The following is a 55,554-nucleotide window of genomic DNA, read 5'->3' as shown; positions in this document are numbered from 1 at the left end:
GCATCCGGCGCACGCCGTGGCTCTCGATCTTGCGGCGGCAGATTTGCAAAGCCTGCACCGTGCGCGCCATGGATTGACGCGACAACCGGCCCGAGGCTTCGAGCCCCTGGCCGAGCTGGACCGCTTTCGAGAAGCTGTCCACCACCTGAAACTGATTGCCCTTCGGTCGGGCAATCAGCATCCGGCAACTGTTGGTGCCGAGATCGAGCGCAGCATAAAGCTCGCCCTTCTCAGCGGTCTGGGTCGCGGTCGGCTCTACCGGTTTCGGGAACGCGCCCGGGACCCGGGGACGCCTGGGCGCCATGAGCACGCCCTCCGATTTCAAGTTACCCCCAACCTAGCGGCTCGGGGGGCTTTCTTCAAGAGAGCGGGCGCGCGGGCGACTGTGCAAAAATGCAAGAGCCCCGCCGGGGTGACGGGGCTTTGCGCGAAGGTGCGGCGCAATGCCTCAGCCGCGGCCGAGTTTCTCCAGCCGGGCGGCGCGCAGCCGGGCAAAATCATCGCCCGCGTGATAGCTCGAGCGCGTCAGCGGCGTCGCCGAGACCATCAGGAACCCCTTGCCATAGGCCGATTTCTCGTAATCCTTGAACTCCTCGGGGGTGACGAAGCGGTCGACGCCGTGGTGTTTGGGGGTCGGTTGCAGATATTGGCCGATCGTCAGGAAATCGATATCGGCGGCGCGCATGTCATCCATGACCTGCAAGACGCCCTGGCGGTCTTCGCCGAGGCCGACCATGATCCCGGATTTGGTGAACATGCTCGGGTCGAGCTCCTTCACCCGCTGCAAGAGGCGCAGCGAATGGAAATAGCGCGCGCCGGGGCGGACGGTCGGGTAAAGGCCGGGCACCGTCTCGAGGTTGTGGTTGAAGACATCGGGGCGCGCCTCGACCACGGTCTCGAGCGCGCGCGGGCTGCATTTGAGAAAATCGGGCGTCAGGATCTCGATCGTGGTGTCGGGGGCGCGGTGGCGCACGGCGCGGATCGTCTGGGCGAAATGCTCGGCGCCGCCGTCCTCGAGGTCATCGCGGTCGACCGAGGTGATCACCACATGTTTGAGCCCGAGCGTCTGCACCGCATGGGCGACGCGGCCGGGCTCGAAAGCGTCGAGCGCATCGGGGCGGCCGGTGGCGACGTTGCAAAACGAACAGCCGCGGGTGCAGATCTCGCCCATGATCATCATCGTCGCATGGCCATGCGACCAGCATTCGCCGACATTCGGGCAGCCCGCCTCTTCGCAGACGGTGACGAGCTTGTTGGTCTTCAGGATCTCGCGGGTGTCCTTGTAGCCCTGCGAGGTCGGCGCCTTGACGCGGATCCAGGCGGGTTTCTTGGGCTGCGCCTGATCGGGGCGGTGGGCCTTCTCGGGGTGGCGTTGGCCGGGGATCTTGAGGTCGGACACGGATATCTCCCTGAATGGACCGTTCGGGCACAGATAGGCCCAAACGCCCGCGCAGGCAATGGCCGAGACCCGCGGCGCAGGGCCGCTCTGGCGGGGGTCGGGGGCTGGTCTGGTGAAAAATCGGGCAGATCCGCGCGCCCGGCCCGGCGCGCGCGGCGGTGCGGCAAAATTTTGCTGCAAGCGCTGGGTCAGGAGTTGTGACATGCCTCGAGATGTTTTAGAACGATTTTAAAACCACCCTCCCGAGGAGATCCGCAAAATGCAAACCGGCGCCAAGCTGCCCGAAGTCACCTTCCACACCCGCGTGCGCGACGAGGCCGTCGGCGGCCCGAACCCCTACCGCTGGGAAGACAAGACCACTGCCGATTATTTCGCCGGCAAACGCGTCGTGCTCTTCGCGCTGCCGGGCGCCTTCACGCCCACCTGCTCGACCTATCAGCTGCCGGGCTTCGAGAAGGGCTTTGCCGATTTCGCCGCCGAGGGCATCGACGAGATCTACTGCCTGTCGGTCAACGACAGCTTCGTGATGAACCAATGGGCCAAGGCGCAGGGCCTCGAGAACGTCAAGGTGATCCCGGATGGCTCGGGCGAGTTTACCCGCCGCGTCGGCATGCTGGTGCGCAAGGACAACCTCGGCTTCGGGCTGCGCTCGTGGCGCTATGCGGCGGTCGTGAACAACGGCGTCGTGGAAGCCTGGTTCGAAGAGCCGGGTCTCGCGGACAACCACGGCGAAGACCCCTATGGCGTCTCCTCGCCCGAGACCGTTCTGGGCTGGCTGCGCGAGGTCAACAAGGAACAAGCCGCCTGATCGGCTAAGATTTCCCGCCTCCAGGAAAGGCGCGAACGGAAGGCCGGGGGGTGCGCTCCCCGGCCTTTTTCTTGGCACTGAGCGCGGAGGGGGCGGCGCCCCCTGCCCCGCCCGGGCCGCGCGGCTCAGCCGATCAGCGGCGATTGGCCGCCATAGACCTCGTCGTAATGGCGTTTGAGCCGCATCAGCGCGATGCGCAGCACGATCTTGCCCGAGCGCGCCGACCAGCCAAGCCGGCGCTCGGCGGTCTCGAGCCCTTCGAGGAAGCAGCAGCAGCGCAGCACCATGTCGCCGAGCCCCGGGCCCAGATCGCGCAGCGCCTCGGCCACGCGTTCGCGGGCGCGCTCGGAGCCGCCGCCATGGCCAAGCTCGGGGCGGTAACCGCCGCGCGCGCCGCCGCCGGTCATGAAGCGCTCCCAGTTCTGCGCGACCCGCGGGCCCATTTGCGCAAGCTCGAAATCCTCGCGCAGCCGCTCGCCCGCCGCCACCAGATCGGGGGTCAGGAAGGGCTCGCCATTCGCATCACGCCGCCGCGCGAGCACGCCAAGCGGGCTTTCGGCGAGGTTTGCCCGCATCCGGCGCCGCCGGCCGCCCTCTTCGCCGATCTCGCGCTCGCCCCAGTCGCGGTGCTGGCCGGCGAAGGGCTGCGGGCCGTCGGTCTCCTCGTCCTCGAGGCGCTCACCGCGCGCCGCGGCATCCTCCTCGAGCATCCGCTTGAGCGCGGCGCGCCCCGCCACCGAGATCTCGTAGCTCATCACCCGGCCGGTGTGTTTCACCACGATCCAGTCCTTGAGCGCGAAGGCCTTGGCCACGCCGCGCTCGAGCACCGCGGTGCGCACGGTGCCCTTGAGCACCACCGCTTTGTCCATGTCCCCCGCGACGATCAGGAGCGCGCCGGCTTCGGCGAGGCGACGCAGGATGCGCCGGCCCTCCCGGGCGAGCGTATCCTCGTCGACGGGCAGGGTCTGGGTTCGGATCGGAGCAGTCATCCAGGCGGTTTCCTTGTCTTGGGCGGTCGTGTGAGAAAGGCGCGACCCTTGGGCCCCGAGCGCCGCCAGCGCCTCGTCGACCAGAGGGTCGTCGCGGCGGCTTTCGATCCGGCGGACCCGGCGCAGGACGGTCGAGGCATGGCAGCCCTCGGCCCGCGCCAGTTCCCGGATCGACACGCCCTCTTCCACATGACGCAGATAGAGGCGGGCGTAATCGGGCAGCCAGGCGGGCAGATCCGCCGTGACCGAAGTCGTCATCATGGTCTCATCCCCCATAGTCTGGGCCGAGGCTTGCAGCTCGCGCCGCGTTTTCACACACAACCGTGGGTTGCATTGGTTACCCGTTCGTTAAGAAACGGACCGATGCCGATAATTGTTTAAAAATTCTAAAGATCTCCGAACTAACCGCACGGTTGAGCGCTTGTTTGCGCAACACCCGCTTGGGTTGAGTCATTCTGGCCACTCATAGCGAGGGGAACCACCATGAAAGACCTGTCCGATCTGATCGCCAACCTGCGCCGCCCGCGGCTTTTGATCCGCGCCGCCCGTTTCGGACAAACCGATTACAACCGCGCGCGCGATCTGCGCCGGCTGATGCAGGCGCAGGCCGTGCCCGGCCCCGAGCAGGCGCTCGAGCGCTTGATCGAGGAGGAGGCCAAGCTCGAGGCCTCGCGGCAAGAGGGGGCGGCCAATTACAGCCTGATGCGGCATATCGAGCTGTTGATCGCGATGATGGCGGAGGCGCGGCTGTTGCCCCGCCCGCCGCAGGCGATCTGAGGCGCCCGCCGCGGGCGATTAAAGGCGCCCGCCGCGGGCGATCAGGCACGCTCACCTCCTCGGGACGGGAGGTGTCACGCCCGGGGGGCCTCCCCCCGGGCGTTTTTTACCGCGAGCGGAACAGCGAGCCGAGCACGCCGCGCACGATCTGTTGGCCGGCCTGGCGCGCGAGGCTCTTGCCGAAGGTCTCGAGCACCGAATCCGAGCGCGAGGAGGAGGAGCGCCGCGCCGTCGGGGTGGTCTTGGCGGCAGTCTTCGTCACCTTGATCGGCTCGAAACGCCGCGCGTTCTGAAACTCGCGCGCTTTCTCGGCCTTGGCGGCCTCTGTCTCCTCGGCCAGCCGCGCCTCGGCCGCCGCCGCCTCCTCCGCCGCCGCCTCGGCGCGTCTGGTCAGGATCTCGAAGGCCGAGTCCCGGTCGATCGGTTTGTCGTATTTGACCCCATAGGGCGAGGCATTGATCACCGCGCGCCGCTCCTCGGGGCTGAGCGGCCCAAGGCGCGACATCGGCGGGCGCACCAGCGTGCGCTCGACCATCCCCGGCACGCCCTTGGCCTCGAGGAAGGAGGTCACCGCCTCGCCGGTGCCGACCTCCTTGATCGCGGATTCGGTGTCAAACCGCGGATTCGGGCGGTAATTCTCCGCCGCACGGGCGAGATCCTTCTGATCCTTGGCGGTGAAGGCGCGCAGCGCATGCTGCACCCGGTTGCCGAGCTGGCCGAGGATATCCTCGGGCACGTCGGCGGGGTTTTGGGTGATGAAATAGATCCCCACCCCCTTCGAGCGGATGAGTCGCGCGACCTGCTCGACCTTGTCGACCAGCGCCTTGGGCGCATCGTCAAAGAGCAGATGCGCCTCGTCGAAGAAGAACACGAATCGCGGCCGGTCTGGGTCGCCGACCTCGGGGAGCTCCTCGAAGAGCTCGGAGAGCAGCCACAGAAGGAAGGTCGCGTAAAGCCGCGGGCTCGCCATCAGCTTGTCGGCGGCGAGGATGTTGATCCGGCCAAGCCCCTCCGGGCTGACCGCCATCATGTCGGAAAGCGCCAGCGCCGGCTCGCCGAAGAACGCGGTCGCACCCTGATTTTCCAGCACGAGGAGCTGGCGCTGGATCGCGCCCACGGTTTGCGGCGCGACATTGCCATAGCGCAGCGAGAGCGCATCGGCCTGCTCGCCCACATAGGTCAGCATCGCGCGCAGATCGGCCATGTCGAGCAGCGCCAGACCCTCGCTGTCGGCCAGATGGAAGGCGATGTTGAGCACCCCCTCCTGCGCCTCGCTCAGATCCATCAGCCGCGCAAGCAGCAGCGGCCCCATCTCCGAAACGGTGGTGCGCACCGGGTGGCCCTGCGCGCCGAACATATCCCAGAAGGTGACCGGGAAGGCGCGATAGGAGAGGTCATAGCCGATCGTTTCGGCGCGTTTGAGGAAGGGCTCATGGAGCTTGCCACCCGCGCTGCCCGCCATCGCGAGCCCCGCCAGATCGCCCTTCACATCGGCCATGAAGACCGGCACGCCGGCCGAGGAAAACGCCTCCGCCAGCACCTGCAGCGTCACCGTCTTGCCGGTGCCCGTCGCCCCCGCGATCAGCCCGTGGCGGTTGCCGTATTTCAACAGCAGCTCCTGCGCCGTGCCATAGCCCGCGCCGCCGCCGCCCACGAAGATGCCGTTTTCCGTCAAAACCCCGGTCATGCCGCCCTCATTCCAAAACGCCGAAAAATGGTTAGCCCCGACAATACTTCTTTAACCGCTTTGTGCCAGTCTGATCCTGTCCCCGCGGTCGAGGTCGCTTTCGCGCGGGGGCTTCCTCCCTGTCAGACTGGCCGCGCCAAAGGGCGCGGCTTTTTTCTTGCCAAAACATGGCTTTGCAACTGTCCGCCGTGGTCACTTTTGCCTGTTGACGGATCGAATGATCCGATTTAGCGTCATCTTAATGACAAAGTCGGCCAGTCCGACAGGGGGAAATAACAGGGAAGGGCTTCCGCGAGGGAGCCCTTTCTCCATCTCGGCCGCTCACGCATTCGTGGCGGCAAAGCGCCGCGCAATCAGGGTTTTTCCGCAAAGTCTCGGTGACTTGCGCCAAGGCCCATGCTAAGAGCGCCTCGTCCCATTCAGAATGGAAAAGGCCCATGACCGACGTCAAACACTCCCTCGCGCTCGCGCTCACCCTTGCGCTCGCCGCCGCGACCGCCCAGGCGCAGGAGGCCACCCCGCCGGCGCCCGCCGCCGACGCCCCCGCCGCCGAAGCGCCCGCCGCCGCGACCCCCGCCGAGACCCCCGCCGAGACCCCGGCCGCCGAAGCCCCCGCCGCGGCGCCGACCGACGCCCCCGATGGCCCCGGCACCACCTATATCGCCAACACCTTCGACGATTGGCAGGTGCAATGCGTGCGCACCGAGACTGGCAATGACCCCTGCCAGATGTATCAGCTCCTCAAAGATGCCAATGGCTCGAACGTCGCGGATATCTCGCTGCTGAACCTGCCCGCGGGCGGTCAGATCGTGGCGGGCGCCAATATCATGACCCCGCTCGAGACGCTGCTGACCCAGAATGTCACGCTGAAACTCGATACCAACGAGGCGAAGGTCTATCCGTTCACCTTCTGCGCGCCGCAGGGCTGCTTTGCCCGCGTCGGGCTGACCGCCGAAGAGCTCGCCGCCTACAAGAAGGGCAACAAGGTCGAGATGACCGTCGTGCCGATGGCCGCGCCCGATCAGAAAGTCGTGGTGAACATCTCGCTCAAGGGCTTCACCTCGGCCTATGAGGCGGTGCTGAAGGCCAATGCCGAAGCCACGAAATGAGCTCTGCGGCGCGTTAACTTCGCGCCGCAAGCCCTTGTGAAGACAGAGAAAGCCGCCCTTCGGGGCGGTTTTTTCACACCCGCCCGAGCGCCAGAACCGCGTTCAGCCCGCCAAAGGCGAAAGCGTTGCTCAGCGCCGCCTCGACCCGGGCCGCGCGCGCGACATTGGGCACCACATCGAGCCCGACCTCGGGGTCGTCGGCGAGATGGTTGATCGTCGGCGCGATCACGCCCTCATTGAGCGCGAGCAGGCAGGCGAGGAGCTCCACCGCGCCGGTGCCGCCGATGCAATGGCCATGCATCGCCTTGGTCGAGGAGACCGCCACCCGCGCCGCCGCCGTGCCAAAGGCCGCGCGGATCGCGGCGGCCTCCGTGCGGTCATTGGCGGCGGTGCCGGTGCCATGGGCGTTGATATAGCCGATCTGATCGGGCGCGAGCCCCGCATCCTTGAGCGCGCCGCGGATCGCGCGCGCCGCGCCCTCGGCATCGGGCGCAACGATATCGGCGGCATCCGAGGTCATGCAGAAGCCCTTGATTTCGGCCAGAATATTCGCGCCGCGAGCGCGCGCGGCCTCATAGTCCTCGAGCACGAAAACCCCCGCGCCCTCGCCCTGCACCATGCCGTTACGGGTCGCGCAGAACGGCCGGCAGGCCTCGGGCGACATCACCCGCAGCCCCTCCCAGGCCTTCAGCCCGCCGAAATTCAGCATCGATTCCGACCCGCCCGCGAGCATCCCGTCGGCCAGCCCCGCGCGGATCATCTGCACCGCCAGCCCGATCGCATGGTTCGAGCTCGCGCAGGCCGTCGCCACCGAGAAACTCGGCCCCATCAGCCGCCATTCCATCGCCAGATGCGAGGCGGCGGCGTTGTTCATCAACCGCGGCACGGTGAACGGATGCACCCGGTTCTTGCCCTCGGCAAAGACCTGCCGGAAGGCGTCATTCACCGTCGAATTGCCGCCCCCCGCCGTGCCCATGATCGCGCCCCAGCGCGTCGGATCGCCCGGCACCGCGTCAAACCCCGCCATCGCCATCGCCTCGCGCGCGGCGACGAGCGCGAATTGCGCGAACGGATCCAGCAGCGTCATCTGGCTGCGATCGAAATGAACTTCGGGCTGGAAGCCCTTGATTTGGCCACCAATTTTCTGCGTGAGCCGATCAACGTCGGGGAAGTCGAGCGCCCCGATCCCGGAGCGCCCCTCCGCCATCGCCCGGAGCGTTCCGGGCACGTCTTGCGCCAGCGCGTTGACCGTTCCGGCCCCGGTGATGACAACGCGCCGCATCGCTCAGGCCGCCGCCGGCGCCGGCGCGAGCCCGCCGAGAAGCCGCTCCACCGCGCGCACGATCGCGCCCACCGAGGAGATGTCGAACTCCGACTGGCTCGGCTCATTGGCGTTGAAGGGAACGGCGATGTCGAAGGTTTCCTCGATCGCGAAAATCACCTCCACGAGGCCGAGGCTGTCGAGCCCCAGCTCATCGAGCGACATCTCCGGGTGCACGTCGGCGGGATCCATGACCGCCTCGCGCGCGAGGATGGAAATGATCTGGTCTTGCACGTCTGCCCTCATCCTTTGGGTTGCTCCGTGCTCCCCTTCTGCGCCAGTTTTGAAACAGTTTCGCGAAGCTCGGCAAGTTGTGCAAACAATCTCGGCAGGCGGCGGATATTTTTCCACGCCTCGACATGGGTCTCCATCTTGATCGCCGGATAACCGAGCAACACCCGCCCCGCGGGCGCGTTCGACATGATCTTGGTGGCGCCGCCCGCGATCACATCATCGCCGACAAAGATATTGTCCGAGACGCCGACCTGCCCCGCCAGAACCACCCGGTTGCCAATCTTCGTCGAGCCCGCGACGCCCACCTGCCCGCACAGGAGACAATCCTCGCCGATCTGGACGTTGTGGCCGACATGGACGAGGTTGTCGAGCTTCGTGCCGCGCCCGATCGCGGTGGCGCGCACGGTGCCGCGGTCGATGCAGCTGTTCGCGCCGATCTCGACGTCATCGCCGATCTCGACGGTGCCGAGCGAGTGGATCCGCGTCCAGGCCTGTTCGCGGATCGCGCCGCGCTGGCCCAAGGCATGGGGGTCGCGGATCTCCTCGATGCCGGATTTCTCGGGGGTGACGAAGGAAAACCCGTCCGAGCCGATCCGCGCGCCCGGTTGCGCGATGAAGCGATCGCCGATCACCACCCGCGCGCCGATATGAACGCTTTGCAAGATCAGCGCCTCGGCGCCGATCCGCGCGCCCTCCGCGATCGTGACCTGCGCCGCGATCCGCGCGCCCGGGCCGATCTTCACCCCCCGCCCGATCACCACGAAAGGCCCGATCGCCGCGCCCGCGCCGATCTCGGCGGTGGGGTCGATCACCGCGCTCGGGTGCACACCGGGCGCGATCTCGGGGCCCGGGTCGAAGGCGCGCGAGAGCCCGGCCATCGCGAGCCGCGGGCGGGAGACGAAAATCGCGGCCTCGAGGCCGTAGCCCTGCCACTCCGCCCCCTCCCACAGGATCGCGGCGCGCGCCGCGCCCTGCGCAAGCCCCGGCGCATATTTCGGATCCATCGCCAGCGCGATCTGATCGGCGCGCGCCGAGGCGGGCTCGGCGGCCGAGCTGATCGGCAGATCGAGCTTGCCCTCCGCCCGCGCGTTCAGGGCTTTGGCAATCGTTTCAACGGTCTGCATGGCGGCGCCTTTCTGTCCTCGGGGCCGGACGGGGCCCCTTTGTGACAGATTTAATCCGCCACGGGCTGCAATTCCACCCCGGCTTTCGCCAGCGCCGCCCAGAGCGCTCCATCGCGCCCATAAACATCGCGCCGATATTCCATCCGCCCGCGCACGGTGGGCCAGGCGGTGAAATAGACCAGATGCACCGGCACCGGCGTCTCGAGCTTCACCGTCGTCTCATGGCCCGATTTCAACACCTTCTGGAACTCGCCCTCCGGGTCGGCGCTTTGCGGCGCGAGCAGCGCATAGGCCAGATCGAAGGGCTGGCCGACGCGGATACAGCCGTGGCTATAGGCGCGCACCTCTTTCTGGAAGAGCGATTTCGACGGCGTGTCGTGCAGGTAGATGTTGTATTTGTTCGGGAAGAGGAACTTCACGAGGCCGAGCGCGTTCGAATTCGACGGCGGCTGTTTCATCGCGAAGGGGAAGTTGCGCTCGTTATAGGCGGCGAAATTCACCGCCGAGCGCGGCACCGTGCGGCCGCGGCTGTCGACGAGCGAGATATGGCCCGCGGCGTTCGGGTTCTTCTTCATCATCGGCAGGTATTCCTTGACCGTGATGGAGCGCGGCACCGACCAGCTCGGGTTGATCACCATCATCTCCATCTCGTCGGAGAATTCCGGCGTGCGGCGGTCGGCCTGATTCTGGCCGACGACGGTGACGCTTTCGAAGGTCTTCTTGCCGTGGTCGATGATCTTGACCGAGAAATCGGTGATATTGACCCAGACGTGACGCGGCCCGAGCTCGAGCCCGTTCATCCAGCGCAGCCGCTCCATCGCGACGAGGATCGATTTCATCCGCTCCTCGGGGGCGCGGTTGATCTCCTCAAGCGTGCCCGCCCCCGCCACGCCATCGGCGGTGAGGCCCTGATCGAACTGATATTGCTGCACGGCCTTTTGCAGATCGGCGTCATAGACGGCCGAGGCCGTGCGCCCGAGATAGCCCATCGCCTGCAGCCGGTCGCGCAGCGCAACCACCGCCGCGCCCTGATCGCCGGGCTTGAGCTTGGAGGCCTGCACCGCCGCCCCCCAGCCGCCGCGCGCGATCTGGCCGGCCAGATCATAGCGCGCCTTCATCAGCTGCGCATATTGCGGCGCCCGGGGCGCCAGCCCATGCAGATAATGCGCCGCCCCCTCGCCCGAGGCGACAAAGCCCTCGAGGAGCGCGCGCCCATCCGCGCGCGGGATCTCGCGCACGATCCCCGGGTCGACCTTCGCGGGCTCGAGAATTCCGTTCGAGATATCATGGGCATAGGTCAGGAAAACGCGCGACATCCGCGCCTCGAGCAAGCCCCGCTCGCGCTCCGAGCGCAGCCCCTCGAAGGCCGCGCGCAGCCCTTCGGCATCATACCGTGCCGCCGGCAGGCCATGGGCCGCGGCGTTTTCAAGCGCGCCGAGCAGCGCCGCGCGGCGCACCGCGTCGGCGCCCGTCGTCCAGATCGGGGCGTAATTGCGGGCGGCGTAGAACTCGGCGAGCGCCCGGTCTTCCGCCGCGCCCTCCGCGATCGCCTGGGTGTAGCCGTCAAGGAGCGCAGTCTGCGCCGACCAGACCGGCGGCGAAAGCGCGATCGTCAGAGCCAGCACCGCGGCACCAAGCCGCACACCCTTACCTGCAAACATGACCCCAAAGCCCCCGAAGCCGTCCCGATTGTGGCAAAATCCGCAAAAAACCGGCGCAAGTCCAGCGCTTAGGGCCGATCCGCCGCAGCGCCGGCCCGATCCCGGCACAGGTGCGGCAAAGCCGCCACACAGGCCCGCAGGCGGCGCGGCGCGGAAAAATGCGCGAAAATTGGCCGATCGGGGGCGGCTTGGCGCCTGGGGACAAATCTTTCTGTTGGAGGGGGGCGGCGGCTGTGCCATAACATTGACATCGTTCGGAGTTAACAACGTTGCAAGCCGTGTAAAACGGCGCAGACGGCAGGACAGGCGAAGGACATGAACATGACGACGACCCGGCGCGGGCTTCTCGGAGTCTTTGCGGCAACCATGGTGACAGCCGCACCGACCATGAGCAACGCTTTCGGGATCCTGCGCGGTGCAGGCGATATTCGTCGGATCCGGATGTATTCGGGCCGCACGGGCGAAACCGTCGACACCGTCTATTGGATCGAAGGCGAGTACATCCCCGAGGCTCTCAAGGAAATCAACCATTTCATGCGCGATTGGCGGAACAACCAGGCGGTTGTGATGGACCCGCGCACGGTGGATATCGCGGCCGCCTCGCATCGGCTGATGGATGTCAACGAACCCTATATGCTGCTCTCGGGCTACCGCTCGCCCGCGACCAATGCGATGTTGCGCTCGCGCTCGAAGGGCGTGGCGAAGAACTCGCTACACATGAAGGGCATGGCTGCCGACCTGCGGCTGAAATCGCGCTCGGTGCCGCAGATCTTTGCCGCCGCTTCCGCCTGTCATGCCGGCGGCGTGGGCAAATATTCGCGCTCGAACTTCGTCCATATGGATTGCGGCCCGGTCCGCACCTGGGGCGGCTGAGCCAAGGCCCCGGGCGGCCCGCCGCCCGATCTGAACGACAAACCTGCCAAAGCGCCGCCCGTCCAGCGGCGCTTTTTCGTTGCGCCTCTGCCAGGCCGCCGCGCGGTGCGGCGAAGGCGGAGTGCGTATTTGGACCAAGAAGAAACAGCGGTCGTGAGCAAGACCCGCCCTCCCCCCTTCTTCTTGGCAAAAATACGCAAAATCTCCGGTCAAACAAGCGCCGCCCCCGGGCAGGGGCGGCGCGGGGGGCCGGCGGAAGTCACTCCCGCAAGAGCCCCTTCTGGCGGTAGAAGGCTTCTTCCTCCGGGGTGAGTTCGACCTTGTCATAGCCCGTGACCATCGGTTGCACATGTTCGCGGAAGCCATGGCCGATGGTGAGCAGGTAAAGATGCGCCACCACGAAGGCGCCGATCGCAAAGGCGGCCAGCACATGGACATTGGCGATCAGGGTGAGCGCCTGCGCGCCCAGATCCTGCGCGCCCCAGAGACCGTAGCTGAGATAGGCCAGCCCCGAGATCCAGATCGCCGGGAAGAGCACCATCTTCAGCGCGAAATAGGCCGCGGCTTGCAGCGGGTTGTGCCGCCGCTCGATGGTCTTGTGATAGGGGTGTTCCTCGCCCTTGAAGACACCAAAGGCATAGAACCGCGCAACCTTGAGCATGCCGGTGAGCCGCGGGATGAACTGCCGCCAGCCGCCGGTGGTGATCAGCCAGAAGGTCGCGAAGACCCACAGCGCCAGAAGCGCCAGCGCCACCCCGGTATGGACCACGACCGCAAGGCCGAAGGGCACCCCTTGATAAAGCCCCAGGATCCGCGCCCCCGAGGCGAAGAGCAGCACGATCGAGACCATCTGCGACCAATGCCAGAGCCGGTTGAAGCGCGTGTAAACCTTGACCTGATGCTCACCCATGATGGCCCCCTTTGCGCCCGAAGAGCCGCAGCACGCCATGCCCCGCGACGCCGAAAAGCGCCATCAGGAAGACCGCGAGGCCCAGTTTTCCGCCAATGCCGAGCCCGCCGCCGGGCAGATAGACGCCCGTGATCCCCGCCATCCGGCCCTCGGCCGCGTGGCAGCTCTCGCATGTGAGCGCGTCCTCCTTCGGCGCGACCATATGGGCGATCGGCCAATACATATAGGTCTCGGTGAAGTCGTATTTGCCCGAATAGGGCAGCCCGACATATTCCATCGCGTAGCTCAGCGACTTCGACCAATCGAAATAGGACCACAGCGCCGCGCCGTCGCCGGGGCCGTAGACATGGTTGTAAAGCAACACGTTGCGCTCGGTGTCATAGGCCTGTTTGCCCTCCATCCGCTTGAACGGCATGATCCGCGCGCCCGCCTCTTCGGCCGAGCCCTGCACCTTGTTGATCTCGACGACCGCGCTCGGGTCGATCTGTTCTTCGGGCAGGGTGTAGACCATCTCGCCGTTCGACCAGGCGTAATGGGGCACGACATTCTCGGCCCATTTGAAATCGCCCTTGGTCGAGAGATAGGTGTGCTTGGCCTCGCCGTTTTCCTGGATGAAGCCTTCCTCGGCATAGGGCTTGCCATCCTTGAGCTTGCCCGCCGTCGACCAATCCCACCAGGTCTTGGTCGCCTTGCCGCCGCGGGCGAATTCCGGGATGTGGCAGCTCTGGCAGGCGACGCGATCGGTGTGATCGTTGAGCTTCTTCGCGATGAGCGGATTGGGCCCCTTGTGCGGCGCCTCCGAATGGCACGACGAACAGGCCGCGGTGTCGCGCGCGGCGCCGGGCTTGCGGTCGGCCGCATGGGGGTCGGTCACATCGGTCTCATAGCGCGAGCCGGCCAGCACATGCTTGTCCGAAACGTGACAGGCCTCGCAGGTGAAATTGGCGCCGTCCTTCGACATATGCACATCGACCGCGCGCGGCGGATCGAGCAGAACCGAGCTCAGATCGCCATGTTTGACGTTATCGCCACCGCCGCCGTAGAAATGGCAATTGCCGCAATTCTCGCGCGTGGGCTCGCCCACCGAGAGCGCGGCCTTCGCCAGATCGACCGGCCAGACCGGCGCGCCGGTGATGGTCTTGGCCTTCGGGTCGACCGGCGCGAGCGGCGGGTTGCCGGCGAGGTTGTCTTGCTTGGCATATTGGCCCGAAGTGTCGTGACAGGCCAGACAATCGACCCGCGTGGGCTCATCGGGCATCGGCGCGCGCGCATCCGTCCAGCCATAGCCCGCATGACACGAGGTGCAGCGCGTCTCGTTCGAGGCGACATTGCCGCAAAATGAATTGAGAACCTTGGATTTCCCGAGCGTCTGCCCGGTGGCGGGGTTGTCATATTCCCAAGCCCAGTGGACCGAATGCATGACCTGATTGGAAGCCTCGGTATGACAGCTCAGACAGGCCGCCGTGACCTCCGACCCCGAGGCGAACGGCCCCTTCAGGATCTCGAATTTGCTATGATCGGCCGTCAGCGCCTTGACCGGGTCGCTCAGATGCGCCGCCAGCGCTCCCGGCGCGGGCACCGATTGCGCGCCCTGCGGCACCTCTTGCGCCAAGCCCCCCCCGGCCCCCAAAGGGCCGCCGCAAAGAGGAGCGCCCCCCGCACGAATATCTGTCTCATCTGCCCCCCCTAAAAAGCTCTCACCAATATATCGGATTACGAGAATGTGATCGCCCTGCCCATGCGACACCGCGCCCCACCGCGCGACAAACCTTCAAGCCTCCGGCGGGCGTATTTGAACCAAGAAGAAATCCCCCCCTTTCATCTTGCCCCAAATATCCCGGGGTCCGGGGCAGAGCCCCGGCGCGTCTCGCCCGCAAACCCCGCCCGAAATCGGCGCCCGAAAACCGCGCCCTTCCTGCCGCACCCGCCGTGTCGCGCGCGCCCCCTGCCCCAGATCCCTTGACGCGCGCCCCCATCCACGCAAAACACCCCAAGACCGCAGCGCCGATCAAAGGAGAGGCCGATGAAATTCCGTTTCCCGATTGTCATCATCGACGAGGATTTCCGCTCCGAGAACACCTCGGGCCTTGGCATCCGCGCGCTTGCCGAGGCGATCGAGGCCGAGGGCTTCGAGGTGCTCGGCGTCACCTCCTATGGGGATCTGTCGCAATTCGCCCAGCAACAGAGCCGCGCCTCGGCCTTCGTGCTCTCGATCGACGATGAGGAGTTTTCCCCCGGCCCCGAGCTCGACCCCGCGGTCGAGAAGCTGCGCGCCTTCATCGAGGAGGTGCGCTGGAAAAACGCCGAAGTGCCGATTTATGTGCATGGCGAAACCAAGACCTCGCGCCACCTGCCCAACGACATCCTGCGCGAGCTGCATGGCTTCATCCACATGTTCGAGGACACCCCCGAATTCGTCGCCAAGCACATCATCCGCGAGGCGAAGAGCTATCTCGAGGGGATCCAGCCGCCGTTCTTCAAGGCGCTGCTCGATTACGCCGAGGATGGCTCCTATTCCTGGCATTGCCCCGGCCATTCGGGGGGCGTGGCGTTCCTGAAATCGCCGATCGGGCAGATGTATCACCAGTTCTACGGCGAGAACATGCTGCGCGCCGATGTCTGCAACGCGGTCGAGGAGCTCGGCCAGCTGCTCGACCACAACGGCGCGATCGGCGCCTCCGAGCGCAACGCCGCGCGGATCTTCAACGCCGATCACTGTTTCTTCGTCACGAACGGCACCTCGACCTCGAACAAGATGGTCTGGCATCACACCGTCGCGCCCGGCGATGTCGTCGTCGTCGACCGCAACTGCCACAAGTCGATCCTGCATTCGATCATCATGACCGGCGCGATCCCGGTGTTTCTCAAGCCCACCCGCAACCAATGGGGCATCATCGGCCCGATCCCGCATGCCGAATTCGAGCCGGAGGCGATCCAGGCGAAGATCCGCGCGAACCCGCTGCTGGCCGGGGTCGATGCCGAGGCTTGTCGCCCCCGGATCATGACGCTCACGCAATCGACCTATGACGGGGTTCTCTACAACACCGAGGAGATCAAGCGCCTCCTCGACGGCTATGTCGAGAACCTGCATTTCGACGAGGCCTGGCTGCCGCATGCCGCCTTCCACCCGTTCTACGGCACCTATCACGCGATGGGCCGCAAGCGCGGGCGCACGAAACACTCGGTCACCTATGCGACCCAATCGGTCCACAAGCTGCTCGCCGGCATCAGCCAGGCGAGCCATGTTCTCGTGCAAGACAGCCAGGAGACGAAGCTCGACCGCAGCCTCTTCAACGAGAGCTATCTGATGCATACCTCGACCAGCCCGCAATATTCGATCATCGCGAGCTGCGATGTGGCGGCGGCGATGATGGAGCCGCCGGGCGGCACGGCGCTCGTCGAGGAATCGATCCTCGAGAGCCTCGATTTCCGCCGCGCGATGCGCAAGGTCGATGAGGAATTCGGCGAGAACGACTGGTGGTTCCAGGTCTGGGGCCCCGAGGCGCTCGAGGAAGAGGGGATCGGGCGCAACAAGGATTGGGTTCTGCGCCGCACCGACGAGGATGGCGTGCAGCTCGCCGATGGCGAGGACAGCTGGCACGGCTTTGGCGACATGGCGCCCGGGTTCAACATGCTCGACCCGATCAAGGCGACGATCATCACCCCCGGCCTCAATATCGACGGCCGCTTCGACGAGACCGGCATCCCCGCCTCGATCGTATCGAAATATCTCGCCGAGCACGGCGTCGTGGTCGAGAAGACCGGGCTTTACAGCTTCTTCATCATGTTCACGATCGGCATCACCAAGGGCCGCTGGAACACGCTTCTCGCCGCGCTCCAGCAGTTCAAGGACGATTACGACCGCAACCAGCCGCTGTGGCGGGTGATGCCCGAGTTCTGCGCCAAACATCCGCGTTATGAGCGGATGGGCCTGAAGGAGCTCAGCCAGCACGTCCACGCGCTTTACGCCAAATATGATGTCGCGCGGCTCTCGACCGAGATCTATCTCTCCGACCACCTGCCCGCGATGACCCCCTCCGAGGCCTTCTCGCATATCGCGCGCCGCAAGACCGAGCGCGTCGAGATCGACGATCTCGAGGGGCGGGTGACGACGAGCCTCGTGACCCCCTATCCGCCGGGGATCCCGCTTCTGATCCCGGGCGAGGTGTTCAACGCCCGCATCGTCGATTTCCTGCGCTTCAACCGCGAATTCGCGCGCGAATGCCCGGGCTTCGAGACCGATATCCACGGCCTCGTGATGGAGACCGACGGCGCGGGCGTGGTGCGCCATTACGCCGATTGCGTGGCCGAGTAAGGCGCGAAACGGATCTGCCCGCCGCGGGGGTGCGGCGGGCAGTGGGCGCCTGCGCGGGGGTGCGCGGGCGCCGGGTCTCCGGGCCAGAGGCAGGCCCGAAGATTTGGCGGCTCAGACGAAGACGAAATCCTCGAGCGTGAGATCGCTCGCGGTCACGCCGGCGACGAAGATCGTCTGGCCGTGGTAGCTGATCGAGACGCCCGAGACGCCCTCGAGGGTGGTATTCGTCAGATCGAGCGCGTCGAGTTTGCCTTCGAGCCCCGAGCCCGGCGCGCCCTGGATCCCCGCGAGCCGGATCAGATCGGTGCCGTCCTCGAAATCGAGGATCCGGTCGATCTCGCCGTCGTTGAAGGCGGTGAAGATGAACAGATCCGCCCCCGCGCCGCCGGTCAGCAGGTCATCGCCCTGCCCGCCGTTGATCAGATCATCGCCCGCGCCGCCGTCGATCACGTCATGGCGCCCGCCGCCGGCGAGGAAATCGTCGCCCGACCCGCCCGAGAGCGTGTCATCGCCCTCGCCGCCGCCGAGGCTGTCATCGCCCTCGCCGCCGTCGAGCCGGTCGCGCCCGGTGCCGCCGCCGATATTGTCGGCGCCATCGCCCCCCGCGAGGCTGTCCTCGCCAAAGCCGCCCGAGAGCATGTCATCGCCCAAGCCCCCGTCGAGCGTGTCATTGCCGGTGCCGGCGGAGAGCTTGTCATTGCCCGCATCGCCGAAGAGCAGGTCGTTGTCGGCGCCGCCGCCGACGGTATCGTCGCCCGCCCCGCCCGAGAGCGTGTCATTGCCCTCGCCGCCGCCGATCAGGTCGTTGCCCGCCTCGCCAAGGAGGCTGTCGGCCCCCGCGCCGCCCGCGAGGTTGTCCGCGCCATCGCCCCCCGCGATCACATCCTCGCCATCCTGCCCCGAGAGCATGTCATTGCCCGCGCCGCCCGAGATCAGGTCATTGCCCTCGGCGCCGAGCACCGTATCGGCCCCCGCCCCGCCCTCGAGGCTGTCATCGCCCGAGCCGCCGTCGAGATAATCATCGCCCCCCGCGCCCAAAAGCGTGTCATCGCCCGAGGCGCCGAGCACCCGGTCCGCGCCCTCATGGCCGGTGAAGTGGTCATGCCCGATCCCGAGATCGACCGCCGGGCCCGAATAGATCACCCGGCTCAGCCCCGAGAAATCGAAGATATCGGCGTAATTCGTGCCGGTGAGCGCATGGCCGTTGAGATCGAGCACCTCGATCCCCGTCGCCGCATCGAGGATCATCCGGTAGCGCGTCGCATTGGCCTCGAGCGCGACCGTATCGGTGCCCTCCCCGCCCTGATAGGCCTCGGTATCGTTGTGCGAGATCCAGAATGTGTCATCGCCCGCGCCGCCGTCATACTGGTTCGCGCCATTGCCGCCCCAGAACACATCATCGCCGCCGCCGCCGAGGAACGTGTCATGGCCCTCGCCGCCCACCACGCTGTCGGCGCCCGCGTGGCCGGTGAAGCGGTCATTGCCCGCGCCCATGTCGATCGCCTTGCCATGGGTGTCGATCACCGTGACGCCGCTCAGATCCCAGGTATCGGAAGAGGCGGTGCCCGAGAGCACGAAGCCCGCCAGATCGAGCGTCTCGATGCTCGCCACCTCGTCGAGGATGAATTTCTGATAGCTCGTGTGGTCGGCGAGCCGGATCAGGTCGTCGCCGGTGCCGCCGAGGAAGGTGTCGTTCGCGTCATCGCCGATCACGATCGTGTCGGCGCCCGCGCCGCCCTCGTAGTAATCATTGCCATCGCCGCCGATCAAGAGATCATCGCCGTCATGGCCATAGAGCTCGTCGCCGCCCGCGTCGCCCATCAGCGTATCATTGCCGCCGCCGCCATAGAGATCGTCATTGCCCGCGCCGCCGCGCAGGAAATCGTCGCCGCTCTCGGCATCGGGGAAGCCGCCCGAGGGGTAGCCGTAGATCTTGTCGGGGCTCGTGGTGCCGAGGATCGAGTCATTGCCCTCGGTGCCGAAGAGATTTGCCATGGGTCCGTCCTGTCTTTGAGGCGCGCCGCGCGGGCGCTTTCGGGGCATCTTCGGGCGCGGGGGCGCGCGCACAACCCGCGCCCCGACGAACGACGCCCCACGCCCGATGAACGGCCGGCTTTTCGACCAACGACCGCCCACGCCCGACGAGCGTCTCTCGACACGGGCCCGCGCGGGCGAGATAGTTGCCCGATGACCCAGCCGCCCGCGCCCTCGCCCGCCCCCGCCGCCGCCGCGCTCAAACGCGATGTGGCCAAGCTCGGCGCGGCTTTCGCGGCGGGGCTGTTTCTCGTCTCGAGCCTCGTGTGGGGGCTCGCGGGCATTGACCCGGTGGCGAGCGCGGGGCCGAAACTTCTGGGCATCGCGGGGGATGCGGCGCTTGCCGGGCTGATCACGGTGGCGCTGTGGCGGCTCGGGGCGCGGCCGCTCGCGCTCAAGCTCGGCGTCGCGGCGGGGCTCGCGCTCGCGCTTGCGCCGCTCTCGGGGCTGATCGACTGGGGGCTCCATATCCGCGCGGTCGCGCCCGAGCCGGTGCCGTTTCAGCGCGATTATTTCGCAAGCGTGGTGATCTTCACCACCTCGGAGCTCTTCGGATGGGCCTGTATCGTGGTCGCGCTGCAATATAGCGCGCAGACCCGCGCGGCCGAGCGGCATCTCGCGCAGCTGCGCGAGGAGGCGCAGGCCGCGCAGCTGCGCGCGCTCCATTACCAGATCAACCCGCATTTCCTGTTCAACACGCTCAATTCGGTCGCGGGCCTGATCGAGGAGGGCGAGGCGACCGCGGCGCGCGACATGGTGCTCGGGCTTGCGGATTTCTTGCGCGGCACGCTCACGCTCGACCCGCTGAGCACGGTGGCGCTCGCCGATGAGGTGGCCTTGCAGCGCGCCTATCTCGCCATCGAGGCGGTGCGGTTTGCCGAGCGGATGCGCGTCGAGATCGCTCTGCCCGAGGCTTTGGGCGGCGCGCGGGTGCCGGCGCTGATCTTGCAGCCCCTGATCGAGAATGCGGTCAAGCACGGGGTTGCGCGCAGCCCCGGGCCGGTCACGATCCGGCTTGCCGCGCGGGCTGAGGCGGGGGGGCTGCGGCTGAGCGTCGACACGATCGGCGCGGGGGCCGCGCCGGGGGCGGCGCCGGCCGAGGGCATGGGGCTCGGGCTTGCCAATGTCGATGCGCGGCTTGCGGGGCTTTACCCGGGCCGGGCGGGGGCGCGCGGGGCGATGGTGGCGCCCGGCCATCACCGCGCCGAGATCTGGATGCCGCTCGCATGAGTGGCCCTTTGCGCGTCCTGATCGTCGATGACGAGCCGATCGCGGCGCGCCGGATGCAGCGGCTCTTGCGCGCCGAGCCGGGGGTCGAGGTAGTGGGCGTCGCGCAAGACGGCGCGGCGGCTCTCGTCGCGGTGCGCGCGCAGGCGCCCGAGGTGATCTTGCTCGATATCGAGATGCCGGGCGGCGACGGCTTTGCGCTCCTCGACCGGCTCGGGCCCGAGGCGCCGGTGTGCATTTTCGTCACCGCTTTCGATCACCACGCGCTGCGCGCCTTCGAGCGGGAGGCGGTCGATTATCTGACGAAACCCGTCGCGCCCGCGCGGCTTGCCGAGGCGCTCGGGCGGGCGCGGGCGCGGCGGGCGGCGCGCGAGAGCGGCGAGGAGATCGCCGAGCTGCGCGCCGCCCTTGCCACCTTGCGCCGCGCGCTCGCCCCCGCCGCCGCCGCCCCGCCCGCCGCGCCGATGCTCTGGGTCACGCGCCGCGGCCAGCAGATCCGCCTTGCGCCCGAGACCCTCGACCACCTCACCGCCGAGCGCGATTATACGCGCCTGCATCAGGGCGATCAGAGCTATCTGATGACCGAAAGCCTCGGCGCGCTGGCCGAACGGCTCGCGCCGCTCGGCTTTCTGCGGGTGCATCGCTCGGTGGTGGTGCGGCTGGGCGCCATCGCCCGGATCGAGAGCGGCCGCCATGGCGCGCTCCGGGTCGTGCTGAGCTCAGGCGCGGCGCTGCCGGTCGGGCGCAGCCATGCGGCGCGGCTGCGCGCCTGGCAGGAGGGCGAGCGCGGCGCCCGTCCCTGAGGCTGAGCTTACTCGCTGACTTTCTTGACGAATTGCGATTTCAGACCCATCTGGCCGATGCCCGGGATCTTGCAATCGATATCGTGATCGCCGTCGACGAGGCGGATCCCGCGCACCTTGGTGCCGACCTTGACGACAAGCGACGAGCCCTTGACCTTGAGATCCTTGATCACCGTCACGGTATCGCCATCGACGAGCACATTGCCCACCGCGTCGCGCACCAAAGCCTCGCCCGTCTCGGCGCCGGCCGCGGCCGCCTCGGCGGACCATTCATGGCCACATTCAGGGCAGATCAGGAGCGCATCCACCTGATAGGTGAAGGCGCTGGCGCAAGCGGGGCACGGGGGCAGGGTCTCGGTCATGGCGCGCTTTTACGCGAGCCCCGCGCGCCGGGCCAGCAAAATCAGGCCCGGGGCGAAAGCGTCGCGCCCCCGCCTCCGGCTGGCCTGCCCCGCCACCCTGCCCCGCCACCCTGCCCCGCTCTTCGGCCCGGCTCTTTGCCCCCGCCCCTTGGCCCGCGCAGGCCGGGCGAAAAAACTTCGCCCGCCCCCTTGCGCGGGCGCGCGGGCATTTGTATAGAGCCCGCGTGGTCCGGCGTAGCTCAGCGGTAGAGCAGTTGACTGTTAATCAATTGGTCGTAGGTTCGATCCCTACCGCCGGAGCCAAAATCCCCCGTAAATCTCTGATCTGATTGGAAAATCCGCCCCGGCGGGTGCTTTGCGCTTCGCGCCCGCGCGGCCCCGGGAACCGCGCCCGAAGCTGTCTCATTTCCGAGACGGGGCGTTTTGGCAAAATCAAGCGGGCAGATTGACGCACCCGGCGATAGCCCTACTTTGGTCGCATAGGGGAGATCCGAGCGCCCAGTCGCGGATCGCCAGCAAGGTGCCAAGCAAGTGTCATCCCGGCCCGGGGGCGGTTTTCGCCCCTGCGCAGGCATTGCCCGGCCCGCGCCAGCGCTTCGCCCCCGCCGGACCTCCCGTCGAGACAAGAAGGACTTGGGACGGTCATGCTACGATCCACTTTATCCGCCCTGGCGATCGCGGGCGTGCTCGCGGCCGGGGGCTTTGGCCTTTACGCCTATCACGGGGCCCTGCCCGCCATCACCGCCGCCGAACGGCCCCAATTCGCGCCCGAGGTGATCGAACAGGGCCGGATCCTCGCCTCGGCGGGCTATTGCGCGACCTGCCACACCGCCGCGGGCGGCGCGCCTTTCGCGGGCAATTACCCGATCGTGACCGCGTTCGGCACGATCTATGCCTCGAACATCACCCCCGACCCGAAGACCGGCATCGGCAGCTGGTCGCCCGAGGCTTTCCGCCGCGCGATGCATGAGGGCGTCGACGCTGCGGGGCGCCATCTCTTCCCGGCCTTCCCCTTCGATCATTTCACCAAGATGACCGATGCCGATGTCGATGCGATCTATGCCTATATCATGACCTCGGTCGCCCCCGTCGAAGAGGAGACCAAGGCGCCGGGCCTGCCCTTCCCGCTCAACCAGCGGATCTTGCAGGCGGGCTGGAAGCTGCTCTTCGTCGATTTCGGCCGCTATGTGCCCGACGAGACGCGCTCGGAGGACTGGAACCGCGGCGCCTATCTCGCGCAAGGGGTCGCGCATTGCGGCGCCTGCCATACGCCGCGCAACCCGGTCGGCGCCGAGATCAAGAGCGAGGCCTATGCGGGCGCGACGATCGACAGCTGGACCGCGCCGGCGCTGACCGCGGCGAACCCCTCGGGCGTGCCGTGGACGGCGGCCGATTTCACCGCCTATCTGAAGACCGGCGCGGGGGTCTATCATGGCGTCGCCGCGGGCCCGATGGGGCCGGTCGTGCATGCCGGGCTGCGCGCGCTGCCCGATGCCGATCTCGCTGCGATCGGCGTCTATCTCGGCGGCGAAACGGGCGCCGAAACCGGCGCGCCCGAGACGGCGCCGGCGCTCACCGCCTCGATCGCGGCGGGCCAGCCCGACCCGGCCTATCGGCTCGATCAGGGCGCGCGGCTCTATGCCTCGGCCTGTGCGAGCTGCCATTACAACGCGAGCCCTGCGAGCGTGAGCGCCGCGCGCCCCGATCTCGGCATCAACTCGGCCACCCGGCTCGACGACCCCTCGAACCTGATCCATGTGATCCTCGACGGGGTTGCGGCGAATGAGGGCGCGGGCGGCACCGTGATGCCGGCCTTCCGCGGCGCGCTCTCCGATGACGAGATCGCCGCGATCGCGGCCTATCTGCGCGCCGATCGGGCGGGGCTTGCGCCCTGGCCGGAGCTGGCGGCGAAAGTGGCCGCGCTGCGCGCCACCGTGACGACCCATTGAGAGGACCAAAACCATGATCGAGTTCAAGATCAACGGGCGCGCCGTCCGCCTCGATATCGACCCGGAGACCCCGCTGATGTGGGCGATCCGCGATGACATCGGCCTGACCGGCACCAAATACGGCTGCGGGATCGGGCTGTGCGGGGCCTGCACGGTGCATGTCGGCGGGCGCCCCACGCGCAGCTGCATCACCCCGGTGAAAGACGTGATCGGCGCCGAGATCACCACGATCGAGGGGCTCTCGCCCACTGGCGATCACCCCGTCCAGAAGGTCTGGCGCGATCTGCAGGTGCCGCAATGCGGCTATTGCCAATCGGGCCAGATCATGACCGCCGCGGCGCTGATCAAGGATATTCCCGAGCCCACCGATGCCGATATCGACGCGGTGATGACCGGGAACGTCTGCCGCTGCATGACCTACAACCGTATCCGCGAGGCTGTGCGCACCGCCGCCGCCGCGATGAAGGAGGAGGCCTCGAATGGCTGATCCCCGCTCCCTGATGCCCAAACGCGCCGCGGATGGCGCGCGCCTCTCGCGGCGCGGGTTCCTTGTGTCGATGTGCGCCGCGGGCGCGGTCTTCGGCTTCCCGAAAGCGCCGCTTGCCGCGATGGACCCGGGCGCGGCCGACGGGCTGCCGATCGAAGCCGCGGGCGGCAAGTTCGAGCCGGCGATCTGGTATTGGATCGACGGCGAGGGCCGGGTGAATGTCAACATCATCCGCGCCGAGATGGGCCAGCATGTCGGCACCGCGATCGCGCGGATCCTCGCCGACGAGCTCGGCGCGAACTGGGATGACGTGCATATCACCCATGTCGACACCGATCCGAAATGGGGGCTGATGGTCACCGGCGGCAGCTGGTCGGTCTGGCAGAGCTGGCCGCTTTATCGGCAGGCGGGCGCCGCGGGGCGCGTGGCGCTCGCGCAAAAGGCGGCCGAGCTCTGGGGGGTCGATGTGGCCGCGGTCACCGTCGAGAATGGCGAGGTGCGCGCGGGGGCGCGCGTGGCGGGCTTTGGCGAGCTCGTGCGCGCGGGCATCACGCAGAGCTTCACCGAGGAGGAGCTGAAGGCGCTGCCGCTCAAGGCCCATGCCGAGCTGAAGCTGATCGGCAAGGAGCTTGCCGCGCTCGATATCCGCGCCAAGACCGCCGGCGAGACGATCTATGGCATCGACGCGAAGATCGAGGGCATGGTCCACGCCACCCCGATCCTGCCGCCGACGCGCTACGGCTCCTCGATCACCGCGATCGACGACAGCGCCGCGAAGGCCGTGAAGGGCTATCTCGAGACGCTGGCGCTCGACGACCCCTCGGGCACCGCGCCGGGCTGGGCGATGGTGATTGCCGAGAGCCAATGGGCCGCGATGAAGGCCGCGGGGCTCGTCAAGGTCAGCTATGCGCTCAACGAGGCGGCCGCGGGCGTCGATGAGGCCGCGATCCAGGCCGAGAACCTGCGTCTGGTCGAGGACGAGGCCGGGGGCGCGCTCCTCGAGAGCGGCAACAGCGATGTCGCGCCGGTCTTTGCCGGCGCCGCCGATACGTTCGAGGCGAGCTACACCACGCAAACGGTGCTGCATTTCCAGCTCGAGCCGCTCAACGCGCTCGTCTTCCTCGGCGAGGATGGCGTCTGGCAGGTGCATACCGGCAACCAATGGCAATCGCTCTGCCTGCCCTGGATCCAGACCGCGCTCGGCGTGGCCGAGGACAAGGTGGTGATGCGGACCTATATGCTCGGCGGCGGCTTCGGGCGGCGGCTCAACGGCGATTACATCGTGCCCGCCGCGCTCGCCTCGAAGGCGCTCGGCGGCAAGCCGGTGAAGATGGTGATGCGCCGCGAGGATGACAGCGCCTTCGACTCGGTGCGCTCGCCCTCGCTCTCGAAGCTGCGGATGGCTTTTGACGCCGACAAGAAGGTGATCGCGATGGAGACCGCGGTGGCCTCGGGCTGGCCGACCAAGGTGATGGTGCCGGGCTTCATGCCCAAGGGCACCAATGGCGAGGCCTATGACCCCTTCGCCTCGGACGGCGCCGATCACTGGTATGAAACCGGCGCGCAGCGGGTGCGGGCGATCTCGAACGAGCTCGCCGAGGCGACCTTCCGCCCCGGTTGGTTGCGCTCGGTCTCGCCGGGCTGGATCAACTTCGCGGTGGAGAGCTTCATGGACGAAGCCGCGCGCCATATCGGCGCCGATCCGCTCGCCTTCCGGCTGGGCCAGTTCACCGCCGAGGGCCGCAACGCGGGCTCGGCGCCCGATGCGGTGGGCGGCGCGCGCCGTCAGGCGGCGGTGCTGGCGCGGGTGGCCGAGCTTTCGGGCTATGGCAAGACGGACCTCCCCGCCGATACCGCGATCGGGCTGGCCACGACCTATGGTCAGTCGCGCTCGATGCCGACCTGGGTCGGCGGCGCGGCGCAGGTGCGCGTCGACCGCGCGACCGGCCGGGTCGATCTGCAAAAGCTCTGGATCGTGGTCGATTGTGGCACCGTGGTCGATCCGAACGGCGCCCATGCGCAGGTCGAGGGCGGCGCGCTCTGGGGGGTGTCGATGGCGCTCTACGAGGGCACCGAATTCGCCCAAGGCCTGCCGCGCGATCGCAACCTCGACGATTACACGCCGCTGCGGATGATCGACAGCCCGCCGATCGAGATCGAGTTCGTGCCGAGCACCGAGGTGCCGACGGGGCTCGGCGAGCCCGGCACGACCGTCGTCGCCCCCGCGATCGCGAATGCGATCTTCGCGGCGGTGGGGGTGCGGATGCGCCACCTGCCGATCACGCCCGCCGCGGTGCTCGCCGCGCTGAAGGCGCAGGGCTGATCATGGCGACCGCCGCGCGCCCTTCGTGCCTCGGCCTGCCCCCCGCGGATCTGCCCGCGGGGGGGCTGCATCCGGCGCTCGTCGACCCCTGGGAGGCGGCGCTTGCGATGGGCGCGGGCGTCGTGCTCGCGCTCCTGACCAAGACCGAGGGGCCCGCTTACCGCGAGATCGGCGCGGCGATGGCGATCGATACGCGCGGCGGTTACGCGGGCGCGATCACCTCGGGCTGTATCGAGGCCGATCTGGTCCTCCATGCGGCCGAGGTGCGCGCAAGCGGCGTGCCGCGGGTGCTGCGCTATGGCGCGGGCTCGCCGTTTTTCGACCTGAAACTGCCCTGCGGCGGCGCGCTCGAGGTCACGCTCGTGCCGGTCGGGGCGGGCGAGAGCCTGCGCGCGCTGGCCCGCGCCCGGGCGGAGCGGCGCGCGGTGGCGCTCCATCTCGCGCCCTCGGGCGCGCTCACGCTCGGCCCCTTTGCCGAGACCGGGCCCGAGGCGGAGGGCTTCCGGGTGGGGTTCCGCCCGGCGCTGCGCCATCTGATCCTTGGCGCGGGGCCCGAGGCGCTGGCGTTTGCGCGCCTCGTCGCGGGGCTCGGGCGGGAGCATCTGCTGCTCAGCCATGACGACATGGTGCTCGGCTCCGCCCGCGCGCTCGGGCTCAGCGCGCGCCGCCTCGGCGCGATCGCCGAGCTCGAGACGGTGGGGCTCGATGCCGAGACGGCGGTGACGCTCTTTTATCACGACCATGACATGGAGCCTGAGCTCTTGCGCGCGCTGCTCGCGCGCCCGGCCGCCTATATCGGCGCGCAGGGCAGCCGCGCGGCGCAGGCCGCGCGCGTGGCGCGGCTCGGCGCGCTGGGTGTGGCGCCCGAGGCGATCGCGCGGCTGCGCGGGCCGATCGGGCTGATCCCCTCGACGCGCGACCCCGAGACGCTCGCGATCTCGGTGCTGGCCGAGATCTCGGCGGTGATGGCGGCGCGAGGAGCGGCGCGATGAGCGGGCCGTTTGTGGGCGTTCTGCTCGCGGCGGGCGCCTCGCGGCGCTTCGGGGCGGAGAACAAGCTCCTCGCGACCTGGCGCGGCGCGCCGCTCGTCGCGGCGGCGGCGGGGGCGATGCGCGCGGCGGGCTGCGCGAGCTATCATGCGATTGTCTCGGAGAGTGCGGTGGCGGCCGCCCTGCCCCGCGCGTTTGCCCCGCATCTGATCGCGCCGGGGCAGGAAATGTCGGCCTCGGTCCGCGCCGCGCTCGATCTGGCCGAGGCGGCCGGCGCGGCGCGGCTCTTGATTGCGCTCGGCGATATGCCCGCCGTGCCCGCGGCGGTCTTTGCCGCGCTCGGCCGGGCGGCGCGGGGCTCGGCCTGCCAGTGTGGCGGCACGCCGATGCCGCCGCTGCTCCTCCTGCGCGCCGATTTTGCCGCCGCGCGCGCCGCGACCGAGGGCGACCACGGCGCGCGCGGCTGGCTGCGCGAGATCCCCGCCGCGCAGCTCGTGCCGCTGCGCCCGGCCGAGGCGCGAGACATCGACCGGCCCGCGGATCTCGCCGCGGCGCGCTGATCGCGCCCGCCTCGAGACCCCCCGCTCTCAGGGCAGCGCCGGCGCGCCGCGCCGCGCCGCGCAGATCTGCGCGACCGCGCTCGCCGCCCCCGGGCGGGCGAAGAAAAACCCCTGCACCGCATCGCAGCCGATCTCGCGCAAGAACGCCGCCTGCGCCTCGGTCTCGACCCCCTCGGCCACCACGCGCAGCTCAAGCCCCCGCGCCATCTGCACAATCGCCGCGATCAGCGCCCGCGCCCGCGCATCGCCAGCGCGCGCCATCGGCACAGGCGCGGCGCAAGACCAGATCGCCGAGCTCGAAGATCAGCCCATGCGCCTCGGCCAGCGGGATGAATTCCGCCGGCGCGATCGGGCCGAGCTCGGGATCGGTCCAGCGCGCGAGCGCCTCGAGCCCGGTGACCGCACCCGCACGGTCGACTTGCGGCTGATAGGCGATCTCGATCGCTTCGGCGTCGATCGCGCGGCGCAGCCGGGCGCCGAGCGCAAGGCGGCGCTGCGCGGCCTCGGTGAAGCGCTCCTCGTAGATGCCAAGCGCATCGCGCTCGCCCGACTTGCGTTCATGGAGCGCGGCATCGGCTTGCGCAAAGAGCACCGAGCCCGGGCCCTCGGCGATCAGGCTCGCCCCCCAGCTCGCGCCGAGCGCCACCTCGCGCCCCGCCCCGACCGAGAACGGCAGCGCCAGCGCCGCGCGCATCCGCCCGACCGCGGCGCGCAGATCCTCCTCCTGCGCCAGCCCGCGCCACAGGATCGCGAATTCATCGCCGCCGATGCGGAACAGCTCGGGCGCCGCCTGCGCCGCGAGCCGCTCGCCGACCTCGCGCAAGAGCACATCGCCCGTCAGATGGCCGTAGCTGTCGTTGACATCCTTGAACGCGTCGAGATCGAGGATCGCGAGGGCGGCGGGGCCGCTGAGCGCGGCGAGCGCGGCATCGAGGGCGCGGCGGTTGGGCAGGCCGGTGAGCGCATCATGCATCGCGAGATGGTCGAGCTCGGCCTGGACGCGCTTTTGCTCGGTGATATCGGTGAGCGAGCACACGAAGGTCGGCGCCTCGGCGGCGGGGGTGACGACCGGGGTCACCGAGAGGATGCCCTGCGCGCGCCGCCCCGGGCCGAAGCTGACCTCGCCGCGCCAGCTTTGCGCGCGGTCGGGCGGCAGCGCGAGCGGGGCGCCGTCATGGGCGAACCAGCCCTCCGCCGCGCGCGCGGTCATTCTCGGTGAGCTCGCGGATCAGATCGCGCGAGGTGGCGAGCAGCACCCGCCAGGTGAAGACATCCGCCTCGAGGTAATCGACGAACTGGCGCCGCCAGAAGGTCATGAAGGCCACCAGCGGCAGGCTGAAGGCGGCGGCGGTCAGCACCTTGCCGCCGAGCCCGCCAAACACCGCCGCGACGATCTCGGGCGAGACCCCGAACGCCACGAGCGGAAAGACGATGCCATCGAGGCAGAGCATCGCGACGAAGCCCGCCAGATAGGCCGCCCCCGCCAGCGGCGCCGAGAGCCGCCAGCGTTTCACCCGCTCGAACCAGAAGAGCAGCCCGAAAAGCTCGCTCACGATCAGCACCCCGCCCAGCACGATCAGCGGGATCGATTGCTGAAAGAGCGCGGCGGGCGTGGCATGGGGGTTGGTCGCCGCCGGATCGGAAAGCGCCGTGCTCGCCAGGAAGGAGAACGCGATGTTGAAGAGATCGACCACCACCACGAGCCGGATCACCCGGCGCAAGATGAACACATCGCGCTCGAGCAGGAAGAACAGCACCGAGGTCATCATGAAGGCGCCGTAGCACAGATTGCCCCCCGAGACGCTCAGCCCCGGCGCGAGGTTGAGCGCATAGGCATTGCCCAAGAACCCGCTGAGCAGCAGCACGAGCGCGAGATAGAGTTAGAAATGCACCCGTCGGCTTGGCGCATCGAGCGTGGTGAAATAGAGCGGCGCAAAGGAAAAGAGGGCGATATGCCCGAAAAACAAGGCCGTCATCTGTGCCCTCTTCGGATCGCGGTTGCATAGCGCCCCCCGCCCCTTGCGGCGGATCGCGCGGCTCGGCTTACAACCCCAGGATGCACACCAACCGCCCGCCCTGTCCAGTCGCCGAATGCCGCCGCGTCAATTCCTGGCGAAGTTCGTGGAAATTGCCCAAGCTTTGGGCAAGGTTGAGCCGCGCCGGGGGGTGACAGCCCGCCGCGCCGCGCTAGCTTGGGGCAAGAGCGCCCCGGGGGGCGCGCCAAGGAGATCTTTTCGATGACCTTTGACCGTATCGCCGCGCCGCTGGTGGCGCTCTTGACCGCGAGTTTCGTGCTTTCGCCGCTGGCCTCCGACAGCTTTGCCGGCTTTGAGCCGACGCAATTTCCGGTGGTGGCCGAGAGCTGGCCGGTGCAGCCGGTGGGCTGGGCCTTCTCGATCTGGGGGGTGATCTATCTCGGGCTCGGGCTGAGCGCGGGGCTTGGGCTGCTGCGCCACCGCACCGACCCGGCCTGGGCGGCGATGCGCGGCCCGCTCGCGCTCAGCCTCGCGGTCGGCACGTTCTGGATCGCGGTGGCGGGGGTCGCGCCGGTCGCGGCGACGGCGATGATCGTGGTGATGGCGGCATCGGCGCTCGCGGCGCTCGGGCGGGCGCCGGCGGGCTTGGCGGCGCGCGGCGCGGTCGGGCTTTATGCGGGCTGGCTGACGGCGGCGACGGGGGTCGCGGTCGCGGTGGTGCTGAGCGGCTACGGGCTGCTCGGCGCGCAGACGGCGGCGATCGTGCTTCTGGGCGCGGTGCTCATCGTGGCGCTCGCGGTCTTTTCGCGCCAGCCGCGCGCCTGGGGCTATGGGCTGGGCGTGGGCTGGGCGCTGATCGGCGTGATCGCGGCCAACCTGCCCGCGGCCAATCTGCCGGTGATCGCGCTCGCGGGGCTCGGGATCGTGGCGCTTGGCGCGGTGGCGTGGCGGGGCCGCGGGTGAGCGGGGGCACGCTGCGCCTTGTGCTCGGCGATCAGCTCAGCCGCGGGCTGAGCGCGCTGGCGGGGCTCGAGCCCGGGCGCGATGTGGTGGTGATGTTCGAGGTCGGGGAGGAGACCGGCTATGTCCCCCACCACCCGCAAAAGATCGCGCTCGTGCTCTCGGCGATGCGCCATTTCGCCTCCGAGCTCGCCGCCGAGGGGATCGCGGTCGATTATGTGCGCCTTGACGATCCGGCCAACCGCCACAGCCTCGGCGCCGAGCTCGCCCGCGCGCTCGCCCGCCATCGCCCGGCGCGGCTGGTGATGACCGAGCCCGGCGAGTGGCGGGTCTGGGAGGCGATGCGGCGCTGGGGCGCGGATTTCGGCCTCGAGACCGAGATCCGCCCCGACGACCGCTTCTTTTGCTCGCGCGAGGATTTTGCCGCGCTGCGCCGCGCCGGGCGCACCGGACGGATGGAATATTTCTACCGCGAGATGCGCAAGCGCACCGGCTATCTGATGGCGCAGGGCGCGCCGGTGGGCGGGCAATGGAACCTCGACCGCGAGAACCGCAAGGCGCTGCCGAAGGGGCTCGCCCCGCCGCCGCGGCGCCGCTTTGAGCCCGATGCGCTGACGCGCGAGGTGCTCGATCTCGTCGGGGCGCGGTTTGCGGGCAATTTCGGCGCGCTCGAGCCCTTTGGCTGGGCGGTGGATCGTGCAGGCGCGCGCGCCGCGCTCGCGCATTTCCTCGCCGATTGCCTGCCCGGCTTTGGCGATTATCAGGATGCGATGAAGAGCGGCGAGGATTTTCTCTTTCACGCGCTGCTCTCGCCCTATCTCAACCTCGGGCTGCTCACCCCCGCCGAGGTCTGCGACGCGGCCGAGGCCGAGTATCACGCCGGGCGCGCGCCCCTGAACGCGGTCGAGGGGTTCATCCGCCAGATCCTCGGCTGGCGCGAATTCGTGCGCGGGATCTACTGGACCGAGATGCCGGGCTATGCCGAAACCAATGCGCTTGGCGCGACGCGGCCGCTGCCCGGGTTTTTCTGGACGGGGCGGTCGGGGATGGCCTGCCTCGACGCGGTGATCGGCGCGACCGCGCGCCACGGCTATGCCCATCATATCCAGCGCCTGATGGTGACGGGCAATTTCGCGCTGCTGGCCGGGATCGCGCCCGCCGAGATCGCGCGCTGGTATCTCGCGGTCTATGTCGATGCCTTCGAATGGGTGGAGCTGCCCAATGTCCAGGGGATGATCACCCATGCCGATGGCGGGCGGCTCGGCTCGAAACCCTATGCCGCCTCGGGGGCCTATATCAACCGGATGTCGGACTATTGCCGCGGCTGCCGCCATGACGTGGGCGCGCGTCTGGGGCCCGGGGCCTGCCCGTTCAACGCGCTTTACTGGAATTTCCTGATCACCCATGAGGCGCGGTTTCGCGCCAATCCGCGGATGGCACCGATCTATCGCGGGCTGGGGCGGTTCTCGGCCGAGGAGCGCGCCGCGATCACCGCACAGGCGGAGGGCTTTCTGGCGGGGCTCTAGGGCTCAGAGGCTGGCCTTGACGCCCACCCCCGCCCCCGCCCCCTCGCCCGCGCTCGCCAGCAGCGCCTCGAGGCTCATCGGGCGGGCGAAATAGAACCCCTGCCCGAGCCCGCAGCCCATCGCGCGCAGCGCGGCGAGCTGGGCGGGGGTCTCGATCCCCTCGGCGATCACCTGACAGCCGAGCCGCTCGGTCAGCCCGACGAGCGCCTCGATGATCGCCCCCGCCCGCGCCGGATCGGGCAGCGCCGCGGTCAGCGCGCGGTCGATCTTGATGTAATCGAATTCGTGGCGCAGGAAGTAGATCAGCGAGGAATAGCCCGCGCCGAAATCATCGAGCGCAAGCCGCAGCCCGGCGGCCCGCAGCGCCTTGAGGCACTCCGCCGCCGCCTCGTCGATCGACAAGAGCGCGCTTTCGGTGATCTCGAGGACGAGCTCGTTGCCGGCGGCGACACAGTCGACGAGCTGCGCGCACCAGGCCGCGCGCGCCGCGCTCTCGGGCGCGAGCAGCCGCAGCGGCGAGACATTGAGGCTCACCGCAAAGCCCGCGCCAAAGCCCGCGCGCAGCTGCGCCAGATCGCGGCTGACCTGCGAGAGCACCCAATCGTCGATCCGCTCGACCATCATCGCCTGCTCGGCCACCGGCAGGAACTGCCCGGGCAGGATCAGCCCGTGGCGCGGGTGTTGCCAACGCACCAGCGCCTCCGCCTTGACCACCGCGCCGCTCGCCAGATCGAGGATCGGCTGATAATGCAGGCGGAACTCGCCCCGCTCGATCCCGGCGGGGATCTCGGCGATCAGCGCGCCCCGCTCGCGCTCGCGTCGGCCGATATCGGCGCTGAAGGCGACGATCTGCGCCCCGCCGCGCGCCTTGGCCTGATACATCGCCCGGTCGGCCGCGCCGAGCAGCCCGTCGACGCTCGTCTCGTCCTCGGGGTAGAGCGCGAGCCCGATCGAGGCGCTCATGTAGAGCCGGTCGGAGCCGAGCTCGAGCGGGCGGCGCATCATCTCGAGGATCGCCTGCGCGGTATCGAGCGCGGCATCGCGCGCGCCCGGCCCCTCGAAGAGCAGCGTGAATTCATCGCCCGCGAGGCGCGCGACATGGGTCTGCGAGGAGACCAGCCCGCGCAGCCGCAGCGCCACACGCCGCAACAGCTCGTCGCCCGCGCCATGGCCGAGCCGGTCGTTGATCGTCTTGAACCGGTCGAGGTCGATGAACACGAGCGCCAGCCGCCGCTCCTCGATGCTCGCCCAATCCCGCGCCGCCTCCCCCGCCGCAAGCCGCGCCTCGAGCCGCGCGATCAGCCCGGCGCGGTTGGCCACGCCCGTCAGGCTGTCGATCCGGGGTTGCCGCTCCGCCTCGTCGCGGGTGCGCGCGAGCTCCTGCGCGGTGGCGCTCCAATGCTCGCGCAGCCCCGCGATCACGAGGATCTGCGCGCCCCCCATCATCGCCACCGAGAGCATCAGGAACACCCAGTTCGGCAGCTCGGAGGAATAATGCGCCGCACTCACCGGCACCGAGAAGAGCCCGACCGCATAGCCCGAGGCCACACAGGCCACCACCACGAGCTCGGCGATCAGCACCCAATGCGCCGCGCGCCGCCCGAAGATCACCGCGACGAGCAGCGGCGCCGAGATCAGGATCGGCACCTCCGGCGAGGCGAGCCCGCTTTGCGCAAGCCCCACGCTGACCACGATGAAGAGCCCGCCGATCGCCACCCCGGCGCGCAGCCGCTCATGGAGCTTCCCCGGCGCCGTCACCGCCGCCAGCGCGATCAGGCACACGCCGAGCTGCACGAGGCGCGGACCCGTCACCCCGTATTGCACGAAACGAAACAGCACGATCAGGATGACCGCACCGAGCAGCACCGCGATCAGCCGAAACAGCGCCCGCGCGTAGCTGCGAAATTCCTCCAACAGACCGAGCTCCGAGGCCTCGGCCCCGGAGCCCTCCGAAACGGGATCTGCGGACATGACCGTCCCCCCGAAACACCAAGACCTAAACAATATCCAAAGGCTGGCCGCAGCGGCGTGCGGCGTCAACCAAAATCGCGCGGGCGGGGCGATCAGGCGGGCGTGCCGGGGCGCGGGCGGGCGAGCCGGCGCGTCAGGCGCAGCGAAAGCGCATAGGGCAAGAGCCGCAGCAGCTTCATCGCGAGCGTGAAGCGGCGCGGGAAATGGATCTCGAAGCTGCGCCCGCCGAGCCCGCGCAGCACCGCCTCGGCGGCCTCTTCGGGGGTGACGATCGCGGGCATGGCAAAGCGGTTGCGCGCGGTCAGCCGGGTGCGCACGAAGCCCGGACAGACGAGGCGCACATCGACGCGCGGCGCGAGCTCGGCGGCCAGCGTCTCGGCGAGGTTGTTCACCGCCGCCTTGGTCGCCGAATAGGGCTGCCCGCCCGGCAGGCCGAGATAGCCCGCGACCGAGCCGAAGAGCACGAGCTGTCCGCCCGCGCGCAGCAGCGGCGGGCAGAGCCGCGCGACCTCGAACAGGCCGAGCAGATTGACCCGCACGAGCGCCTCGGTCTGCGCCGGGTCGAGATCGGCGACGCGGCCGGGCTCGTAAAGCGCGGCGGTGCAGATCACCGCATCGAGCGGCGGCTGATCGGCGAGCGTGGCGACGGCGGCGGCGAGGGTCTCGGGGCGCGCGAGGTCAAGCGGCAGCACCTGCGCGCCGGACGCGCCCTGGGCAAAGCCCTCGAGCGCCGCGCCATCGCGCGCCGAGAGGATCAGCCGCGCCCCGCGCCCCGCGAGCGCGCGCGCCAGCGCCGCGCCGATCCCCGCGCTCGCCCCGATGATCCAGATCCGCCGGCCCGCGAACTCCATCGCTCAGATCCGGAAGATCGGCTGCAAGATCCGCGGCACCAGCGCCTGAAAGCGCAGCGGCGCATCGGTCGCGGCCAGACAGATGCAGGGCGCGCCCGGCCCCGCCACCGGCTGGTGATGGATCGCATCATGGGCGGTCTCGAGATCGCCGCGCGCGAAAGCGCCCTCGCAATCGTGGAAGCTGCCCTGCAAGACGAGCGTCATCTCGAGCCCGCGATGGCCATGTTCGGGCACCGCCTTGCCCGGCGGGATATAGAGCAACCGCAGCGAGCCCTCGCGGTCGGCCGAGAGGATCTGCTGGCGGATCCCGCCGCCCAGCATCCGCCAGCGCGGCGGCCGCCCGCCGAGCTCGGCCATCACCGGCGCCGGGAACACCCCGGAAGCGCGCGGCGCGGGCGGCGGCGGCGGGGCGGCGTCGAGCGCGGCCATCATCCGCTCCCGCGCCCCCGCCCGCAGCGCCGCGCCCTCGAGCCCGTTGAGCAGCGCGCCGCCAAGGAAATCGGCGGTCTCCGCCCGCGCCCGGCAGGCCGGGCAGAGCGACAGATGCGCGGCAACCACCACCGCAAAGGCATGCGGGAGCCGCCCCGCGCGGTAGCTTTCGAGAATGTCGTCGGTGATATGGTGCTGGATCTCGGTCATGGTGCGATCTTCCTCAGCTCATGGCGGAGGCGGTCAAGGCCGAGGCGAATGCGGGATTTGATCGTGCCAAGCGGCAGGCCCGTCTCTTCGCTGATACGGCTGTGGGGGATGTCGTCGAAATAGGCCGCGCGCAGGGCTTCGGCCTGTTCGGGGGCGAGGCGGGCGAGCGCCTGCGCCAGATGCGCGGCCTCTTGCTGGAGCGTCAGGATCTGGGCGGCGTCGGGCTCGAGGCTCTCGGGCTCGGGCATCTCGTCGGGCTGGGCGAGCGGGCGGCGGCGCGCGAGGTCGATGCGGCGGTTGCGCGCGATCGCATAGATCCAGCCGGCGGCATCGGCGCGGTGCGGGTCGAACTGCCCGGCCTTGTGCCAGACCGCGAGCATCACATCTTGCACCACATCCTCGGCGGTGCCATCGCGCAGCCCGCCGCGCAGGAGCATGGATTTCAGCCGCGGCGCGAAATGATCGAAGAGCCGGCCAAAGGCGGCGCGGTCGCGCCCGTCACGCACCGCGAGCAAATCGCGTGTCAGATCCGAAAGCGCCTCGCTCACCTGTTGATCCTTCTCCCGCGCGCCCCGGACAGCCGCCATCTGTGCCCCGCGATGCGGTGCTGTCGGTCTGTTATGGGGCCTCGCCCCGGCTGGCGCAATCGCGGTTTCCATGGGAGGGTTACGGCGCCCCGACCGCCGCGGATCACCCGGCGCGAAAAAATTTTCGCCCGACGCCGGCGCGGAGTGATCCGGTGCGCGCCGGGCCGCGTAATGAGATCAGTCCAATCGGGAAACTGCCCATGCCCTATGATCTCTCCAAAGCCGCGCCGCAGCGGATCGCCATCGTCGGAGGCGGCATTGCGGGGCTCGCCTCGGCGTGGCTGCTCGCGCGCGCCCATCATGTCACCCTCTTCGAGGCGGCGCCGCGGCTCGGGGGCCATGCCCGCACGGTGCTCGCCGGCAAGAGCGGCCGCCAGCCCGTCGACACCGGCTTCATCGTCTTCAACCATGTCAATTACCCGCATCTGACCGGGCTCTTTCGCGACCTCGAGGTGCCGATCGCGCGCTCGGACATGAGCTTTGGCGTCTCGCTCGATGGCGGGCGGGTCGAATATGCGCTGCGCTCGGCGGGCTCGCTCTTCGGGCAGCGGCGCAACCTGATCGATCCGGGCTTTTACCGGATGATCCGCGATATCTTGCGCTTCAACGCCGGCGCCGAGGCGGCGGTGGCGGCGGCGCCCGATCTGACGATTGCCGAGCTGATCGGCCAGATGGGCCTCGGGCGGCGGCTGCGCGATGACTATCTCTACCCGTTTTGCGGCGCGATCTGGTCGACGCCCGACCGCGATATCGGCGCCTTCCCGGCGCGCGCGCTGGTGCGCTTCATGCGCAATCACGGGCTGATGTCGCGCGGTGGCCATCATCAATGGTGGACCGTCGAGGGCGGCTCGATCGCCTATGTCGAGCGGCTCGTGGCGGCGCTCGGGCGTGCGGGCGTGGTGGTGCGGCCGGGCACGCCGGTGGCGGCGATCACGCGCTCGGGCGCGGGGGTGAGCCTGCGCGCGCAAGGCGGCGAGGCCGAGGCTTTCGATCAGGTCGTGCTCGCCTGCCACGCCGATCAGGCGCTCGCGCTGCTGGCCGATGCCGACGAGGCGGAGCGCGCGCTGCTCTCGGCGGTGCGCTTTCAGGACAACCGCACGGTCTTGCATTGCGACCCCTCGGTGATGCCGCGCCGGCGCGCGTGCTGGAGCTCATGGGTCAGCCATGGCGCGCGCGGCGCCGCCGGGGTCGGGGTGAGCTACTGGATGAACCGGCTGCAAAACATCCCCGAGGACGACCCGCTCTTTGTCACCCTCAACCCCGGCGCCGCGCCCGGCACCGAGATCGACCCGGCGCGGATCTATGACGAGGTGAGCTTCCGCCACCCGGTCTTCGACCAGGGCGCGCTTGCCGCGCAGGAGGGGCTCGCGGCGCGGGCGGGCGCGCGCAACACCTGGTTTGCCGGCGCCTGGCTGCGCAACGGCTTCCATGAGGACGGCTTTGCCAGCGCGATGCGGATCGCGCGCCGCCTCGTGCCCGCGCAGGTGACGCCGTGACGCTCGCCGAGCGGCTGGCGGGCGGGGCGGTCCTGTGGCTGCCGGCCTGCGTCACCCATGCCCGGCGCGGGCCGCTGCGCCATGGCTTTCGCACCACGGCCGATCACCTGCTCTTCGCGCCCGAGGCGCTGCGCCCGCCGCGGCTGATGGGGCATAACCGCTTCAATCTCTTCGCTTTTCATGACAGCGACCACGGCGGGCCGCGCGGCGCGGGCCGGGGCGCGGGCTGGGCCTGGGAGCAATTCGCCGCCGCCGGTTACGCGCCCGCGCCGGGTCGCGTGCTTGCGCTGCTCACCCAGCCGCGGTTTCTCGGCTTCTGGTTCGCGCCGGTGAGCTTTTGGATGCTGCTCGAGGGCGATGCGCTCTGCGCGGTGATCGCCGAGGTCAACAACACCTTCGGCCAGCGCCATTCCTACCTGCTCCTGCCCCCCTCCCCCGGCCCGATCACCGCCGCGACCGCGCTCCACGCGCGCAAGGTCTTCCATGTCTCGCCGTTTCAGGACATCGCGGGCGGCTACCGGTTCAACTTCGCGCTCAGCCCCGAGCGGGTCGCGATCCGCATCGCCCAGGAGACCGAGGGCGGCGGCATCGACACCGCGCTCGCCGGGCCGCTGCGCCCGCTCACCGCGCGCGCGATCCTCGGCGCGGCGCTGCGCCGGCCGGGCGGCGCGCTGCGCGTGCTCGCGCAGATCTACGGCCACGCGCTCGCGCTCAAACTCAAAGGCGCGCGTTATCGCCCGCTCCCCGCCCCTCCAGACCAAGAGATCAGCCGATGAGCTTTGCCACCCAGACCCTGCGCACCCGCTTCCTGTCCACCCTCGAGGGGATCGGCGACGGGATCTTGACCGTCACCACCCCCGAGGGCAGCCGCCACCGCTTCGGCACCACCGGGCCCGAGGCCGATCTGCAGATCCGCGACTGGCGGCTCCTGCGCCGGCTGGCGCTGCGCGGCGATGTCGGGCTCGGCGAGGGCTGGATCGACGGCGATTGGCACAGCGAGACGCTGGAAACGACGCTGTCGCTGGCGCTGCGCAACCTCGGCCAGCTCGCGGGCTGGGGCGAGCCGGGGCGGCTCGCGGCCTGGCGGATGCGCCTGACCGATCAGCTCTTGCGCCGCAACAGCCGGCGCGGATCGGCGCGCAACATCCGCGCGCATTACGATGTCGGCAATGAGTTCTACCAGCTCTGGCTCGACCCGGGGATGACCTATTCCTCGGCGATCTTCGCGCCCGGCGATGATCTCGAACGCGCCCAGGCGCGCAAGAACGCGCGGATCCTGTCGCGGCTGGCGCCCGGCGAGAGCCTGCTCGAGATCGGCTGCGGCTGGGGCGGCTTTGCCGAGGCCGCGGCCGAGCGCGGCCACCGTGTCACCGGGATCACCCTCTCGCCCGCGCAAAAGGGCTATGCCGATGCCCGCCTCGACGGGCGCGCCGAGGTGCGGCTGCAAGATTACCGCGCGGTCACCGGGCGGTTCGACAATATCGTCTCGATCGAGATGATCGAGGCGGTGGGCGAGCGCTACTGGCCGACCTATTTCGCCACGCTGCGCGAGCGGCTCGCGCCCGGCGGGCGGGCGGTGGTGCAGGCGATCACCGTGCCGGACGCGGAATTCTCGGTCTATCGGCAGCGCTCGGATTTCATCCGCCAGCATGTGTTCCCCGGCGGGATGCTGCCCTGCGATGCGGCGATCGCCCATGAGGCGGGGCGCGCGGGGCTGCGGGTGGTGGCAAGCCACGCCTTCGGGCAGGATTACGCGCGCACCTGCCGGATCTGGTCGGAGCGGATGCTCGCCGCGCGCGACCGGATCGGCCGGCTCGGCTATGACGAGGGCTTCCTGCGCGGCTGGCAATTCTACCTCGACGGCTGCGCGGCCGCCTTCGCGACGGGGCGGTGCGATGTGGTGCAGGTCGAACTCGCCCACGCCGCGTAAGGCCCGGCCGGCCCCCAAGACCATCCGCCACGCCCCGGAAAACCCAGACAACTCCCGCGCCCAAGGCGCGGGGCTACCGCGCCTGTTCCGCAGGCCAAGCCGCTCGAAAGCCAAGCCCAACGCGAAACGCCGCGGCGTTCGCCTGATCTCAGCGGGCTCGGGAATGTCAGGGGGGATGGCGGAGGAGGTGCGCTTCCAACCGGACCGTCTCCTGTGACCCCTGAGGAAGCTCCGGCAGGCTAACGTGTCCTACGGACTTCTAGGGAACATTTCGGAATTTGACGCCGGTCCACCGGGCAATTCGCTGCTGCGCCCAATGTCCGAGGGACGTAGCCCGCAACGCGAAGGTCTCCGCAACGCACTGACTTGAATAGGTTTTCTTTCTACGCATTCGTTGTCGTGCGACCACGGTGGTCGCTCGAAAGGAAACGAAAATGCGAGAAATGTGCCTCAGTCAAATCGAGCTGGCTGCCCGATGGAGAATTAGCCCAAGGACACTTGAGCGGTGGCGTTGGATCGGCGATGGGCCGCGCTTCATGAAGCTCGGCGGGCGGGTGATCTATCGCGTCGAAGATGTGCTGGCGTTCGAACAGCAAGAACTGCGAGATTTGGAGGAGATAAAGGCTGGGCGCTGAAAACGGCGCTGGCATCGTCAGCCAAGCCCTGCGCGGCGACTATTTCTGACCTGCGCAGGGAAGTTACGTGCGCCGAATAGCCTACAGTTCGTCACCACGCACCATTCCGCCCCTCCGGCCCAAGCCATAACCTCCATCCACATCTGCAGATAGAACCCCGTTCGAAAACAAGCACTTTACGCGCAATTTCGATTGCCCGCTTTCCTCCCGTCAGTTAGCGTCATCGAGAGCACAGAAAATGGGCCCGCATAGTTTGCGGGTCCACCGATCTGGCCCGGAGGTGATTTTTGGAGAGCGACCGGTCGGAACTTCGCTGGGGTGTCGAGCAGCGCCTCGAGTTCATAGAGTTCCGCCTGTTCTGGGAGGGGCATGTGAACCGCAGCGATCTTATGGATCAGTTTGGGGTATCGGTGAACCAGGCGTCCACCGACCTGAATCGGTACATCGGCTTCGCCCCCGACAACATGCTCTACGACAAGAGTGCGCGAACCTATGTACGAGGCTCCGAGTTCAAGCCGCAGTTCCTCGAGCCTGACGCGAGCCGCTACCTTGCACAGCTGCGATCAGTCGCTGACGGGCTCCTCGACCGCGAGGACGCCTGGATCGCCAACCTCCCGCCCTACGCGGCCGCCCCTACGCCAGTTCGTGGGGTCAATCCGGCGACGCTTCGTTCGGTCGTTGGCGCAATCCGTCGGTCCGAGGCTATCGAGGTAAAGTACCAGTCCCTGTCCAGCCCCGAGCCGCGCTGGCGCTGGATCGCCCCCCATGCCATCGCGTTTGACGGTTTCCGCTGGCACACTCGGGCGTTCTGCCAAACCGACGATTGCTTCAAGGACTTCCTGTTGTCTCGAATGCTTGAGGTCCGAGGCTCGGGCGAAAGCGACAAATCGGCCGGCGACGATCACGACTGGCTTGCCGAGGTTACACTGGAGGTTGGGCCACACCCCGATCTCTCGGAAACCCAAGCGAAGGTTATTGCCCTCGATTATGGCATGCGCGGCGGCAAGGCGAAGATCAAGGTGAGACGTGCGCTCCTCTACTATGCGCTTAAACGTCTCGGTCTAGATACCGCCCCCGAAGCGCGCGCGCCCCAGGACCAGCAGATCGTGCTGATCAATCGCGACGAGATTTTCAGCGGCATTCGAGCAGCTGGCGCTCCGGAGGGTTCGAAATGAAGCCTTCTTCGGACATCGCGTCCAGTTGCCAGACGCCAGCAAGTTCATTTGAGGAGAGCCAGATTGGGTAAACAAGCGGCATTCAAGACCAACCCGGTCAGCTTGGAGGAGCTTCTCCGTCAGTGTGGGAACGGCAAGATTCAGTTGCCGGATTTCCAGCGCAGTTGGGTTTGGGACGAGGAACGGATCAAGGGGCTGATCGCCTCGATCTCGCAGGCGTTTCCGGTCGGCGCCTTGATGACGCTCGAGGTGAAGCCTGGTGCGGCTGATACCTTCGCACGCCGACCAATCCAGGGGGCGGATGCCGCAGTTGGCGACGACGCACCGGATCAGCTCTTGCTGGATGGCCAACAGCGCATGACCTCGCTTTATCAGACCTGCTTGCGCCGCGAGGTGGTGCAAACGGTCACGCCTCGCCTCAAGCTCGTGAAGCGCTGGTTTTACATCGACATTCGAAAAGCAATGAATCCGGCCGAGGACAGGGAGAATGCGATTGTCTCTGTACCGGAGGATCGGCGGATCAAGTCGGACTTCGACCGGAAGATCGACCTCGATCTCTCCACGCCGGAACTCGAATACCAAAACCTCATGTTCCCGCTGAACCAGGTTTTTGACTGGGACGAATGGCAAGATGGCTTCAACGAATACTGGCTGGAAAACGACCCGGAGACACGCAAGCTCTTCAAGCCGTTCAAGGATGAGGTCCTTCAGAACTTCAAGGCCTACCAGCTGCCCGTAATCGCATTGAGCCCCGACACCTCCCACGAGGCCGTCTGTCTGGTCTTTGAGAAGGTGAATACCGGCGGCAAGCCGCTCGACGCATTCGAGCTTGTGACAGCGATGTATGCAGCCCGTGGCCATCGCCTGCGGGACGACTGGCTCGGCGCCGACGGCCAGCCGGGGCTGCAGACCCGGCTTCAGCTCTTTGGGCGGGCGGCCGAACAGAAGTTTGGCGTGCTGGAGAAGGTCGCGGCAACAGATGTGCTCCAGGCCATCGCCCTCCTGCATGGAGTCGAGACCCGTGCGGCCGAAATCGCAGCCGGGCGCAAGGAATCGGAGCTGTCCGCAGTCCGGGCCACGCGTCAGTCGCTCCTAGACCTGCCGCTGGAGGCCTACCTGAAACACCGTGCTGCGGTCGAAGAAGGTTTCAAGACTGCGGCGAAGTTCCTCCGGCAGAACCACATCTACCGGGTCATCGATCTGCCCTATCAGGGCCAGCTTGTCCCCTTTGCCGCGATCCTCGCTATCATCGGGCTGGAAACGGCGGTGCAAAATTAGGCCACGGTAGCGGCGGGATCGTCTCGCTGCGGGCGGAGTAAAATCCTGCCACTTTTCCCTTCTTGCGGCAGCAGGGAGGGTGGGGAGATTTATACCGTGGAACTTTACAAGAAGGTTCGCTTGGCGTGTGCCGAGGGCATGAGCGCGCGGGCGGCGGCGAAGCATTTCAACATTTCGCGCGGGACGGTTGAGAAGATGTTGGCCTTCTCGGTGCCGCCTGGCTACCGGCGGGACAAGCCGATCAGGCGGCCGAAGCTGGACGGGTTCACCGAGTTCATTGACGCCTGGCTTGAAGCCGACAAGGCGGTGCATCGCAAGCAGCGTCATACGGCCAAGCGGATATGGGAACGGCTTCAGGCCGAGCATGGCTTCACCGGCGGCTATACGATCGTCAAGGATTACGTGCGTGAGCGTGAGCGGCGGACACGGGAGATGTTCGTGCCACTGGCCCATCCGCCGGGCCATGCTCAGGCCGATTTTGGCGAAGCGGTCGTCGTCATCGCCGGTGTCGAGCAGAAGGCGCATTTCTTTGTCATCGACCTGCCGCACAGCGATGCCTATTTCGTCCGGGCCTATCCGGCGGCGACGGCGGAGGCCTGGATAGACGGGCATGTCCGCGCCTTTGCCTTCTTCGGCGGGGTGCCGCAGTCGGTGCTCTACGATAACGACCGCTGCCTGGTCTCGAAGATCCAGCCAGATGGCACGCGCATCCGCGCCACGCTGTTCAGCGGCTTGCAGTCGCATTACCTGTTTCGGGATCGCTATGGTCGGCCCGGGAAGGGGAACGACAAGGGCGCTGTCGAGGGGATGGTCGGCTACGCCCGCCGCAACCACATGGTGCCGATCCCCCACTTTGCCAGTTGGGACGCCTTCAACGCCGACCTTGAAGGGCAGTGCTGCGCACGCCTCACGCGCATTCTTCGGGGTCACAAGGAGACGATCGGCGAGAGGCTGCAGCGCGATCTGGCGGCGATGCGCCCATTGCCTACTGCCCCGTTCGACGCCTGCGACCAAGCGAGCGGCAGGGTCAGCTCGCAGTCGCTCGTGCGCTATGACACCAACGATTACTCGGTCCCGGTCGCCTATGGCCATCAGGATGTCTGGATCCGCGGCTATGTCGATGAGGTCGTGATCGGCTGTCGCGGGGAGGTGATCGCCCGACACCCGCGCTGTTACGATCGCGAGGACATGATCTTCGACCCGGTTCACTACCTCCCGCTGATCGAGCGCAAGATCAATGCCTTGGACCAGGCTGCGCCTCTGGCGGAATGGGACCTGCCCGAAGAGTTCCAGACTTTGCGCCGCCTGATGGAGGCGCGCATGCTCAAGATGGGGCGCCGCGAGTATGTGCAGGTGCTGCGGCTGCTTGAGACCTTTGGCATGGATGACCTGCATGCCGCCGTGAAGAAGGCCCTGAAGCTGGGCGCGGTCGGCTTTGACGCCGTGAAGCACCTCGTGCTTTGCCAGGTCGAGAAGCGCCCCCCAAGGCTTGATCTCGATGTCTACCCCTACCTGCCGCGGGCGAACGTCGAGACGACGCGTGCGGCCAGCTACATGGCCTTGATGTCGGAGGCGGCGGAATGAGCGAGGCTCCGAAGATCCTGCTTGCCCACCATCTGAAGACGCTGAAGCTGCCCACCTTCCTGCGGGAACACGAGAAGGTTGCGCGCCAATGCGCCGCCGAAGGGTTGGACCATGTCCAATTCCTGTCGCGCCTCGTTGAACTGGAACTCATTGACCGCGAGCGGCGGATGGTCGAGCGCCGCATCAAGGCTGCGAAGTTCCCGGCCACCAAAAGCCTCGACAGCTTCGACTTCAAGGCGATCCCGAAGCTGAACAAGATGCAGGTGCTGGAACTGGCGCGCTGCGAATGGATCGAACGGCGTGAGAACGTGATCGCCCTTGGCCCCAGCGGAACCGGCAAGACCCACATTGCCTTGGGCCTCGGGTTGGCGGCCTGCCAGAAGGGCATGTCTGTCAGCTTCACCACCGCCGCCGCGCTGGTCAACGAGCTGATGGAGGCGCGAGACGAACGTCGGCTGCTGCGCGTCCAGAAGCAGATGGCTGCCGTCAAGCTGCTGATCATCGACGAGCTCGGGTTCGTGCCCCTGTCAAAGACCGGCGCCGAGCTGCTTTTTGAGATGATCTCCCAGCGCTACGAGCGCGGTGCCACGCTGATCACCAGCAATCTGCCCTTCGATGAATGGACCGAGACCTTCGGCACCGAGCGGCTGACCGGCGCGCTCCTCGACCGGTTGACCCACCACGTCAACATCCTCGAGATGAACGGCGAAAGCTATCGCCTCGCGCAAAGTCGCGCGCGCAAGACCGGCGACAACACCTGATCCAAAGTATCAGACTTGGACCTGACGGTCCAAGGCGGCCAGTCACCCGCAAGCTATATGGAGAGCGCGGCTGACTGGCCGCCGCCCATCAGCCGCGTCTCGCGCAAACCCAAAGTGGCCCAATTTTGCGCCGCCCCGTGGCCCAATTTTACTCCGCCGTTGACACCAGCATTCGGGCAGTCTCAGATCATTCTGGCATTGCGGTTGGGTTGGCTTCGATCAATGTCTGTCTAGACGGACGATCGACAAGATCTAGCGAATGCTTTCCAGCGCACTCTCCCCATCTTGCCTTCGGAATAGCATGGATCTGTTGCAGATGTCGAAGGCAAAAGTGTTGCAACACATTGGAGTCACTGCGCATTCAGGCGCGCGGCGATCTTGGTCAGCGCCAGTTGCCAGCGACGCCACGCGGTCGTGCGGTCGCAGCCGAGTTCCCCGCTGATCTGCTTCCACGGCACCCGGGCCGCACGAGACCAGACCAGCTTGCGCTCCGCCTCCTCGATCCAGAGCACCCAGTCGAAGGTCTGCTCGAGCCGGGTGATCGCGGCGGCCGAGGGCCAGACCCGCATCGGCTGCGGCTCCATCGCCGCGATCTCGCGGCTGGTCCGCACGATGTCGGGCCAGGTGTTGAAGTAGCCCTGTGCCTTCACCGGCGGCAGCTTGCGCAGGGTGCGGAACGCCTCCTCGAAATGATCGGCGACGCAGTCGGCGGTCCATTCGCGATCAGCCATGACGCGCCTCCCTGTCGGAAGCGCGCGGGCCGTAGAGCTTCTCGCCGAGCTGGCGGACCAGTTCACGCTCGGGCCAGGTGAGGCGGTCGTCATCGGCGGAAACCGCGAGGACACCCTGTTCGAGCCAGCCCTCGCGCTTTACCTGTTCGGGATCCCGGCGTCGGCCGCCGTAGCCGTGGGGATGCCATCTCATTCGACACCCCCGTTCGTCTCGATCGCCCAGAGCAGCAGGGCGATGGCGTCGGCCTCGTTGTCGTCGGCCGGGCTGAAGCCGCGGGCGCGGACGGCGGCGACCATCGTGGCCTTGTCGGCGTTGCCCTTGCCTGCGGCGTGACGCTTGATCGTGCCGACCGGAACGCCCTCGTAGGGAACGCCGCGCAACTCGGCCCATGCGGTCAGGGTGGCCATGAGCCCGCCGTAGATATGGCTCGCGTCGGTGCCCGCGTGCCGACGGACCTCTTCGAACCAGATCGCGGCGACAGGACCGGACAGCCGGTCGATCTCGGTCAGCCAGTTGGTGAAGCGCAGGTAGCGCATGCCGCCGCCATCGAAGCGGCCCGGGCGCAGCGAGACGGTGCCGCTGGTGATCAGACCGTCATGGCCGCGGATCGCCCAGCCGGTCGAGGTGCCGAGGTCGAGCGCGAGGATGCAGCGGTTGCGGGGGGTGTCGAGCGGCAGCGATTCAAACCTTGCGCCGTCGCAATTCGGGATCAGAGTCGGCTGAGCCATGATGGGTCTCCTTTGCCGGTGGCCTGTGGTGGTGGAAGACGACGGCGGTCTGGTGCTTGGCGGTACGGGACCGCCGTCGTCGGATCGGGAAGCACAACAGACCGTCACGGCGGCGCGCGCGGCTGACCCGGACGTATGGGAGGAGTGGCCAACCCCGTGGGGTGGCCCTCCCATACGTAGTATGGGGGTTTGACACCTAACTGTTCCGAGGTGTTCAAGTAACGGAAATCATTGCGGAATAAGACTTCACGAAGTCTTCGGGCATGAGTCAGGGACCTGACTCTTATTTGCCCGTAACCCGTTGATTTCATTGAGTGCACAGTTCGCGCTGTCATATGAGTCAGGCCTCACTCATATGAGTTAGGTCGTCCTCGAGCCCCTCCGGGTAGACCCAGACGGCGGGGTTTTCGACCTGGAGGCAGAGCCCGGATTGGGGGCATTTGAAGTGGCTGGGCAGCACCGGCCGGGCGCTTGTGGTGACCTCGCCTGTGTCCGGATCGACATGCTCGACGGGCGCGCCGAACTGCATGCCCTCGACGCAGAGGTAGCCGAACCGCGACCGGGTGACGGGGAAGCCGAACCCCGAGGGGTCGCGCAGGAACTTCACGAAGCCCTTTGTCGCCAGCACGCTGAGGCGCTCGCGGATCGTGTGCTTGCTGCCCAGACCGCCCCGGTTCTCGAAGGTCTCGGCGAACTGCATGGCGGTGTAGAGGCGCTCGCCCGCCGCCTCATCCAGCAGCATGCCGAGGATGACATCGTGCTTGCGCAGCCGCTCGGCATCGAGCTTGGCGCCAACCTCCTTGCGCACCAGGCGCTCGTTCAACGGGTTCAGTTCGACCCATTCCCCCTTCACCTTGTCGATGAGCTTGCCCGGCAGCGCGGGGCCGTTCCGCAGCTCGATCTCCAGCCTGCGGACGGTGCTGTCCTCGTCGGGCCGGTGCATGAGCAGCCCCGAGGTGTAGAAGCCGCGCAGCGCGCTCGCGCCGGAGAGCGCGAGGAAGGGATCGTCCTTGACCTGATGCTTGCTGGCCTTGCGGGTGTGGTGGGCGAGGATGACGCCCGCGTCCGGATTGACCGCCTCGCGCAGGAGCTCGACACGGTCCTTCAGGAAGAACATCATGGCGGTGTTGTCGTTCTCGCCGCCCCCCTCGGGGCCGCCATCGAAGAGGTTGCGGATCGGGTCGATGACGATGATGTCGGGCGGCGCGTCGGCGAATGCGGCCCGGATCGCCTCGGCCACGCGGGCGACGCCCTCCGCGTCGAGCAGCAGCTTCAGTTTCGGGGTGGCGATGAAGGTGTCGCGCGCGGCGGCGATCACGGCGGCGGGCAGCGCGATCTGCTGCATGCGCTCGCGCAGGTAGTGATACTGGATCTCCGCCTGCAGGTAGAACACGCGCAGCGGCCTGGGCGGCGTGAAGCCGAGGAACGGCACGCCCGCCGCCATGTGCACGAGCCAGGAGATCAGGAAGTCGCTCTTGCCGACCTTGGGCGCGCCGCCCAGCACCAGGAGCCCGCCAGGTGTCAGCACGCGGGGACCGATGATGTCCTCGGGCATCAGGCTCGTGTCGTCGAGCAGCGCGCCGAGGCTGAAGGTCGGCAGCGGGCTGGCCGGGGCATCGACGTGCACCGCGCGCAGGAGCGGCGGACCGTTGCGCTTCACATGCAGCGCCCAGAGGCGTTCGGACTCGGCCATCAAGCGATCGAGCGGCCAGGACGGGCGCAGCATTGCGGCGTTGTAGCCGCAGATCGCCTCCCAGCCCGCGAACGGGTCGAGGCGGCCCTCGTGCACCAGGCGCACGTAATGGCCGATGGCGGCGCTGGCCCCCTGGAACCGGGACCAGTCGTCGACCGCGCCTTCGCGCACCGGCGTGGTGAGCACCGCGTCGATTCCGGGCTTGGCCTGCGGGGCCGAGACGTCGCTGGCGAAGCCCACGCCCGGCAGCGGCGGCATCTCGGCGACCTTTTCAGCGAAATCCGCAAGATCCACCTCGACGTCTCGATGTTCGCGGATCTGCACGAGGCGCTGGTGGCCGTGCTTGTGATAGACGGTGCCAGGCACCCGGATCGGCTGGTGGGCCGAGCGGAAATGCGTGTCGCCGCCGACCTTCACGGCGATCTCGCCGCGCAGACGGCAGAGGGTGACCAGGTCGTCACCCTCGGCGGGTTCGGTCAGTTTCCACCAGACATGGAGCTTCGCGGCTCCCTCGGGCGTGCGCCCGCCGCTTTCGATGATGAGCGTGGGCGGGCCGAGGTGGCGGGTGACATGGTCCAGCTTCGCCGGGATGTCGCCCGCGTCGAGATCGACGACGATGGCCTGCATCTGCAGCACATCGGCGGCGCGGGCCTGCCCCTGCTCCTCGACCGTGCCGGGAATGACATAGACGGCGGCGCCCTCGCGGTTCGCCCATCCGGCGAAGGTCGCGAGTTTCTCGGGCGCGGTGTCGTCGGCCGGGATCCAGATATTGTGCGGCTTGCCGTCCCGGCCCTGACCCTTGTCGACGAAGCCGCGGAGCGGGATCAGCCCCTCGCACCAGCTGAACACGGTGTCGAGGAAGACGGCGATCTGTTCGGGGTCGCAGCCGAAGGGGTTCTCGGACGGCGGCCCGTCGTTGAAGTCCATCCACGGGTTGAAGTGCAGGACGCCGTCGTCGCTCATGCCGGCAGCCCCCAGCAGCGCTCGGACCACGGGCAGAAGCGGCATTCGAAGAAGTCGGGCGTGGTGGCGACTCGCGGCAGCAACTCGCCCGCATCGGTCGCCTGAAGGATCCGCACGCCGCGGTCGGACATGCGCTGCGCGAGGTCGGCGTCGAAGGCGACCTGCTCGTGGTGCAGCTCGGCGGTGTCCTTGTTGATCGCGGTGAAGAGCGCAGGCGCGGCCGAGATGCCGGGGACCGTCGCTTCCATGTAGGCCTGGTAGAGCGCGATCTGGGCGGCGTAGACCGGCTTCGACTTCGTGACGCCGTCCTTCACGCAGGCGCGCCAGTTCTTCGCGTTCATGGTCTTGCATTCCCACAGTGCGGGAACGGCCAGACCGAAACCCTCGGGCCCAGCGGCGATGATGCCGTCGACATGGCCGCGGATGCGCCCGCCCGCGACCGAGAAGCCGGACTGGCCGCCGTCGGGCCGGTTGCCCTTGCGGGTGTAGAGGTCGAAGCCCGCGCCGCGCAGCCAGGCGACGGCGAGATCCTCGAGCGCGTGGCCGATGGCGAAGATGCGCAGCGACTGGCCGCTGAAGTCCTGGCCCTCGTCCTTCGGCGTCGCCGTGAACTCGAACTGCAGGGCGCGCTCGCAGGCATGGCCGAGACGCGAGCCGCCGAGGTAGTCGCGGGGCGGCCGCGTCGCCTGATCGGCGGTCAGCGCGCGATCGATGGCGGCGTTGACCCGGTCGGCGAAACTGGGCCGATGATTGTAGTCCAGCATCAGAACGGCACCTCCGGCGTCTGCGCCCGGGCGATGTCGGACATGGACTCGCGGAAGCCCTCGACGGCCTCCTCGATCAGTGCGCGCACCTGCGCCTCGGTCAGATCGGAAAGCGGGGTGGCCCAGCCGATCTCGTCCATCAGCAGCGCCACGCGCTTCATGGTGGTGGTGACGGCGGCGCGCTCCTCCTCGGTCAGGTCAACCATGGCGAAACGCTCCCGCGCCAAGCGCGTCCAGAAGGACTGGCAGGGCATCGAGCAGAACCAGACCGATGGCCGGGGCTGCTTCGACCGGTGCGGATCGAACCAGCCAAAACCATGGGTGGGTTGCCGGCAGACAGCACAGAGCGTTCCACGCGGATGCCAGATCCGCCGCCGGTCCTCGGCCGTGATGGGGGTGGATGTGGACATGGGTCATGCCGCCCTCCGTTCGGGAGAGGCCGCCGTGTCGATCAGCTGGCGGATGGCGCGCTTGTTGAAGCCGAAGGTCATCAGCGCGGAGGCGCGGTAGCGCGTCAGGCCGAAGTCATGGCGGCACTCCGGCGGCAGGTACTGAAGCTGCTTTTCGGTCGGCGGCTGGCGCAGCCAGGAGCGAGTCTTGAAGGCGCTCTCGTCGGTCTCGTGGGTGTTCAGCCAGTCGTCGGCCTGCGCGAGGCAGACGGTGCGCTCGCCCACGCCCAGCAGATGGGGGCGTTCGCCCTTCGCCCCGCCGATGGCGTACCAGACCCCGTCCAGCCAGAAGATGCCGCCCCAGGCCGCGAAGCCCGTGGCCATCAGCGCATCGTCCGTGCCGTAAAGGTCGACCCAGGCGAAGCTGGACCGCTTTAGCAGGTCGATCTCGGTCATCATGAAGCCCGAGAGCGGCGCGGCACCACCGCCTTCACCGGCCTCTTCGTCCTCCCGCGGGAACGCCTCGCCGCAGAGCGGGCATTCGGTGGCGGCCAGCGGGATTTCCGCCTCGCAGGCAGGACAGGTCTTGGTCGGCGCCTCGCCGGTTTCGGACTTGCCGTCGAGATCGACATCCTGTTCCAGAGTGCCGTGGATCAGGCTCGAAGTGCCAAAATCCAGCACGACACAATCGGTCTTGACGATGCCGGGGTGTTCCTCGGGGTCGACGGTGCGCAAGCCGCGCCCGACCATCTGGATCATCGTGGACTTGTAGGAGCTGGGCCGCAGCAGCACGACGCATGAGGTGGGCGGGTGGTCCCAGCCCTCGGTCAGCACCGCAACGTTGACCACGACGCGGATGGCGCCCGCCGCGTAGTCGGCGAGGATCGCCTTGCGGGTCTCGGCTGAAAGATCGCCGTGGATCAGCGCGGCGGAAACGCCCGCCGCCCTGAACGCCTCGGTGACGTGTTCGGCATGGGCGACGGTGGAGCAGAACACCACGGTCTGCCGGTCGCCCGCCTTTTCCTTCCAGTGGCGGATCACCTCGTCGGTGACGGGGGCGCGGTCCATGATGCCCGCCACCTCCGCCATGTCGAAATCCGACATGGTCTTGCGGACGGACCGCAACTCGTCCTGCACGCCCACGTCGATGACGAAGGTGCGCGGCGGCACGAGATGGCCCGAGGCGATCAACTCGCCCAGCCGCACCTGGTCGGCCACGTTGTCGAAGACCTCGCGCAGGCCCTTCCTGTCGCCCCGGTTCGGCGTCGCCGTGACCCCGAAGATGCGGGCGTCGGGATTGGCTTCGCGCACGCGGTCGATGATGCGGCGGTAGCTGTCGGCGACGGCATGGTGCGCCTCGTCAATGACCAGCAGGTCGAGGCGCGGCATGTCGGCCAGATTCGATGCCCGCGCCAGCGTTGGCACCATCGCGAAGGCGACCTGGCCGCCCCAGGACTTCTCGGTGGCGTCGATGACCGATGTGGCGACGCCCGGCACCACGCGCTGGAACTTGGCGCGGTTCTGCGCCGTCAGCTCGTCGCGATGCGCCAGCACGCAGGCCTTCGCGCCGTCGCCGATCATCTCGCCGGTGACCGCCGAGAGCATGATGGTCTTGCCCGCACCGGTGGGCGCCACGCCCAGCGTGTTGCCGCGGGAGGCGAGCGCAGCCACGCTGCGCTCGACGAAGGTCTTCTGGCGGGGGCGCAGGCGCATGGCCGGTCTCCCCCTTACTGCGCCCAGCTCGGCCGACCGGCGGCGCCGGGGGCGGACGCGGGCTGGCTGGGCTGGGCGGCCGTGGGGGGCTGCTGCGGGGCGTGGCCCTGCGCCGGGGCGGCGGCGAACTGCGGCGCGATCGTGCCCATCAGCGCGGCGTAGTCGCGATGGTCGGGCGTGACGGCAGCGCGGATCTCGTTCTTGTCCTCGCCGTTGGTGTCGGTGCCGATGTCGATGCGGGCGATGAACTCGACGCCGTCGAGATCACCGAACCCGTTGATGCGGCGGCGAGCCTGCGCCTCGGGGGAGTTGTCCTTGTCCGACACGCCGCGCGCCGAGTTGAGGATGCCGCGGATCAGGCCGCGCCCCATGTTGGCCCAGTCCGGGCCCTTCGGGCTGTAGAGGCCGATCAGCGACCAGACCTTGCGGCGGGCATAGGGCCCCTCGAGCACCGTGTATTCGGCGTCGAGATAGACGGCGCCGGTGGCGGCGCGGCGCGCCCAGCCACCGGTCCAGCCCTGCGAGGGGTCGTCGAAGCCGCCGGGGCGGAGCGTCAGACGCACCTTGGCGAGCGTGCCCTTCGGGATGACGTTCGTGTTGGATTGGGCGGAGTTGAAGTCGTTCCAGGGTCCGGACATTGCGCGGCTCCTTTCAGTTGGAGGATGGGACGCGCAGTGGCGTCAGAGGGGAAAAGCCACCCCGGCAACCGTATCGGGACACCGGGCGTGGCGAGATGCGCTCAGCCATGGCCGGGCTCCTCAGCGGGCGCGGGATCGCCCGGGGTCACCGGCGGCCATGTCAGGCGTTCGGAGGCAGGCGCCGCGGGGCGCTGGATCTTCTCCATCAGCCGGCCGAGATGCGGGGCCTCGACCATGTCGAGGCGGCCCGAGCGGTCCTTGGCCGGATAGCCCCAAGGGTTCAGCGTCTGGCAGACGAAGGCGCGCTGCGGTTGGCCGCCCGGGTCCGGGATGTCGGCCATGGTGATGACCTGGTCGACGATCCCCGGCAGTTCGAGCCCGGTCTTCGAGCCGTCGATCTGCGGCTGGAAGACCTTGCGGTTGAAGTCGTCGAGCCGCTCGTCGAGAATGCCCACGAACCAGACATGCTTGCCGCGCGTGTGCTGCAGGTGGGTCAGCCACCCGATCATCTCGCGGCCGTGCAGTCCGTAGGCGCCGCGGATGTCGGGCTTGCCGGTCTTCTCGGAGAACGCCTCGGGCTGGCCGCGGCACCACTGGAAGCAGAGCCGCCCGGCCACGGTGATCGAGTCGATGAAGACCGTCTCGTATTTCCCGATCACCGCCGGATCGCCATAGCGCCCGCAGACCTCGTCGAAATGCGCCTGGCTGTAGGGCTGGTCCTCGCGCAGCGCCGGGTTCGGCCCGCCGATGAACACCGCGAAATCGCGGCATTCCTTCCAGGTGCGGGGCCGGAGCGTGTCGATCTCCAGCCCTTCGACCGCCAGATCCCCGGCTTCGAGGTCGAGGAAGAGCGTGGTCGAGGCGTTCAGTGTCCAGAGCAGGCTGGTCTTGCCGATGCCGGACCGGCCGAAGATGACGCCCTTGATGCCCTTGCGTTGCGCGAGCCGTTCGTCGGCGCCGATGATGGGAAGGGCCATCACTGGCCCTCCCTATTCATCACCGCCGTGGCGGCGCGATCTGCGCCGATGCACCCCGCCTCGCGGGCGAGCTTGTAGAGGCGCTTCAGCGCGTCGGCGCGGCGGTAGGCGGCCGTGCTCTCGCGCTCCGCCTCCACGATGGCGAAGGCGATCTCGTCCACGGTCGCCTCGACGACCGACAGCGGCTCGCGCGGCTCGTCGCCGTGGCGCTGCGGGAGGGCGATGGTTTCGGGGAGGTCTTCGAGCGCGTAGCTCGCCTTGCGAAGACAGGTGATGGCGTCCGGCTGGTCCGGCATGGCTTTTCTCCGTGAGATGAGGTGATCGAGGAGTCGCATCACGCGGCCTCCCGGACGTCGGTCGCGGGCTCGGCGACGTAGATCGCCAAGAGCGGCGTCCCGTCGGCATGAGCGCCGGCGTCCTCGATCTGATAGTTGCGGTTGGGCTCGCAGACCTCGGTCAGCTCCCAGCGGCGATAGAGCCCCGGAAGACGCCTGAAATCCTCGAGCGACAGATCGGCAGTGCGGTTCATGCGTGTCTGCTTTCGGTTGGAGGGAAGGCGCTCGGGGCGCTCGAATGGGAAAAGCCACCCGAGGGACCGGATCGGGACATCGGCTCAGGGGATTTCCTGGAGGGCGTCGTGCAGCCGCCGCATGGCGCGCTGGTATCGCTTGCGGGCGGCGGCTTCGGTCAGGCCCAGTTCGACCGCGACCTCGGCTTGCGAGAAGCCTTCGATCGCCACGCGGATCACCAGCAGGGCGTCATCGCCGAGCAGCTTCCGCACGGCGCCGTTCAGTCGTGCATACCCGGCCGCGCCGATGCCGCTTTCGCCGCTGTCCGCCACCTCGTCAGGATCGGCGCCGCTGGCGAGATGTTCGCGCGCCTGGTCGCGCTGGCGGGCGCGGATCATGTCGCGCTCCACGTTGCGCAGCACCGTGGCCGCGATCCAGTTGACACGCCCGAGGTCGAGGCTGCGGACCGCCTCGGTGGTGCGCGCCAGAACATCGGACGCGACCTCGTCGGCGGTGCCGAGCCTGCGCCAGATCGACCGGCGCCGGATGGCGTCGAGGCCGGGCCAGAGCGCCAGCAACAACATTGTCAGGGCGCAGTCGGACGCGGGCCCGTCGCCCTTCGCCGCGTCGACCAGCGCACAGAGGATCACGTTCTTCCGGGCCGGATCGCCGGTCGTGCGGTGCAGCCCGTCGAGCAGAGCCGCCGGATCCCGGAACGGCGCGAGTGGGGCCTGCGCGCGCCTGACGGCGTCGAAACTGCGCTGGAAGTGAAGGTTGGAGGATGAATGCATGAGGAGATCACGGATCTCGTGCCACGCGAAGGACATCGGACGCCTGCCTTGCGGCCAGGCGTCCAGCGCCTTCTCGTGGCCAGGTCAGGACGTCGCGCGTCTCTGCGATTTCAGGGAGTTGGGTGAATGCGCGCGTCAGCGCGCGGGCGCGATCGCGTGGTTCAGCGTGCCGCAGCCGCGGCAGGTGGCCTGAATCGGAAAGCCCACGAGATACTCGTGTCCCCGCGCGAAGCGCAGGTGCATGCGGCCGTCGCGGCAGACGCCGAGCAGTTTGTCACAGCGCGTGCAGCGCCATTCCGAGCTGGAGGTGGTGGGCTTGGTGTTCGCTGCGCCGGACCAGCTCGTCG

At 68.2% G+C, this 55,554-nt stretch carries 54 protein-coding genes and 1 tRNA gene (2 of these 55 cut by a window edge); 23 read left to right on the top strand and 32 right to left on the bottom strand.

Annotation, left to right across the window (positions count from 1 at the left end; genetic code table 11):
* Positions 1-304, bottom strand: partial view of a Ppx/GppA phosphatase family protein gene (locus LPB142_RS08835; RefSeq protein ID WP_068766790.1) — the 5' end (the start) only. It extends 812 nt beyond the left edge of the window; the window shows 304 of its 1,116 coding nt (coding positions 1-304); the start codon lies at positions 302-304; its stop codon lies beyond the left edge, outside the window.
* A gap of 144 nt (positions 305-448) precedes the next feature.
* The gene (lipA, locus tag LPB142_RS08830; RefSeq protein WP_071166154.1) at positions 449-1,399 is read right to left on the bottom strand and encodes a lipoyl synthase; all 951 of its coding nucleotides are present in this window, start codon (positions 1,397-1,399) and stop codon (positions 449-451) included.
* A 259-nt stretch (positions 1,400-1,658) separates the two neighbouring features.
* On the opposite strand from lipA, the gene LPB142_RS08825 reads away from it, so the two are divergent.
* Positions 1,659-2,207 carry a peroxiredoxin gene (locus LPB142_RS08825; RefSeq protein ID WP_068766788.1) on the top strand — a complete coding sequence of 183 codons (549 nt, stop codon included), beginning with the start codon at positions 1,659-1,661 and terminating at the stop codon, positions 2,205-2,207.
* A 125-nt stretch (positions 2,208-2,332) separates the two neighbouring features.
* On the opposite strand, the gene LPB142_RS08820 is transcribed toward LPB142_RS08825, so the two are convergent.
* The gene (locus tag LPB142_RS08820; RefSeq protein WP_071167193.1) at positions 2,333-3,457 is read right to left on the bottom strand and encodes a DUF6456 domain-containing protein; all 1,125 of its coding nucleotides are present in this window, start codon (positions 3,455-3,457) and stop codon (positions 2,333-2,335) included.
* Between the two features lie 222 nt (positions 3,458-3,679).
* Between LPB142_RS08820 and LPB142_RS08815 the strand changes: the two genes are divergently transcribed.
* Positions 3,680-3,973 (top strand): DUF6477 family protein, encoded by a 294-nt coding sequence (locus tag LPB142_RS08815; RefSeq protein WP_068766787.1) that lies wholly within the window; start codon positions 3,680-3,682, stop codon positions 3,971-3,973.
* A gap of 106 nt (positions 3,974-4,079) precedes the next feature.
* Here the strand turns inward: LPB142_RS08815 and LPB142_RS08810 are convergent, their stop codons facing one another.
* The gene (locus LPB142_RS08810) at positions 4,080-5,660 is read right to left on the bottom strand and encodes a helicase HerA-like domain-containing protein (RefSeq protein ID WP_071166153.1); all 1,581 of its coding nucleotides are present in this window, start codon (positions 5,658-5,660) and stop codon (positions 4,080-4,082) included.
* Positions 5,661-6,097: 437 nt separating this feature from the next.
* Here LPB142_RS08810 and LPB142_RS08805 point away from each other — a divergent pair, with 437 nt between their 5' ends.
* Positions 6,098-6,769, top strand: coding sequence for an invasion associated locus B family protein (locus LPB142_RS08805; RefSeq protein WP_068766785.1), 672 nt, complete (start codon positions 6,098-6,100; stop codon positions 6,767-6,769).
* 73 nt (positions 6,770-6,842) lie between these two features.
* Here LPB142_RS08805 and LPB142_RS08800 read toward each other — a convergent pair whose 3' ends face one another.
* Genes LPB142_RS08800 through LPB142_RS08785 form a run of 4 tightly spaced genes read right to left on the bottom strand, consistent with a single transcriptional unit; the run spans position 6,843 to position 11,109 of the window.
* Positions 6,843-8,051 carry a beta-ketoacyl-[acyl-carrier-protein] synthase family protein gene (locus LPB142_RS08800; RefSeq protein WP_071166152.1) on the bottom strand — a complete coding sequence of 403 codons (1,209 nt, stop codon included), beginning with the start codon at positions 8,049-8,051 and terminating at the stop codon, positions 6,843-6,845.
* 3 nt (positions 8,052-8,054) lie between these two features.
* Entirely contained in the window at positions 8,055-8,336 is a 282-nt protein-coding gene (locus LPB142_RS08795) for an acyl carrier protein (protein ID WP_071166151.1), read from the bottom strand.
* Positions 8,333-9,448 carry a UDP-3-O-(3-hydroxymyristoyl)glucosamine N-acyltransferase gene (locus LPB142_RS08790; RefSeq protein ID WP_068766782.1) on the bottom strand — a complete coding sequence of 372 codons (1,116 nt, stop codon included), beginning with the start codon at positions 9,446-9,448 and terminating at the stop codon, positions 8,333-8,335. The genes LPB142_RS08795 and LPB142_RS08790 overlap by 4 nt, the downstream gene beginning before the upstream one ends.
* A 50-nt stretch (positions 9,449-9,498) precedes the next feature.
* Positions 9,499-11,109 (bottom strand): L,D-transpeptidase family protein, encoded by a 1,611-nt coding sequence (locus tag LPB142_RS08785; RefSeq protein WP_071166150.1) that lies wholly within the window; start codon positions 11,107-11,109, stop codon positions 9,499-9,501.
* A gap of 315 nt (positions 11,110-11,424) precedes the next feature.
* On the opposite strand from LPB142_RS08785, the gene LPB142_RS08780 reads away from it, so the two are divergent.
* Positions 11,425-11,982, top strand: coding sequence for a YcbK family protein (locus tag LPB142_RS08780; RefSeq protein ID WP_156506881.1), 558 nt, complete (start codon positions 11,425-11,427; stop codon positions 11,980-11,982).
* Between the two features lie 259 nt (positions 11,983-12,241).
* Here the strand turns inward: LPB142_RS08780 and LPB142_RS08775 are convergent, their stop codons facing one another.
* Together LPB142_RS08775 and LPB142_RS08770 are read right to left on the bottom strand one after the other, a co-directional pair.
* Complete coding sequence (locus LPB142_RS08775; protein WP_071166149.1) at positions 12,242-12,892, bottom strand: cytochrome b/b6 domain-containing protein; 651 nt, start codon at positions 12,890-12,892, stop codon at positions 12,242-12,244.
* A complete protein-coding gene (locus LPB142_RS08770; protein WP_198037817.1) occupies positions 12,885-14,504 on the bottom strand; it encodes a tetrathionate reductase family octaheme c-type cytochrome in 1,620 nt (539 codons plus the stop codon). The genes LPB142_RS08775 and LPB142_RS08770 overlap by 8 nt, the downstream gene beginning before the upstream one ends.
* Positions 14,505-14,915: 411 nt before the next feature.
* Here LPB142_RS08770 and LPB142_RS08765 point away from each other — a divergent pair, with 411 nt between their 5' ends.
* Entirely contained in the window at positions 14,916-17,207 is a 2,292-nt protein-coding gene (locus tag LPB142_RS08765; RefSeq protein ID WP_071166148.1) for an arginine/lysine/ornithine decarboxylase, read from the top strand.
* A 111-nt stretch (positions 17,208-17,318) separates the two neighbouring features.
* Here LPB142_RS08765 and LPB142_RS19800 read toward each other — a convergent pair whose 3' ends face one another.
* Positions 17,319-19,202, bottom strand: a complete 1,884-nt coding sequence (locus LPB142_RS19800; RefSeq protein WP_071166147.1) for a calcium-binding protein — start codon at positions 19,200-19,202, stop codon at positions 17,319-17,321.
* A 192-nt stretch (positions 19,203-19,394) separates the two neighbouring features.
* Here LPB142_RS19800 and LPB142_RS19035 point away from each other — a divergent pair, with 192 nt between their 5' ends.
* Entirely contained in the window at positions 19,395-20,471 is a 1,077-nt protein-coding gene (locus LPB142_RS19035; protein ID WP_071166146.1) for a sensor histidine kinase, read from the top strand.
* Entirely contained in the window at positions 20,468-21,271 is an 804-nt protein-coding gene (locus tag LPB142_RS08750; RefSeq protein ID WP_071166145.1) for a LytR/AlgR family response regulator transcription factor, read from the top strand. Before LPB142_RS19035 ends, LPB142_RS08750 begins: the two co-directional genes overlap by 4 nt.
* An 8-nt stretch (positions 21,272-21,279) precedes the next feature.
* Here LPB142_RS08750 and LPB142_RS08745 read toward each other — a convergent pair whose 3' ends face one another.
* Positions 21,280-21,633 carry a zinc ribbon domain-containing protein YjdM gene (locus LPB142_RS08745; protein ID WP_068766774.1) on the bottom strand — a complete coding sequence of 118 codons (354 nt, stop codon included), beginning with the start codon at positions 21,631-21,633 and terminating at the stop codon, positions 21,280-21,282.
* Positions 21,634-21,861: 228 nt separating this feature from the next.
* On the opposite strand from LPB142_RS08745, the gene LPB142_RS08740 reads away from it, so the two are divergent.
* The 6 genes from LPB142_RS08740 to LPB142_RS08715 all read left to right on the top strand — a co-directional run bounded on the left by LPB142_RS08740 (position 21,862) and on the right by LPB142_RS08715 (position 27,941).
* Positions 21,862-21,936, top strand: a tRNA-Asn gene (locus tag LPB142_RS08740).
* 341 nt (positions 21,937-22,277) lie between these two features.
* Positions 22,278-23,582: a cytochrome c gene (locus LPB142_RS08735; RefSeq protein ID WP_071166144.1), complete on the top strand. Its 1,305-nt coding sequence runs from the start codon at positions 22,278-22,280 to the stop codon at positions 23,580-23,582.
* A gap of 13 nt (positions 23,583-23,595) precedes the next feature.
* Positions 23,596-24,069 (top strand): (2Fe-2S)-binding protein, encoded by a 474-nt coding sequence (locus LPB142_RS08730; protein WP_071166143.1) that lies wholly within the window; start codon positions 23,596-23,598, stop codon positions 24,067-24,069.
* The gene (locus LPB142_RS08725) at positions 24,062-26,392 is read left to right on the top strand and encodes a xanthine dehydrogenase family protein molybdopterin-binding subunit (RefSeq protein ID WP_071166142.1); all 2,331 of its coding nucleotides are present in this window, start codon (positions 24,062-24,064) and stop codon (positions 26,390-26,392) included. Before LPB142_RS08730 ends, LPB142_RS08725 begins: the two co-directional genes overlap by 8 nt.
* Positions 26,393-26,394: 2 nt before the next feature.
* Complete coding sequence (locus LPB142_RS08720) at positions 26,395-27,384, top strand: XdhC family protein (protein WP_071166141.1); 990 nt, start codon at positions 26,395-26,397, stop codon at positions 27,382-27,384.
* The gene (locus tag LPB142_RS08715) at positions 27,381-27,941 is read left to right on the top strand and encodes an NTP transferase domain-containing protein (RefSeq protein WP_071166140.1); all 561 of its coding nucleotides are present in this window, start codon (positions 27,381-27,383) and stop codon (positions 27,939-27,941) included. Before LPB142_RS08720 ends, LPB142_RS08715 begins: the two co-directional genes overlap by 4 nt.
* A gap of 27 nt (positions 27,942-27,968) precedes the next feature.
* Here the strand turns inward: LPB142_RS08715 and LPB142_RS08710 are convergent, their stop codons facing one another.
* From LPB142_RS08710 to LPB142_RS08700, 3 genes are read right to left on the bottom strand one after another with little or no spacing between them, the layout of a single operon-like run.
* Entirely contained in the window at positions 27,969-28,148 is a 180-nt protein-coding gene (locus LPB142_RS08710) for an EAL domain-containing protein (protein ID WP_197474252.1), read from the bottom strand.
* A complete protein-coding gene (locus LPB142_RS08705; RefSeq protein ID WP_071166139.1) occupies positions 28,132-29,151 on the bottom strand; it encodes a diguanylate cyclase domain-containing protein in 1,020 nt (339 codons plus the stop codon). Before LPB142_RS08705 ends, LPB142_RS08710 begins: the two co-directional genes overlap by 17 nt.
* Positions 29,114-29,806: a hypothetical protein gene (locus LPB142_RS08700; RefSeq protein WP_071166138.1), complete on the bottom strand. Its 693-nt coding sequence runs from the start codon at positions 29,804-29,806 to the stop codon at positions 29,114-29,116. Before LPB142_RS08700 ends, LPB142_RS08705 begins: the two co-directional genes overlap by 38 nt.
* A gap of 372 nt (positions 29,807-30,178) precedes the next feature.
* Between LPB142_RS08700 and LPB142_RS08695 the strand changes: the two genes are divergently transcribed.
* A complete protein-coding gene (locus LPB142_RS08695) occupies positions 30,179-30,880 on the top strand; it encodes a hypothetical protein (protein ID WP_082873005.1) in 702 nt (233 codons plus the stop codon).
* A complete protein-coding gene (locus LPB142_RS08690; RefSeq protein ID WP_232230879.1) occupies positions 30,877-32,403 on the top strand; it encodes a cryptochrome/photolyase family protein in 1,527 nt (508 codons plus the stop codon). Before LPB142_RS08695 ends, LPB142_RS08690 begins: the two co-directional genes overlap by 4 nt.
* A 3-nt stretch (positions 32,404-32,406) precedes the next feature.
* Here the strand turns inward: LPB142_RS08690 and LPB142_RS08685 are convergent, their stop codons facing one another.
* The 4 genes from LPB142_RS08685 to LPB142_RS08670 form a co-directional block, all read right to left on the bottom strand.
* Entirely contained in the window at positions 32,407-34,374 is a 1,968-nt protein-coding gene (locus LPB142_RS08685; RefSeq protein ID WP_071166137.1) for a putative bifunctional diguanylate cyclase/phosphodiesterase, read from the bottom strand.
* 92 nt (positions 34,375-34,466) lie between these two features.
* Positions 34,467-35,225 carry an SDR family NAD(P)-dependent oxidoreductase gene (locus tag LPB142_RS08680; RefSeq protein WP_071166136.1) on the bottom strand — a complete coding sequence of 253 codons (759 nt, stop codon included), beginning with the start codon at positions 35,223-35,225 and terminating at the stop codon, positions 34,467-34,469.
* Positions 35,226-35,228: 3 nt separating this feature from the next.
* Positions 35,229-35,864, bottom strand: a complete 636-nt coding sequence (locus LPB142_RS08675; RefSeq protein WP_071166135.1) for a ChrR family anti-sigma-E factor — start codon at positions 35,862-35,864, stop codon at positions 35,229-35,231.
* Positions 35,861-36,412 (bottom strand): sigma-70 family RNA polymerase sigma factor, encoded by a 552-nt coding sequence (locus tag LPB142_RS08670; protein WP_232230878.1) that lies wholly within the window; start codon positions 36,410-36,412, stop codon positions 35,861-35,863. Before LPB142_RS08670 ends, LPB142_RS08675 begins: the two co-directional genes overlap by 4 nt.
* Positions 36,413-36,651: 239 nt before the next feature.
* Here LPB142_RS08670 and LPB142_RS08665 point away from each other — a divergent pair, with 239 nt between their 5' ends.
* The 8 genes from LPB142_RS08665 to istB all read left to right on the top strand — a co-directional run bounded on the left by LPB142_RS08665 (position 36,652) and on the right by istB (position 45,310).
* On the top strand, positions 36,652-37,947 hold the full coding sequence (locus LPB142_RS08665; RefSeq protein ID WP_071166133.1) for an NAD(P)/FAD-dependent oxidoreductase: 1,296 nt from the start codon (positions 36,652-36,654) through the stop codon (positions 37,945-37,947).
* The gene (locus LPB142_RS08660; protein ID WP_083392636.1) at positions 37,944-38,723 is read left to right on the top strand and encodes a DUF1365 domain-containing protein; all 780 of its coding nucleotides are present in this window, start codon (positions 37,944-37,946) and stop codon (positions 38,721-38,723) included. The genes LPB142_RS08665 and LPB142_RS08660 overlap by 4 nt, the downstream gene beginning before the upstream one ends.
* Positions 38,720-39,877, top strand: a complete 1,158-nt coding sequence (locus LPB142_RS08655) for an SAM-dependent methyltransferase (protein WP_071166132.1) — start codon at positions 38,720-38,722, stop codon at positions 39,875-39,877. The genes LPB142_RS08660 and LPB142_RS08655 overlap by 4 nt, the downstream gene beginning before the upstream one ends.
* A gap of 434 nt (positions 39,878-40,311) precedes the next feature.
* The gene (locus LPB142_RS08650) at positions 40,312-40,512 is read left to right on the top strand and encodes a helix-turn-helix transcriptional regulator (protein WP_071167189.1); all 201 of its coding nucleotides are present in this window, start codon (positions 40,312-40,314) and stop codon (positions 40,510-40,512) included.
* A 287-nt stretch (positions 40,513-40,799) separates the two neighbouring features.
* Positions 40,800-41,687 (top strand): WYL domain-containing protein, encoded by an 888-nt coding sequence (locus LPB142_RS08645; RefSeq protein WP_071166131.1) that lies wholly within the window; start codon positions 40,800-40,802, stop codon positions 41,685-41,687.
* Between the two features lie 63 nt (positions 41,688-41,750).
* A complete protein-coding gene (locus LPB142_RS08640) occupies positions 41,751-42,965 on the top strand; it encodes a GmrSD restriction endonuclease domain-containing protein (protein WP_232230877.1) in 1,215 nt (404 codons plus the stop codon).
* Between the two features lie 96 nt (positions 42,966-43,061).
* Positions 43,062-44,549: an IS21 family transposase gene (gene istA, locus LPB142_RS08635; protein WP_071165182.1), complete on the top strand. Its 1,488-nt coding sequence runs from the start codon at positions 43,062-43,064 to the stop codon at positions 44,547-44,549.
* Complete coding sequence (gene istB / locus LPB142_RS08630) at positions 44,546-45,310, top strand: IS21-like element helper ATPase IstB (RefSeq protein WP_071165181.1); 765 nt, start codon at positions 44,546-44,548, stop codon at positions 45,308-45,310. The genes istA and istB overlap by 4 nt, the downstream gene beginning before the upstream one ends.
* A 350-nt stretch (positions 45,311-45,660) precedes the next feature.
* Here istB and LPB142_RS08625 read toward each other — a convergent pair whose 3' ends face one another.
* From LPB142_RS08625 to LPB142_RS19030, 13 genes are all read right to left on the bottom strand, one after another.
* A complete protein-coding gene (locus LPB142_RS08625; protein ID WP_018303644.1) occupies positions 45,661-46,041 on the bottom strand; it encodes a DUF6362 family protein in 381 nt (126 codons plus the stop codon).
* A complete protein-coding gene (locus tag LPB142_RS08620; RefSeq protein ID WP_071166130.1) occupies positions 46,034-46,234 on the bottom strand; it encodes a hypothetical protein in 201 nt (66 codons plus the stop codon). Before LPB142_RS08620 ends, LPB142_RS08625 begins: the two co-directional genes overlap by 8 nt.
* Complete coding sequence (locus tag LPB142_RS08615; protein WP_083392635.1) at positions 46,231-46,770, bottom strand: crossover junction endodeoxyribonuclease RuvC; 540 nt, start codon at positions 46,768-46,770, stop codon at positions 46,231-46,233. Before LPB142_RS08615 ends, LPB142_RS08620 begins: the two co-directional genes overlap by 4 nt.
* Positions 46,771-47,110: 340 nt before the next feature.
* Complete coding sequence (locus tag LPB142_RS08610; protein WP_232230876.1) at positions 47,111-49,426, bottom strand: AAA family ATPase; 2,316 nt, start codon at positions 49,424-49,426, stop codon at positions 47,111-47,113.
* Positions 49,423-50,190: a PD-(D/E)XK nuclease family protein gene (locus LPB142_RS08605; RefSeq protein WP_071166128.1), complete on the bottom strand. Its 768-nt coding sequence runs from the start codon at positions 50,188-50,190 to the stop codon at positions 49,423-49,425. The genes LPB142_RS08610 and LPB142_RS08605 overlap by 4 nt, the downstream gene beginning before the upstream one ends.
* Complete coding sequence (locus LPB142_RS19550) at positions 50,190-50,600, bottom strand: DUF6511 domain-containing protein (protein ID WP_230383231.1); 411 nt, start codon at positions 50,598-50,600, stop codon at positions 50,190-50,192. The genes LPB142_RS08605 and LPB142_RS19550 overlap by 1 nt, the downstream gene beginning before the upstream one ends.
* A 3-nt stretch (positions 50,601-50,603) precedes the next feature.
* Positions 50,604-52,292, bottom strand: coding sequence for a DEAD/DEAH box helicase (locus LPB142_RS08595; RefSeq protein ID WP_071166126.1), 1,689 nt, complete (start codon positions 52,290-52,292; stop codon positions 50,604-50,606).
* A 14-nt stretch (positions 52,293-52,306) separates the two neighbouring features.
* Positions 52,307-52,930 (bottom strand): hypothetical protein, encoded by a 624-nt coding sequence (locus LPB142_RS08590; RefSeq protein WP_071166125.1) that lies wholly within the window; start codon positions 52,928-52,930, stop codon positions 52,307-52,309.
* Positions 52,931-53,031: 101 nt separating this feature from the next.
* Positions 53,032-53,907 carry an ATP-binding protein gene (locus LPB142_RS08585; RefSeq protein ID WP_071166124.1) on the bottom strand — a complete coding sequence of 292 codons (876 nt, stop codon included), beginning with the start codon at positions 53,905-53,907 and terminating at the stop codon, positions 53,032-53,034.
* A complete protein-coding gene (locus tag LPB142_RS08580) occupies positions 53,907-54,242 on the bottom strand; it encodes a hypothetical protein (RefSeq protein ID WP_198037816.1) in 336 nt (111 codons plus the stop codon). Before LPB142_RS08580 ends, LPB142_RS08585 begins: the two co-directional genes overlap by 1 nt.
* Entirely contained in the window at positions 54,242-54,436 is a 195-nt protein-coding gene (locus LPB142_RS08575; protein ID WP_071166122.1) for a hypothetical protein, read from the bottom strand. Before LPB142_RS08575 ends, LPB142_RS08580 begins: the two co-directional genes overlap by 1 nt.
* A gap of 84 nt (positions 54,437-54,520) precedes the next feature.
* A complete protein-coding gene (locus LPB142_RS08570) occupies positions 54,521-55,243 on the bottom strand; it encodes an RNA polymerase sigma factor (protein ID WP_071166121.1) in 723 nt (240 codons plus the stop codon).
* Positions 55,244-55,342: 99 nt separating this feature from the next.
* On the bottom strand, positions 55,343-55,554 hold the 3' portion of the coding sequence (locus LPB142_RS19030) for a hypothetical protein (protein WP_156894353.1). 34 nt of this gene lie beyond the right edge of the window; 212 of the gene's 246 nt are visible here — the last part of the coding sequence; its start codon lies off the right edge, out of view; it ends in the stop codon at positions 55,343-55,345.

The organism is Rhodobacter xanthinilyticus, assembly GCF_001856665.1.
Classification (GTDB): domain Bacteria; phylum Pseudomonadota; class Alphaproteobacteria; order Rhodobacterales; family Rhodobacteraceae; genus Rhodobacter; species Rhodobacter xanthinilyticus.
The sequence above is the reverse complement of the archived record's forward strand: the minus strand, read 5'-3'. Positions and strand labels throughout refer to the sequence as shown.

Excerpts from the sequence above, each read along its gene's own strand:
- LPB142_RS08825 (WP_068766788.1), top strand. The coding sequence starts at position 1,659 with ATGCAAACCGGCGCCAAGCTGCCCGAAGTCACCTTCCACACCCGCGTG.
- LPB142_RS08820 (WP_071167193.1), bottom strand. The coding sequence starts at position 3,457 with ATGATGACGACTTCGGTCACGGCGGATCTGCCCGCCTGGCTGCCCGAT.
- LPB142_RS08815 (WP_068766787.1), top strand. The coding sequence starts at position 3,680 with ATGAAAGACCTGTCCGATCTGATCGCCAACCTGCGCCGCCCGCGGCTT.
- LPB142_RS08810 (WP_071166153.1), bottom strand. The coding sequence starts at position 5,660 with ATGACCGGGGTTTTGACGGAAAACGGCATCTTCGTGGGCGGCGGCGGC.
- LPB142_RS08805 (WP_068766785.1), top strand. The coding sequence starts at position 6,098 with ATGACCGACGTCAAACACTCCCTCGCGCTCGCGCTCACCCTTGCGCTC.
- LPB142_RS08800 (WP_071166152.1), bottom strand. The coding sequence starts at position 8,051 with ATGCGGCGCGTTGTCATCACCGGGGCCGGAACGGTCAACGCGCTGGCG.
- LPB142_RS08795 (WP_071166151.1), bottom strand. The coding sequence starts at position 8,336 with ATGAGGGCAGACGTGCAAGACCAGATCATTTCCATCCTCGCGCGCGAG.
- LPB142_RS08790 (WP_068766782.1), bottom strand. The coding sequence starts at position 9,448 with ATGCAGACCGTTGAAACGATTGCCAAAGCCCTGAACGCGCGGGCGGAG.
- LPB142_RS08785 (WP_071166150.1), bottom strand. The coding sequence starts at position 11,109 with ATGTTTGCAGGTAAGGGTGTGCGGCTTGGTGCCGCGGTGCTGGCTCTG.
- LPB142_RS08780 (WP_156506881.1), top strand. The coding sequence starts at position 11,425 with ATGAACATGACGACGACCCGGCGCGGGCTTCTCGGAGTCTTTGCGGCA.
- LPB142_RS08775 (WP_071166149.1), bottom strand. The coding sequence starts at position 12,892 with ATGGGTGAGCATCAGGTCAAGGTTTACACGCGCTTCAACCGGCTCTGG.
- LPB142_RS08765 (WP_071166148.1), top strand. The coding sequence starts at position 14,916 with ATGAAATTCCGTTTCCCGATTGTCATCATCGACGAGGATTTCCGCTCC.
- LPB142_RS19800 (WP_071166147.1), bottom strand. The coding sequence starts at position 19,202 with ATGGCAAATCTCTTCGGCACCGAGGGCAATGACTCGATCCTCGGCACC.
- LPB142_RS19035 (WP_071166146.1), top strand. The coding sequence starts at position 19,395 with ATGACCCAGCCGCCCGCGCCCTCGCCCGCCCCCGCCGCCGCCGCGCTC.
- LPB142_RS08750 (WP_071166145.1), top strand. The coding sequence starts at position 20,468 with ATGAGTGGCCCTTTGCGCGTCCTGATCGTCGATGACGAGCCGATCGCG.
- LPB142_RS08745 (WP_068766774.1), bottom strand. The coding sequence starts at position 21,633 with ATGACCGAGACCCTGCCCCCGTGCCCCGCTTGCGCCAGCGCCTTCACC.
- LPB142_RS08735 (WP_071166144.1), top strand. The coding sequence starts at position 22,278 with ATGCTACGATCCACTTTATCCGCCCTGGCGATCGCGGGCGTGCTCGCG.
- LPB142_RS08730 (WP_071166143.1), top strand. The coding sequence starts at position 23,596 with ATGATCGAGTTCAAGATCAACGGGCGCGCCGTCCGCCTCGATATCGAC.
- LPB142_RS08725 (WP_071166142.1), top strand. The coding sequence starts at position 24,062 with ATGGCTGATCCCCGCTCCCTGATGCCCAAACGCGCCGCGGATGGCGCG.
- LPB142_RS08720 (WP_071166141.1), top strand. The coding sequence starts at position 26,395 with ATGGCGACCGCCGCGCGCCCTTCGTGCCTCGGCCTGCCCCCCGCGGAT.
- LPB142_RS08715 (WP_071166140.1), top strand. The coding sequence starts at position 27,381 with ATGAGCGGGCCGTTTGTGGGCGTTCTGCTCGCGGCGGGCGCCTCGCGG.
- LPB142_RS08710 (WP_197474252.1), bottom strand. The coding sequence starts at position 28,148 with ATGGCGCGGGGGCTTGAGCTGCGCGTGGTGGCCGAGGGGGTCGAGACC.
- LPB142_RS08705 (WP_071166139.1), bottom strand. The coding sequence starts at position 29,151 with ATGACCGCGCGCGCGGCGGAGGGCTGGTTCGCCCATGACGGCGCCCCG.
- LPB142_RS08695 (WP_082873005.1), top strand. The coding sequence starts at position 30,179 with ATGACCTTTGACCGTATCGCCGCGCCGCTGGTGGCGCTCTTGACCGCG.
- LPB142_RS08685 (WP_071166137.1), bottom strand. The coding sequence starts at position 34,374 with ATGTCCGCAGATCCCGTTTCGGAGGGCTCCGGGGCCGAGGCCTCGGAG.
- LPB142_RS08680 (WP_071166136.1), bottom strand. The coding sequence starts at position 35,225 with ATGGAGTTCGCGGGCCGGCGGATCTGGATCATCGGGGCGAGCGCGGGG.
- LPB142_RS08675 (WP_071166135.1), bottom strand. The coding sequence starts at position 35,864 with ATGACCGAGATCCAGCACCATATCACCGACGACATTCTCGAAAGCTAC.
- LPB142_RS08665 (WP_071166133.1), top strand. The coding sequence starts at position 36,652 with ATGCCCTATGATCTCTCCAAAGCCGCGCCGCAGCGGATCGCCATCGTC.
- LPB142_RS08655 (WP_071166132.1), top strand. The coding sequence starts at position 38,720 with ATGAGCTTTGCCACCCAGACCCTGCGCACCCGCTTCCTGTCCACCCTC.
- LPB142_RS08650 (WP_071167189.1), top strand. The coding sequence starts at position 40,312 with ATGCGAGAAATGTGCCTCAGTCAAATCGAGCTGGCTGCCCGATGGAGA.
- istB (WP_071165181.1), top strand. The coding sequence starts at position 44,546 with ATGAGCGAGGCTCCGAAGATCCTGCTTGCCCACCATCTGAAGACGCTG.
- LPB142_RS08625 (WP_018303644.1), bottom strand. The coding sequence starts at position 46,041 with ATGGCTGATCGCGAATGGACCGCCGACTGCGTCGCCGATCATTTCGAG.
- LPB142_RS08620 (WP_071166130.1), bottom strand. The coding sequence starts at position 46,234 with ATGAGATGGCATCCCCACGGCTACGGCGGCCGACGCCGGGATCCCGAA.
- LPB142_RS08615 (WP_083392635.1), bottom strand. The coding sequence starts at position 46,770 with ATGGCTCAGCCGACTCTGATCCCGAATTGCGACGGCGCAAGGTTTGAA.
- LPB142_RS08610 (WP_232230876.1), bottom strand. The coding sequence starts at position 49,426 with ATGAGCGACGACGGCGTCCTGCACTTCAACCCGTGGATGGACTTCAAC.
- LPB142_RS08605 (WP_071166128.1), bottom strand. The coding sequence starts at position 50,190 with ATGCTGGACTACAATCATCGGCCCAGTTTCGCCGACCGGGTCAACGCC.
- LPB142_RS19550 (WP_230383231.1), bottom strand. The coding sequence starts at position 50,600 with ATGTCCACATCCACCCCCATCACGGCCGAGGACCGGCGGCGGATCTGG.
- LPB142_RS08595 (WP_071166126.1), bottom strand. The coding sequence starts at position 52,292 with ATGCGCCTGCGCCCCCGCCAGAAGACCTTCGTCGAGCGCAGCGTGGCT.
- LPB142_RS08590 (WP_071166125.1), bottom strand. The coding sequence starts at position 52,930 with ATGTCCGGACCCTGGAACGACTTCAACTCCGCCCAATCCAACACGAAC.
- LPB142_RS08585 (WP_071166124.1), bottom strand. The coding sequence starts at position 53,907 with ATGGCCCTTCCCATCATCGGCGCCGACGAACGGCTCGCGCAACGCAAG.
- LPB142_RS08580 (WP_198037816.1), bottom strand. The coding sequence starts at position 54,242 with ATGCGACTCCTCGATCACCTCATCTCACGGAGAAAAGCCATGCCGGAC.
- LPB142_RS08575 (WP_071166122.1), bottom strand. The coding sequence starts at position 54,436 with ATGAACCGCACTGCCGATCTGTCGCTCGAGGATTTCAGGCGTCTTCCG.
- LPB142_RS08570 (WP_071166121.1), bottom strand. The coding sequence starts at position 55,243 with ATGTCCTTCGCGTGGCACGAGATCCGTGATCTCCTCATGCATTCATCC.